The sequence below is a fragment of the Colwellia meonggei genome (assembly GCF_057537295.1).
Genome location: NZ_BAAJLZ010000005.1, coordinates 1 through 57,671, shown reverse-complemented (window position 1 = coordinate 57,671; position 57,671 = coordinate 1). Strand labels below are relative to the sequence as shown.

General features: G+C 35.6%; 59 protein-coding genes, 3 tRNA genes and 2 pseudogenes (1 of these 64 running past the window's edge). 17 read left to right on the top strand and 47 right to left on the bottom strand.

Translation table 11 applies throughout. The annotated features are described in order from the left end of the window. Positions 1-1,020, top strand: partial view of a proline--tRNA ligase gene (locus AC27E9_RS13080; protein ID WP_487130864.1) — the 3' portion only. Its footprint begins 693 nt before the window's first position; 1,020 of the gene's 1,713 nt are visible here — the last part of the coding sequence; its start codon lies beyond the left edge, outside the window; it ends in the stop codon at positions 1,018-1,020. Positions 1,021-1,088: 68 nt separating this feature from the next. Here AC27E9_RS13080 and AC27E9_RS13075 read toward each other — a convergent pair whose 3' ends face one another. Both AC27E9_RS13075 and AC27E9_RS13070 read right to left on the bottom strand, forming a co-directional pair. Continuing rightward, on the bottom strand, positions 1,089-2,129 hold the full coding sequence (locus AC27E9_RS13075; protein WP_487130862.1) for an ABC transporter substrate-binding protein: 1,041 nt from the start codon (positions 2,127-2,129) through the stop codon (positions 1,089-1,091). Positions 2,130-2,376: 247 nt separating this feature from the next. Then, positions 2,377-2,967 (bottom strand): hypothetical protein, encoded by a 591-nt coding sequence (locus tag AC27E9_RS13070; RefSeq protein ID WP_487130860.1) that lies wholly within the window; start codon positions 2,965-2,967, stop codon positions 2,377-2,379. A 219-nt stretch (positions 2,968-3,186) separates the two neighbouring features. Between AC27E9_RS13070 and AC27E9_RS13065 the strand changes: the two genes are divergently transcribed. Both AC27E9_RS13065 and yfbR read left to right on the top strand, forming a co-directional pair. Next, complete coding sequence (locus tag AC27E9_RS13065; RefSeq protein ID WP_487130858.1) at positions 3,187-4,407, top strand: pyridoxal phosphate-dependent aminotransferase; 1,221 nt, start codon at positions 3,187-3,189, stop codon at positions 4,405-4,407. 57 nt (positions 4,408-4,464) lie between these two features. Further along, positions 4,465-5,073: a 5'-deoxynucleotidase gene (gene yfbR, locus AC27E9_RS13060; RefSeq protein ID WP_487130856.1), complete on the top strand. Its 609-nt coding sequence runs from the start codon at positions 4,465-4,467 to the stop codon at positions 5,071-5,073. Positions 5,074-5,117: 44 nt separating this feature from the next. Here the strand turns inward: yfbR and AC27E9_RS13055 are convergent, their stop codons facing one another. Both AC27E9_RS13055 and AC27E9_RS13050 read right to left on the bottom strand, forming a co-directional pair. Then, a complete protein-coding gene (locus AC27E9_RS13055) occupies positions 5,118-5,864 on the bottom strand; it encodes a DUF1835 domain-containing protein (protein WP_487130854.1) in 747 nt (248 codons plus the stop codon). 121 nt (positions 5,865-5,985) lie between these two features. Next, positions 5,986-6,168 carry a hypothetical protein gene (locus AC27E9_RS13050; protein ID WP_487130852.1) on the bottom strand — a complete coding sequence of 61 codons (183 nt, stop codon included), beginning with the start codon at positions 6,166-6,168 and terminating at the stop codon, positions 5,986-5,988. A 317-nt stretch (positions 6,169-6,485) separates the two neighbouring features. Here AC27E9_RS13050 and AC27E9_RS13045 point away from each other — a divergent pair, with 317 nt between their 5' ends. Then, positions 6,486-7,079: a paraquat-inducible protein A gene (locus AC27E9_RS13045; protein WP_487130850.1), complete on the top strand. Its 594-nt coding sequence runs from the start codon at positions 6,486-6,488 to the stop codon at positions 7,077-7,079. Positions 7,080-7,106: 27 nt separating this feature from the next. Here AC27E9_RS13045 and AC27E9_RS13040 read toward each other — a convergent pair whose 3' ends face one another. Continuing rightward, positions 7,107-7,478, bottom strand: coding sequence for a Rieske 2Fe-2S domain-containing protein (locus tag AC27E9_RS13040; protein WP_487130848.1), 372 nt, complete (start codon positions 7,476-7,478; stop codon positions 7,107-7,109). A gap of 232 nt (positions 7,479-7,710) precedes the next feature. On the opposite strand from AC27E9_RS13040, the pseudogene AC27E9_RS13035 reads away from it, so the two are divergent. The 3 genes and pseudogenes from AC27E9_RS13035 to AC27E9_RS13025 form a co-directional block, all read left to right on the top strand. Beyond that, positions 7,711-8,472 (top strand): annotated as a pseudogene (locus AC27E9_RS13035) (PAS domain-containing protein); the annotation flags it as partial. Beyond that, positions 8,461-9,009 carry a methyl-accepting chemotaxis protein gene (locus AC27E9_RS13030; protein WP_487131310.1) on the top strand — a complete coding sequence of 183 codons (549 nt, stop codon included), beginning with the start codon at positions 8,461-8,463 and terminating at the stop codon, positions 9,007-9,009. The pseudogene AC27E9_RS13035 and the gene AC27E9_RS13030, both read left to right, overlap by 12 nt. Positions 9,010-9,362: 353 nt before the next feature. After that, positions 9,363-9,866, top strand: coding sequence for a hypothetical protein (locus AC27E9_RS13025; RefSeq protein ID WP_487130846.1), 504 nt, complete (start codon positions 9,363-9,365; stop codon positions 9,864-9,866). Positions 9,867-9,928: 62 nt separating this feature from the next. Here the strand turns inward: AC27E9_RS13025 and AC27E9_RS13020 are convergent, their stop codons facing one another. Both AC27E9_RS13020 and AC27E9_RS13015 read right to left on the bottom strand, forming a co-directional pair. Beyond that, complete coding sequence (locus AC27E9_RS13020) at positions 9,929-10,225, bottom strand: S24/S26 family peptidase (protein ID WP_487130844.1); 297 nt, start codon at positions 10,223-10,225, stop codon at positions 9,929-9,931. 363 nt (positions 10,226-10,588) lie between these two features. Beyond that, on the bottom strand, positions 10,589-11,014 hold the full coding sequence (locus AC27E9_RS13015) for a hypothetical protein (RefSeq protein WP_487130842.1): 426 nt from the start codon (positions 11,012-11,014) through the stop codon (positions 10,589-10,591). A 252-nt stretch (positions 11,015-11,266) separates the two neighbouring features. Between AC27E9_RS13015 and AC27E9_RS13010 the strand changes: the two genes are divergently transcribed. Next, on the top strand, positions 11,267-11,968 hold the full coding sequence (locus tag AC27E9_RS13010; RefSeq protein WP_487130840.1) for a substrate-binding periplasmic protein: 702 nt from the start codon (positions 11,267-11,269) through the stop codon (positions 11,966-11,968). 175 nt (positions 11,969-12,143) lie between these two features. On the opposite strand, the gene AC27E9_RS13005 is transcribed toward AC27E9_RS13010, so the two are convergent. The 17 genes from AC27E9_RS13005 to AC27E9_RS12925 form a co-directional block, all read right to left on the bottom strand. Beyond that, entirely contained in the window at positions 12,144-13,970 is a 1,827-nt protein-coding gene (locus AC27E9_RS13005; RefSeq protein WP_487130838.1) for a DUF885 domain-containing protein, read from the bottom strand. Between the two features lie 187 nt (positions 13,971-14,157). Then, complete coding sequence (locus AC27E9_RS13000) at positions 14,158-14,865, bottom strand: hypothetical protein (RefSeq protein WP_487130837.1); 708 nt, start codon at positions 14,863-14,865, stop codon at positions 14,158-14,160. Between the two features lie 694 nt (positions 14,866-15,559). Further along, positions 15,560-16,531: a hypothetical protein gene (locus AC27E9_RS12995; RefSeq protein WP_487130835.1), complete on the bottom strand. Its 972-nt coding sequence runs from the start codon at positions 16,529-16,531 to the stop codon at positions 15,560-15,562. Positions 16,532-16,653: 122 nt separating this feature from the next. Then, positions 16,654-17,562: a hypothetical protein gene (locus AC27E9_RS12990; protein ID WP_487130833.1), complete on the bottom strand. Its 909-nt coding sequence runs from the start codon at positions 17,560-17,562 to the stop codon at positions 16,654-16,656. Positions 17,563-17,702: 140 nt separating this feature from the next. Then, positions 17,703-18,239 (bottom strand): hypothetical protein, encoded by a 537-nt coding sequence (locus AC27E9_RS12985; protein ID WP_487130831.1) that lies wholly within the window; start codon positions 18,237-18,239, stop codon positions 17,703-17,705. 144 nt (positions 18,240-18,383) lie between these two features. Then, on the bottom strand, positions 18,384-18,851 hold the full coding sequence (locus AC27E9_RS12980) for a hypothetical protein (RefSeq protein WP_487131308.1): 468 nt from the start codon (positions 18,849-18,851) through the stop codon (positions 18,384-18,386). Positions 18,852-18,964: 113 nt separating this feature from the next. Continuing rightward, positions 18,965-19,612: a class I SAM-dependent methyltransferase gene (locus tag AC27E9_RS12975; protein WP_487130829.1), complete on the bottom strand. Its 648-nt coding sequence runs from the start codon at positions 19,610-19,612 to the stop codon at positions 18,965-18,967. A gap of 116 nt (positions 19,613-19,728) precedes the next feature. Next, positions 19,729-20,055, bottom strand: coding sequence for a hypothetical protein (locus tag AC27E9_RS12970; protein ID WP_487130827.1), 327 nt, complete (start codon positions 20,053-20,055; stop codon positions 19,729-19,731). Positions 20,056-20,185: 130 nt separating this feature from the next. Next, a complete protein-coding gene (locus tag AC27E9_RS12965) occupies positions 20,186-20,533 on the bottom strand; it encodes a hypothetical protein (RefSeq protein WP_487130826.1) in 348 nt (115 codons plus the stop codon). 154 nt (positions 20,534-20,687) lie between these two features. Continuing rightward, positions 20,688-21,041 (bottom strand): hypothetical protein, encoded by a 354-nt coding sequence (locus AC27E9_RS12960; protein WP_487130824.1) that lies wholly within the window; start codon positions 21,039-21,041, stop codon positions 20,688-20,690. Positions 21,042-21,160: 119 nt separating this feature from the next. Further along, positions 21,161-21,385 (bottom strand): hypothetical protein, encoded by a 225-nt coding sequence (locus tag AC27E9_RS12955; protein ID WP_487130822.1) that lies wholly within the window; start codon positions 21,383-21,385, stop codon positions 21,161-21,163. Between the two features lie 126 nt (positions 21,386-21,511). Continuing rightward, the gene (locus tag AC27E9_RS12950; RefSeq protein ID WP_487130820.1) at positions 21,512-21,937 is read right to left on the bottom strand and encodes a hypothetical protein; all 426 of its coding nucleotides are present in this window, start codon (positions 21,935-21,937) and stop codon (positions 21,512-21,514) included. 105 nt (positions 21,938-22,042) lie between these two features. Beyond that, positions 22,043-22,516, bottom strand: a complete 474-nt coding sequence (locus AC27E9_RS12945; RefSeq protein ID WP_487130818.1) for a hypothetical protein — start codon at positions 22,514-22,516, stop codon at positions 22,043-22,045. A gap of 124 nt (positions 22,517-22,640) precedes the next feature. Continuing rightward, entirely contained in the window at positions 22,641-23,363 is a 723-nt protein-coding gene (locus tag AC27E9_RS12940) for an FRG domain-containing protein (protein WP_009831833.1), read from the bottom strand. A 598-nt stretch (positions 23,364-23,961) separates the two neighbouring features. Next, on the bottom strand, positions 23,962-24,465 hold the full coding sequence (locus AC27E9_RS12935; protein WP_487130816.1) for a rod shape-determining protein MreB: 504 nt from the start codon (positions 24,463-24,465) through the stop codon (positions 23,962-23,964). A gap of 148 nt (positions 24,466-24,613) precedes the next feature. After that, positions 24,614-24,877, bottom strand: coding sequence for a hypothetical protein (locus AC27E9_RS12930; RefSeq protein WP_487130814.1), 264 nt, complete (start codon positions 24,875-24,877; stop codon positions 24,614-24,616). A gap of 94 nt (positions 24,878-24,971) precedes the next feature. Then, positions 24,972-25,343, bottom strand: coding sequence for a hypothetical protein (locus AC27E9_RS12925; RefSeq protein ID WP_487130812.1), 372 nt, complete (start codon positions 25,341-25,343; stop codon positions 24,972-24,974). A 247-nt stretch (positions 25,344-25,590) separates the two neighbouring features. Between AC27E9_RS12925 and AC27E9_RS12920 the strand changes: the two genes are divergently transcribed. Continuing rightward, on the top strand, positions 25,591-26,496 hold the full coding sequence (locus AC27E9_RS12920; protein ID WP_487130810.1) for an integron integrase: 906 nt from the start codon (positions 25,591-25,593) through the stop codon (positions 26,494-26,496). On the opposite strand, the gene AC27E9_RS12915 is transcribed toward AC27E9_RS12920, so the two are convergent. From AC27E9_RS12915 to AC27E9_RS12845, 15 genes are all read right to left on the bottom strand, one after another. Continuing rightward, positions 26,483-26,884: a hypothetical protein gene (locus AC27E9_RS12915; protein ID WP_487130809.1), complete on the bottom strand. Its 402-nt coding sequence runs from the start codon at positions 26,882-26,884 to the stop codon at positions 26,483-26,485. The two genes, AC27E9_RS12920 and AC27E9_RS12915, sit on opposite strands and share 14 nt — an antisense overlap. Positions 26,885-27,029: 145 nt before the next feature. Continuing rightward, positions 27,030-28,091: a DUF4209 domain-containing protein gene (locus tag AC27E9_RS12910; protein WP_487130807.1), complete on the bottom strand. Its 1,062-nt coding sequence runs from the start codon at positions 28,089-28,091 to the stop codon at positions 27,030-27,032. Positions 28,092-28,199: 108 nt separating this feature from the next. Further along, complete coding sequence (locus AC27E9_RS12905; protein ID WP_487130806.1) at positions 28,200-28,877, bottom strand: DUF7380 domain-containing protein; 678 nt, start codon at positions 28,875-28,877, stop codon at positions 28,200-28,202. A 21-nt stretch (positions 28,878-28,898) separates the two neighbouring features. Further along, positions 28,899-30,584: a UvrD-helicase domain-containing protein gene (locus tag AC27E9_RS12900; RefSeq protein ID WP_487130804.1), complete on the bottom strand. Its 1,686-nt coding sequence runs from the start codon at positions 30,582-30,584 to the stop codon at positions 28,899-28,901. Further along, on the bottom strand, positions 30,581-32,620 hold the full coding sequence (locus AC27E9_RS12895) for an ATP-dependent nuclease (RefSeq protein ID WP_487130802.1): 2,040 nt from the start codon (positions 32,618-32,620) through the stop codon (positions 30,581-30,583). The genes AC27E9_RS12900 and AC27E9_RS12895 overlap by 4 nt, the downstream gene beginning before the upstream one ends. A 117-nt stretch (positions 32,621-32,737) precedes the next feature. Beyond that, positions 32,738-33,526, bottom strand: a complete 789-nt coding sequence (locus AC27E9_RS12890) for a nuclease-related domain-containing protein (RefSeq protein ID WP_487130800.1) — start codon at positions 33,524-33,526, stop codon at positions 32,738-32,740. A 42-nt stretch (positions 33,527-33,568) separates the two neighbouring features. After that, positions 33,569-34,009: a thiol-disulfide oxidoreductase DCC family protein gene (locus AC27E9_RS12885; RefSeq protein ID WP_487130798.1), complete on the bottom strand. Its 441-nt coding sequence runs from the start codon at positions 34,007-34,009 to the stop codon at positions 33,569-33,571. Next, positions 34,006-34,416 (bottom strand): DoxX-like family protein, encoded by a 411-nt coding sequence (locus tag AC27E9_RS12880; RefSeq protein WP_487130796.1) that lies wholly within the window; start codon positions 34,414-34,416, stop codon positions 34,006-34,008. The genes AC27E9_RS12885 and AC27E9_RS12880 overlap by 4 nt, the downstream gene beginning before the upstream one ends. Before the next feature lie 35 nt (positions 34,417-34,451). Next, positions 34,452-34,868 carry a DoxX-like family protein gene (locus tag AC27E9_RS12875; protein WP_487130794.1) on the bottom strand — a complete coding sequence of 139 codons (417 nt, stop codon included), beginning with the start codon at positions 34,866-34,868 and terminating at the stop codon, positions 34,452-34,454. A gap of 9 nt (positions 34,869-34,877) precedes the next feature. Then, positions 34,878-35,354: a DUF2269 family protein gene (locus tag AC27E9_RS12870; RefSeq protein WP_487130792.1), complete on the bottom strand. Its 477-nt coding sequence runs from the start codon at positions 35,352-35,354 to the stop codon at positions 34,878-34,880. Continuing rightward, entirely contained in the window at positions 35,351-36,487 is a 1,137-nt protein-coding gene (locus AC27E9_RS12865; protein ID WP_487130790.1) for a saccharopine dehydrogenase family protein, read from the bottom strand. The genes AC27E9_RS12870 and AC27E9_RS12865 overlap by 4 nt, the downstream gene beginning before the upstream one ends. Further along, positions 36,487-37,164 (bottom strand): penicillin-insensitive murein endopeptidase, encoded by a 678-nt coding sequence (locus tag AC27E9_RS12860; protein WP_487130788.1) that lies wholly within the window; start codon positions 37,162-37,164, stop codon positions 36,487-36,489. The genes AC27E9_RS12865 and AC27E9_RS12860 overlap by 1 nt, the downstream gene beginning before the upstream one ends. After that, positions 37,161-39,884, bottom strand: a complete 2,724-nt coding sequence (locus tag AC27E9_RS12855) for an AAA domain-containing protein (RefSeq protein ID WP_487130786.1) — start codon at positions 39,882-39,884, stop codon at positions 37,161-37,163. The genes AC27E9_RS12860 and AC27E9_RS12855 overlap by 4 nt, the downstream gene beginning before the upstream one ends. 15 nt (positions 39,885-39,899) lie before the next feature. After that, positions 39,900-40,349, bottom strand: a complete 450-nt coding sequence (locus AC27E9_RS12850; RefSeq protein ID WP_487130784.1) for a 5' nucleotidase, NT5C type — start codon at positions 40,347-40,349, stop codon at positions 39,900-39,902. A gap of 14 nt (positions 40,350-40,363) precedes the next feature. Continuing rightward, positions 40,364-41,062, bottom strand: coding sequence for an NUDIX hydrolase (locus AC27E9_RS12845; RefSeq protein WP_487130782.1), 699 nt, complete (start codon positions 41,060-41,062; stop codon positions 40,364-40,366). Positions 41,063-41,234: 172 nt separating this feature from the next. On the opposite strand from AC27E9_RS12845, the gene AC27E9_RS12840 reads away from it, so the two are divergent. From AC27E9_RS12840 to AC27E9_RS12825, 4 genes are all read left to right on the top strand, one after another. Then, entirely contained in the window at positions 41,235-42,242 is a 1,008-nt protein-coding gene (locus tag AC27E9_RS12840) for an SPFH domain-containing protein (RefSeq protein ID WP_487130780.1), read from the top strand. An 11-nt stretch (positions 42,243-42,253) separates the two neighbouring features. Further along, positions 42,254-43,180, top strand: coding sequence for a diacylglycerol kinase catalytic domain-containing protein (locus AC27E9_RS12835; protein ID WP_487130778.1), 927 nt, complete (start codon positions 42,254-42,256; stop codon positions 43,178-43,180). A gap of 160 nt (positions 43,181-43,340) precedes the next feature. Further along, positions 43,341-44,195, top strand: a complete 855-nt coding sequence (prs, locus tag AC27E9_RS12830) for a ribose-phosphate diphosphokinase (RefSeq protein ID WP_487130776.1) — start codon at positions 43,341-43,343, stop codon at positions 44,193-44,195. Between the two features lie 10 nt (positions 44,196-44,205). Next, complete coding sequence (locus AC27E9_RS12825) at positions 44,206-45,801, top strand: nicotinate phosphoribosyltransferase (protein WP_487130774.1); 1,596 nt, start codon at positions 44,206-44,208, stop codon at positions 45,799-45,801. A gap of 111 nt (positions 45,802-45,912) precedes the next feature. On the opposite strand, the gene AC27E9_RS12820 is transcribed toward AC27E9_RS12825, so the two are convergent. After that, complete coding sequence (locus AC27E9_RS12820) at positions 45,913-46,149, bottom strand: helix-turn-helix domain-containing protein (RefSeq protein WP_487130772.1); 237 nt, start codon at positions 46,147-46,149, stop codon at positions 45,913-45,915. A 101-nt stretch (positions 46,150-46,250) separates the two neighbouring features. On the opposite strand from AC27E9_RS12820, the gene AC27E9_RS12815 reads away from it, so the two are divergent. From AC27E9_RS12815 to AC27E9_RS12805, 3 genes are all read left to right on the top strand, one after another. Next, a complete protein-coding gene (locus AC27E9_RS12815) occupies positions 46,251-46,775 on the top strand; it encodes a hypothetical protein (RefSeq protein ID WP_487130770.1) in 525 nt (174 codons plus the stop codon). Continuing rightward, positions 46,772-48,205, top strand: coding sequence for a DEAD/DEAH box helicase (locus AC27E9_RS12810; protein ID WP_487130768.1), 1,434 nt, complete (start codon positions 46,772-46,774; stop codon positions 48,203-48,205). Before AC27E9_RS12815 ends, AC27E9_RS12810 begins: the two co-directional genes overlap by 4 nt. Positions 48,206-48,788: 583 nt before the next feature. Continuing rightward, complete coding sequence (locus tag AC27E9_RS12805) at positions 48,789-51,443, top strand: hypothetical protein (RefSeq protein ID WP_487130766.1); 2,655 nt, start codon at positions 48,789-48,791, stop codon at positions 51,441-51,443. 232 nt (positions 51,444-51,675) lie between these two features. Here the strand turns inward: AC27E9_RS12805 and AC27E9_RS12800 are convergent, their stop codons facing one another. The 4 genes from AC27E9_RS12800 to AC27E9_RS12785 are packed head-to-tail and all read right to left on the bottom strand — an operon-like array spanning position 51,676 to position 56,878. Next, entirely contained in the window at positions 51,676-52,077 is a 402-nt protein-coding gene (locus AC27E9_RS12800) for a GIY-YIG nuclease family protein (RefSeq protein ID WP_487130764.1), read from the bottom strand. Beyond that, positions 52,074-54,020, bottom strand: coding sequence for a site-specific integrase (locus AC27E9_RS12795; protein WP_487130762.1), 1,947 nt, complete (start codon positions 54,018-54,020; stop codon positions 52,074-52,076). Before AC27E9_RS12795 ends, AC27E9_RS12800 begins: the two co-directional genes overlap by 4 nt. Further along, positions 54,017-55,690, bottom strand: coding sequence for a hypothetical protein (locus tag AC27E9_RS12790; protein WP_487130761.1), 1,674 nt, complete (start codon positions 55,688-55,690; stop codon positions 54,017-54,019). The genes AC27E9_RS12795 and AC27E9_RS12790 overlap by 4 nt, the downstream gene beginning before the upstream one ends. Positions 55,691-55,693: 3 nt before the next feature. Then, positions 55,694-56,878 (bottom strand): tyrosine-type recombinase/integrase, encoded by a 1,185-nt coding sequence (locus AC27E9_RS12785; RefSeq protein ID WP_487130759.1) that lies wholly within the window; start codon positions 56,876-56,878, stop codon positions 55,694-55,696. 76 nt (positions 56,879-56,954) lie between these two features. On the opposite strand from AC27E9_RS12785, the pseudogene AC27E9_RS12780 reads away from it, so the two are divergent. Further along, positions 56,955-57,122 (top strand): annotated as a pseudogene (locus AC27E9_RS12780) (tyrosine-type recombinase/integrase); the annotation flags it as partial. A 192-nt stretch (positions 57,123-57,314) separates the two neighbouring features. Here AC27E9_RS12780 and AC27E9_RS12775 read toward each other — a convergent pair. From AC27E9_RS12775 to AC27E9_RS12765, 3 genes are all read right to left on the bottom strand, one after another. Next, positions 57,315-57,391, bottom strand: a tRNA-Asp gene (locus AC27E9_RS12775). 43 nt (positions 57,392-57,434) lie between these two features. Beyond that, positions 57,435-57,511: transfer RNA gene (locus tag AC27E9_RS12770), tRNA-Asp, on the bottom strand. Positions 57,512-57,576: 65 nt separating this feature from the next. Next, positions 57,577-57,653: transfer RNA gene (locus AC27E9_RS12765), tRNA-Asp, on the bottom strand. Between the last annotated feature and the right edge of the window lie 18 nt (positions 57,654-57,671).

Below are 57,671 nucleotides of genomic sequence, written 5' to 3'. Positions count from 1 at the left end.
AACATCGAAAAAGCTGAAGCACTTGCACCAACAGGTGCTCGCCCTGAAGCTTCACAAACCATAGCAGATATTGCGACACCTAATGTACGTAGCATAGAAGATGTTGCTAATTTTTTAAAAGTAAAAGCTGAAACTACGGTAAAAACTTTACTCGTTAAAGGTATCGCAGCAGATGAGGATGCAAGTCCAATCATTGCGTTAGTGTTACGTGGTGATCATCAGTTAAATGAAATTAAAACAGAAAACTTGCCACAAATTGCCTCACCACTAACTTTTGCTAGTGATGAAGAAATTTTGGCGTCTGTAGGTTGTAACGCTGGCTCGATAGGCCCTGTCGATTTAAATATTGACGTGGTAGTTGATCGCAGCGCTGCACATTTAGCAGATTTTGTTTGTGGCGCAAATAAAGACGACGTACACCTTACCGGTGTTAACTGGGATCGTGATGTAACCAACTACACCATTTCTGATTTACGAAATGTTGTTGAAGGCGACCCAAGCCCATGTGGTTCAGGTAATATAGTGATTAAACGCGGTATCGAAGTTGGTCATATTTTCCAATTAGGTGAAAAATACGCGCAAGCGATGAATTGTGGCGTACTAACAGAAGCAGGTAAAAACCAAATTTTAACTATGGGTTGTTACGGTATCGGTGTTTCTCGCATTGTTGCGGCAGCTATTGAGCAAAACCACGATAAATACGGTATAAAGTGGCCTGAAGCACTTGCCCCATATCAAGTCGCAATTGTTCCTATGAATATGGCTAAATCTGCGCGTGTAAAAGAAACAGCGGAAGGCTTATATGAGCAATTACAAGCCGCTGGCATTGAAGTAATTTTTGATGACCGCAAAGAGCGTCCGGGTGTAATGTTTGCTGATCACGAACTAGTTGGTACACCACTATTATTAATTATTGGTGAACGTAATTTAGATAATCAAGAAATTGAAGTGAAAAACCGAATTACCGGTGAGAAATCAATGCTTGCAATAGCTGATGTTATGTCACTATTTGCTAAATAACGACAATCTAAAATACTTCTGAAAAAGTATTCTTTAAGCGGTTAGTGGCATTTTGCACTAACCGTTTTTTATTTTATGGTTTTAATTAAGTTTTCAACAGAAAAAGCACTGCTACTGTTTTGTCTTTGGCTGAACATCGCAAAATTATATTGTGACAACTTGTTTAACATCAGCAATTGCTTAAAAGCTAAATAATAGTCTTGTTTACTAGATTGAAAAATATCAAGCAGTTGGTGGCGCTGTTCATTAGTTAACAAACCTTCATCAATATCACGCAACATAACCAAAGCATAAGCACCTAACGTAACATGACCGCCGTAAGAAATATCAATAGTATGCTTTGGCTCGTCAATGTCCCAATTAATACCGCCTATTAACACCTTATAATCAAGGTTTGCTTCATCTACAGCTTGCTTAGCTCCGTGGGCCATAGCGTCATTTGCTGCCCAAATTAAGTCAATTCTTTTGCGCCGTAATAAGCCTTGCACTTTTTGATATGCCTGCTGCTTTGACCAATGCGCTACGATACTATCAATAGCAATAACCTTTTGGTTTTTTGATAAAAATTGCTTTAAACCGGCAGAACGTTGCAAAGACGCAGGAGTGGTGTGATCACCTTGCAGTGCTAATAAGTGAGATAAAGATTCACCTTCACTATTAGGCATCGCACTTTTATAAAGTTGGAATAAATCACTAGCCAAGCGTTTACCTACCGTAAAGTTATTAGGAATAACGCTGCCGATAATTAATGAGCGTTCTTTCGGTGTTAATTGCATTAACTCAATATTACTAAAGCCATTGAGTAGCATAAAAATAGGAAAGTTAAATTTTGCCAGTTCTTTAACTAAATGAATCCCTGTGCCTTTTTCATTCACTAGTATCACATAATCTGGCGAATGCGACGCAACTTTGCCAGCAAGAGACTTAGTAACTACATGGTTTCTTTCACCATATACGCTAATAAGATCAATAGTTAAGTCGTCTGCAGCAGCCTGCATAAACAAACTGACATTGGCCCAAAAACTACCGGTTGTATTTTGTTCAAGAAAGCCAGGATTTAAAAAAACCACTTTTAAATTTTTTGACTGCCCTGTTGCTGAAAATAACATCAGGAAAATAACTAACAGTAAAATCCGGCAACTTTTATACATAACACCACTAACAACAAAGTAAAAAGCTAATTATGTCAGAATAGTTCAAACTAGGTAAATTGACGAGAATAATAAATCACAGCCTAGCTTTAACTTATACTTGCCCGATCTACAACCCGCACTTAACACCGGTGCAAATAGGTTTTACCAAACTTGGCTAGTAGTTAATGATAATAAACCTAAAATAGTAATCAACCCCAAATGGCTAACAGTCACACAAGTCCCAATAAACAACACGATCAAATAATTGTGCGACATTCACAGATAAAGATTTAAACGTTGTTATTGCCTCTGCGTTTGGTTGAAAACACTGCCATATAAATTGGTGGCAGTTATTATCAAATAAATGATAATCCCGTTGCTGATAAATTTGTTCAATAGCACTTTGTGCAGCAACCTCACTCGTTAATGGCTTACCTAACGAATCACAGGCAATAAAAACCCCCTTTCCAGAACGATCATCAGTAAAACGGCGTGGCGATACAGGTTTAACTAAACCATTGCCATCTAGTTCGATAATTGTATTTTCTCCCACCCAAATCCCAGTATGGTCTAGAACACCGCCGATACCACAACACACTATTGCGCCTATTTCAGGCTTTACCTGCTGTTCAGTATCAAAAATATCCGTTGGGTAAGTCGCAATAGGGCTTTCATGCTGCGCTAAGTCATTCAACGTTTGCACTCGAAAACTATGAGAACGTTTTCGTTGTTGCGCTTTTCTGTCATCAGCTAACCCTTTTACAGCTAACGCAGAGACTGCTGCTGCACCAATCCATAATAAAGGTAACGGCATAAATTCACTCCTTTATACTAAAGGTTATGGTAATTTAATGATAATAAATGGCTGAATACCTAATCCAGTTTCAGCCCTTAATAACAAGATGGTGCAAAAAGGTAAAATTTACTATAAAAAATTTGCAAGTAACTATTTCAAAGTTAAGAAATATTAGCAACAATGGTTAGGAGCTTAACAACAAAGTTAATTTTCTTTTCCCTAACAAAGACTGCCCTTATGAAAATGATCAATAAATCTTCTAAATTAAAAAATGTTTGTTACGAAATTCGTGGACAAGTAGCCGCGGAAGCAAAACGTTTAGAAGATGAAGGACATAAAATATTAAAACTAAATATTGGCAACCCTGCTCCTTTTGGCTTTGACGCGCCCGATGACATTCTCAAAGACGTAATTCATAACTTACCAACAGCACAAGGTTACTGCGAATCAAAGGGTATTTACCCTGCTCGTGTTGCGGTAATGCAATATTTTCAGCAACAAGGCATTTTAGATGTTAGCGTCGACGATATTTTTATTGGTAACGGTGTTAGTGAACTCATAGTTATGGCCATGCAAGGACTTTTAAATAACGAAGATGAAGTCCTAATACCTGCGCCAGATTACCCACTTTGGACCGCAGCAGTTGCCTTGTCTGGTGGAAACCCTGTTCATTATGTTTGTGATGATGAAAATTTTTGGTTTCCCGATTTAGAAGATATGGCGAAAAAAATAACCAAGAAAACGAAAGCGATTGTTTTGATCAACCCCAACAATCCTACGGGAGCGGTGTACAGCAAAGAAGTATTAGAAGGAATAGTTGACTTAGCACGCCAGCATAATTTGATTATTTTTAGCGACGAGATATACGACAAAATACTATATGATACTGCACAACACATTCCCACTGCGACATTGGCCAACGATGTGTTAATTATAACTATGGGCGGCTTATCAAAAAATTATCGCATTGCTGGCTTTCGTGCAGGTTGGATGGTAATTACTGGACCAAAATTACATGCCGAAGACTACTTAGAAGGGTTAAATATTCTTTCTTCAATGCGTTTATGTGCCAACGTGCCGTGCCAACATGCTATACAAACGGCGCTCGGTGGTTATCAAAGCATAAATGAATTAATTAAAGATGACGGTCGTCTTTTAAAGCAACGTGACATGGCATACGAAATGATCAATGCCATTGATGGCCTATCGTGTCACCCGGCAATGGGGGCACTATACTTATTTGTTAAAGTTGATCAGAAAAAATTTAACATCACAGATGATGAAAAAATGGTATTAGATTTACTCAAACAGGAAAAGATTCTCTTAGTACATGGCCGAGCATTTAATATTAAGCAAAAAAACTATTTCCGTTTAGTATTCTTACCGCATGTAGATGAACTAAAGCCAGCACTAGAAAAGCTCGCTAACTTTTTTAGTACCTACCGCCAAGAGCAGTAACAACGTTTTTACTCATGCAATAAAGTCTTGATAAATTTGATGTAAAAAGAGGACAACATGACGGAAAGTACCTTCCTAGCTTGGATGTTTAGAATGCCACTGATAAAACGTTGGGCGCTAATGTTTTGTGTAAAGCCTGAAAATGTTGCTGAGCATTCACACCAAGTGGCAATTGTTGCGCACCTTTTAGCTGTTATTAAAAATAAGAAGTTTGATGGTAATATCAACGCTGATAAAGTCGCAACGGTGGCACTTTACCATGAGGCAAGTGAAACCCGCTTTGGTGATATTGTTAGTCCAACTAAATATGCAAATGCTGAAATAGCTAGAGAATTCAAAAAAATAGAATATTTAGCGGAAAAACAATGTTTAGCATCATTACCTGAAGAGTTTCAAGAACTTTTTGAAGACATCATAGTACAAGACCATGTTGAAGAAGAATATAAACAAATCGTTAAAGCGGCAGATATTTTAGTAGCCTACATTAAAGCCTTAGATGAGTTAAATCATCAAAATCATGAATTTGACCATGTAAAAGAGCGTTTAGAACTAAAGCTAACAACGCTTAAGAAACAAATGCCAGAGGTTGGCTATTTTATGCAAATATTCTTAAAAGCCTGCTCTTCAACTGTTGATAAGCTCAGTGAGGATATAGCAAAAGAGTGAGTGCAGTTGAAACGATAATAACCTGAGCATAACGTTTAATTTAACTACTTCACAATTAATTGATCTAACATACGCTTTACTTGCATATCACCATAACTATATATCGCCATACGCTTTGAGAATTCTCGAAAAATAGTAGAGAACTCCTCACTATTTAATTCATCAATTATCGCCAACAATACGCGTTCTGGATAACCTAATCCTGATGCATCAGGTGTACGTTTTTGTTGAGCGGAAATTGCCGGAATTAAAAATGGAAAAGTTTCTTTAACGCGTGCTGCAATCACAAGCATAGCTTCACAATCGTTTAGTTGATATAGCGGCCACAGTTGTGCCAACAACATAATGTCCGAAGACTTTATTAATTGTCGCTTTGAATAAGCGTGAGTCAATTCACGCTCAGTCATGTGGCCAAAGCTATATTCATTGCCTTTATTAGGACGCACTAAAAATATTTTTGCCATATGTGTTTGCCTTGATAACAGATAGATCACAAACCAAAAGTTTGCTTGGCAAAATAAATCATCTTCAAACCAACAAGTTACTTCACTACCTGCACTTAGACTATTTATTTTATTAAACTCAGGTACTGTTTTTTGGTAGTAATCATCACAGCTAAAGCCATTATAACCGGCAATATAATTTGCTCTATTGTTATAAAACTCATTCAAGCTTCCACCCTGAATGTTGCCATCAATTAAACATTCCCGCGCGACAATAAGCTCTTCTTTTAGAAAATTTTGCACCTGAAATTTTAATGAATCACCATTAAGAATATGAACTGCTTTCACGGGCTACCTAACTTAAAATAGTTTTATGAAACTATTAAATGTAATTTAGCCAATATATGCAAGTGCATATATTGGCCTTCATCATAACTGATAGTACTGAATTGATGCTTACAATTGCTATTTAGTTGTAACCTAGCACAAAGCCAAATGAAGCATCTTTTTGTTGATCGCTTTTTGTAGAGCTTTGCAGCGCATAACTTAACGTGTCAACTAACTGCTGATTGTCACCTCGACAATTCGCACGCAGGCTTTCATGGTATTGCGCTAATTCTTTGGTATTTTTAAAATCATTAATAGTAGCCATAATCTTTTCCTCATCAAATAAGAACAACAAGCATATTTCCGTGCTTACTTTAACTAACTGCAAAGGATAAACCAAAATAAGAATAAAGTGACAAACCATTGATTTTATGACAATAAAAATATAAAAACAGGTAAGATGTAAATCATGTGATATTGTATATTTGCATTTTGCAAAGCAAAATTATAATAAAACTGGCAAAAAACAAAAAGTTTAACATCAGTAGTTTTTTATTTAATCTATATCAATTAACCTTTGCCCGCTACACTAACAAAAACTCAAGCAATACATTAATAGATTATCTAGGACACTTCAGAAAAATGATCAGAAAACATATAGGCTTTTTATTTAATTTCGTCGCCATCATACTATTTATTCCGGGTGTTTTATTGCCAATGTTTTCATTAAATATGGCAATGACAGCAAATGTTAGCGGCGCACAACTTAGTAATACTTTAATTGATAAGAATTTATCGCTGTTACAAACCGTTCAAGAATTGTGGCAAGACGAAAGAATACTTGTTGCCCTACTTATATTTGTTTTTTCAATTTGTATCCCTGTCATTAAATTCACTTTACTTAGCATTGCTTATTTAAAGAAAAACAGTCAATTAGAAGCAACTATTTATCGTTTTATCAGCCAAATTGGGAAATGGTCGATGGCTGATGTTTTTGTAGTCGCGATATTTCTCGCCGTTTTATCTACTAATCACGCCGAAACAGCAACTCAGCAACAACTAGCATTGTTTGGCTTTAAGTTAGATTTAATTGTTAGTAGTGAAACACTATCTGCGCTAGGCGCTGGGTTTTATTATTTCACCGGATACTGTTTATTGTCTTTATTAGGAACCGCTATTAGCCATAGTAGTATGTCATATCACACTGAGCCAAACTCAACATGTGTTTCTAGTTAATTTATAGCGAATGAAATAAAGTCAGTATTATCCTGCTGACTTTACAATAAAGAATTGCTGTGCTCGTTTTTCAACTAAAAATGCGTAATTGTATTCACTAAAAACGCAAATGGGTCGTTTATGCAATGAACAGTATACATTGCCATCACTTTTTAGCTCGTCATGTCGAATATCAGCCCCTTGATGCGGGCATTTAGCGGAAATAGCTCGATATTCAATATCGCCATTACTAAGTACCTGACTATAAATAACCACGTCAACTTCACGCGTAGACAAAGGTAAAATTGTACGGCCAAATATCACATCAGCTCTATCGGTATATGAAATGTTTGTTATTTCTATTTCAGAATCTGTATTTCCTCCAGCGGGAAAAAACACCTTATCACTTATTAACGTCATTACTAAATTTGCTCTTTTATTTTTACAAAAATTATATCACTAAAGCTCTAGAAAACTAATATAAGCTATTAATTATTCGAGTTTTAAAAACAATTCTTAAATACCCGCTATACTGCCTTTAAAGGACTTTTTTATTACCTGTGATCTAGGCATTTATTATCAAGATCAGTAATGGATAAATTGCATGTCGTTATATTTAGCGACTATCAACGTAAACAATACAAGGTGAATTATGTTCAATAACAAAATAAAAGATGAATTAAAGCGAAACCAAAGCCTGCTTAAAGATTCAACTGCCATAATAAACTCAATAAAGAACAATGTTGCAACAATAGAATTTTCACCTGATGGTACCATCTTGGATGCCAACGACCTTTTTCTCACAATAGCCGGCTATAGCAAAACCGAAGTTATTGGCCAACATCATGCTGTGATGTGCGCGGAAGGCTTTGCTAAGTCTTCAGAATACAAGGAATTTTGGCAATTTTTACGTAAGGGAGCAGCTAAAAAGGGAACGTTTGAGCGAAGGAATAAGCAAGGGGATACTATATGGTTGGAAGCGACTTATTTTCCCATAATGGAAGGTGGTGAAGTAAAAAAAGTGATGAAAATAGCTAACGACGTCACAGTTGAAAAAGTTACCGCTATTGCCCAGCAATCTATCTACGACGCTCTAAATCGTTCATTAGCGATTATTGAATTTACGCCCGATGGTGAAATCATTTCAGCTAACAGCAACTTTACCGACGCGGTAAAGTACGACTTAGCCAGTATTAAAGGGAAACATCACAGGATGTTTTGTGAAAAACAGTTTTATCAGCAAAATCCAACATTTTGGCAAGATTTACAACAAGGGCAATTTAAAAGTGGTCAGTTTCCTCGCAAAGATAAACACGGTAATGAATTATGGTTAGAAGCTACTTACAACCCTATATTTGATGAAAACAATAACGTAATAAAAGTAATCAAATTTGCCAGCGACATAACTAAAAACATTGAACGTGAAACCCTTGTTAATGAAGCATCTGTTGTAGCATATGATACCTCTATAGAAACGGTTAAGATTACCGAACAGGCATCAATTTTACTTAACTCCTCGGTTAAAATATCAAATGAAATATCAGAAAAAGCAAGCGAGACCACAACGCAAATTAATAGGCTAAACGAACAGTCAGATAATATTCAAGCCATAGTATCAACTATCAAAGGTATTGCTGACCAAACAAATTTGCTGGCCTTAAATGCCGCAATCGAAGCAGCAAGAGCTGGTGAACAAGGTAGAGGATTTGCCGTAGTTGCCGATGAAGTTAGACAACTAGCCTCTAGAACCAGTCAATCAACCAATGAGATAGCGACGGTAGTGTCTGACAATCAAGAAGTAACAACCAATGTGCAAGATGGTATGAATGCCGTTTCAAGCTTTGTTGAAAAAGGTAAAGTTCAAATTTCTGAAGTTGCAGAGGTTATGGTACAAATCCAATCAGGCGCAACGAACGTTTCGAATACTGTTGCTGGTTTATCAAAAGCATAGCACTTCAACATATCATGAAGCCTTATTGTCTAATGTTAAGGCTTCATGAGTAAAATGATTAGATAATATATTGTCATTATTATTCAGGCTAATCATTGCCGCTTTTTTTGCAAATATGTGGCAACAACCTACCGTTTACCATAACTCATAAATTCCCACCTTAATTAATCAGCATCTTTCTTAATTTGCATCACGCTTATAGCACTCCTCACAACAGTTATAAGAAGATAAACATAATAAAATTTACTTGGCATAATGCATGCTTATTCATAATTTATATGCAGTTTAAGTTTAAAGACAATGCATTTCGGTAAATTAATACATGAAACTCTAAATGAAAAAGGACTATCATTATGATGATCAATACAAATTATGCAGAACAACTTAAGCTAGCGAAAGCTCAAAATGCTGAACAAGTTCACTTTGATACGACAGCTAAAAATAATAAAAAGGTTACTTCCACTGCGGATACATTAACTTTATCTGATGCAGCTATAGCAAAAATGACAGGTAACGGCTTTCATCAAGATTCTCCAACATATGTTAAACCAACAACAGCTCGCTCATTACTTGCTACAAACTCAACGAACAATACAGAAGTTTCTTCAAAAAATGACGACAGGTTTAGCAATATGATGCAATCAATTCTAGACAAACGTCTAGGGGTTGACCGTGAACAACTTGAAGAACTCGAAGCTATGATGGAAGAGATTGCAAAAAATGAAAACATGAGCCCTGAAGAGAAACAAAAAGCTATGGAACAATTAGAAAAAATGCGTGAAGAACTTATAAAAGAAAGTATTGAAAGCCAAAAGGTTGCCAAACAAACATTTAAAACTAACGAAGAAATAAAATAAGTAAGGTTTCTATTTCTACTTACTAATTAATTACGCACTAAATAGTTTTACGTACTACTTAGCTAGTGACGAACAAATACACTTAATACCCGACCAACAACTTGATTAGAACTTATAGGCCCCAACTGCTCTACAGAAATACTACCGGAATTTTCCCCTTTCACCCAAATAAAACCGTGATGGTCAACTAAAGCAACTGTTTTTACAATAAGTCCATAATGTTGATGTTCTACAACTATTTTCTTACCTTCTGCAAGAAACAAGTTGGTAAACCAATTACATGACAGCACGTAACTATCATTTGGAATTTTCGGCGACATGCTGTCACCTTTTATTTTAAAGAATGTAAAACCGAACATAATGTCACCTAATTTACCAATGTTTATTTAACGGTTTAACGTTGAACTTTCATCTTGCGTTGCTTCATGGCACTTTGCCGATATACAAGTAAAACTGAACACAGCGTCTAGCTTTTTAATAATTCGATATAACATTTTTTTGCCCCTGATTATTAAAAGATTCAAAGATATATTTCACAAATAGTATCAAGCTGGCTAAAGCAGAAAAAGCAACCAGCGCGCTGATAAAATCTACTAGCCAAGACAAGTGATGACTATGGTCATGCCCTTCATGTGGGAGTTTACTAAAGCTAAAAAAGATTAATAAAAACAAAATAATAAACTTCACGCTACTCACTCCTATGGCCAGCCTATATTTAAAAACTAGTGGACAACATCTACCTGACACTCAATAGTTTGTTGTAAATTCTCCAATTGCTGTAAGCAGTGCTCGCAGGTTGGATATTTTTTAGCAAAATGTAAAATGGCTTCTAACCTATCGGCCAAGGCAGAAAACGCAAGGCCACGTAATGAATAACTTACATCGTCATTTTGGCTAGTTCGATAAGCTTCCTGATAAGCTTTAACTAAATAGCTTATTGAATTTTGAAACTCGCCTTGTGCTTCAAATAGTGTCGCTAAATTCTGGCAAGCACATATCCACGCCATTAATAATGACTCGCATTCCTTATCATGAAACCATCGCCCTTCTAACTGGCTAAATGCCGACTTGTAATAAAGTTCTGCCTTAGTCCACTGTTCGGCTTCATAGCTGTAATTCCCTTTCTCCATCAAAACTTGCCAATGCATAGCCATTCCTATTAAATACCAACAACAAGCAAATGATAATCATTATCAATTGTGTTTGCAAATATAATTTTTGCCTGATTATAATTTGACATTACAAAAGCCTGCTACTCCCTACCTGCAGATAAAAGAAACAGTGTTAATTAACAAAACCAACAATTATAATGGCGAAAGAACCATACTGCTGCCTAGCTACTTTTGAAAGTTTACAATATAAAAAAATACATACTGTCGCTTACACTTGGCTCACTACTATTGGTAAACTGCCCGGCTTTATCTGCTAATAAAAATATTACCGTCAGTGTGCCTTCGTTTGCACCGTTTAACTCATTCGCTGAAAAGTCTCAATGTCTAGGCGCAAGTACATTAGCATTACAGCTAATGACCAAAAAACTCGGCATTGAAATGGAGCTAGTCTCCTACCCATATGCGAGAATTTTGCATAACTTGAAAAGTGCTACATTAGATTTAGCTCTAATTTTTAAAAACAGCTCTATTAGTAATGATATTGACTATATTGGTCCCGTTTCCTATTCGAAAATAGTTGTTGCTAGTCAGAACAATATTAGCGTTAAAAGTTATGCAGATTTGAAAAACCTTAAAAACATTGCGGTGATCAGAAATGCAGAATTTAACTCTGACTTTGATAACGACAAGTCGTTGCATAAAGTAAGTGTAGATAGTTATCAACAAGCAATTAGGATGTTAAAACATAAACGGGTTGACGCAGTTATTGGTTCTTTAGTTGGAATAGACTACGCCTTACAACAACAGAATATGAGTAAAAACATACTGCAAAATGCGCTTTATATTAGTAAAAAAGAATGGGGCTTACATATTTCGAAAAGCTCACAATTTCAGAGTTTGCTACCTACGCTGAAAAAAGCCGTGCAGCAAACTTATCAAGAAGACCTGATTTATCAACTATACCAACAACAATTAAAAACTTGCCTTTAAGCAATCAACTAAGCTATTAGATTATAAAAGTAATTAACCAACACAAGTAACCCAAAAGAGCTGTTGATTAGGTATCTGACTACACGCTCATAAAAACGTTTATAACGTATTCATTATCAGATTTTGGCTATAAAAAAGGGCCTAAACGGCCCTAATATCAATAAAATTGATAGCATTATTTACTTAGTGTATCTGCAATATAGCTATCAATAAAGCGTTCAAGAATATCTAACGGTACCGCACCATTTTTAAGTACCACATCGTGAAAGTCTCTCAGGTCAAATTTAGCACCTAAAGCAGACTTTGCTTTCTCACGCAGTTCAAGTATTTTCATCATACCAACCTTATATGAGGTAGCTTGGCCTGGCATAACAATGTAGCGCTCAATTTCAGAAACAACGTCAGATTGCGCCATTCCTGTATTTGCTTTCATATAATCAATGGCTTGTTCTCGCGTCCATTTTTTGTAATGAATGCCAGTATCAACCACCAAACGTACTGCCCTAAATAATTCAGCTTGTAAACGACCTATATTATCAAATGGATCATCCTGGAAGCCCATTTCCCAAGCTAAATATTCACTATATAACGCCCAACCTTCTACATAAGCAGTAAACGGCGAAAACATTCTAAACAAAGGTAAGCCTTCAAGTTCCATGGCAACAGCAATTTGAAAGTGATGCCCCGGGATCCCTTCGTGATAAGCGAGAGTTCGCATTGAATATTTAGGTGTTGCTTTAATATCATACAAGTTCGCAAAAAAGCGTCCTGGACGGCTGCCATCGATCGCTGGCTGTTGATAATAAGCCCCTGGAGCAGTCTTCTCTTTAAACTCTGGAATTCTAACCACTTCCATACCGGCTTTTGGGCGAATTCTAAATGCAGAATCTAAATTAGCATCGATTTCATCTAAAATTATTTGATAATCTTTAAGTATTTGCGCTCGGCCTTCATCACTGTCTTCGTAATAAAAACTTTCTTGCGCTGCCAAACTATCAATAGCATTGGTAAAGCCATTTGATACATCGTAATTTTCAGCTGCCAGTATTGCCATAATTTCCGACTGAATACGCGCTACTTCAGCTAAACCTACATCATGAATATACTGTGGACTATAATCAGTAGTGGTAAAAAACTTCAGTGCACTCGCGTAGGCTTGCTCGCCGTCAGGTAATCGCCAAAAGCCATCATCATCAGTTGCTTTTGCTTTAAGCTTCGTAAAGTAATCAATTAACGCTTGATAAGCAGGATGAACATATTCACTAATATTACTTTTGGCGTTCATCAGAAAATCAGCTTGTTGCTGCTCAGAAATACTGTCGCTTTCGGACATTTTTTTAACTAACGAACTATAAAGAATATTCTCTTCAATTGGCTTATTAACGAATGTTGTCATTTCCTCCAAAACACGATCAATAACAAACGCAGGTGGAATAATTCCCTTTTCTTCTCGCAGTTTTATACCTTCTAATTCCTGCGTAAATTTGCGCTGCACCAACATCAAGCGCGATAAGTAGTTTTCTACATCCTCCGCACTATTAATTTGATGTTGAGCTTCCATAAAGCTCGGGTAGCCATTCTGAATACCAAACAATTGATTAACAGGATAATTATGATAACGGTATTGTTCTGATTTTTTAGCGAAGTTTAATAAATACATTGCAATTTCTTTCGATAATAAATCAGCTTCACTCAAGCTGTTGTCATCGTATGATTGCATAGTTTTATGCACTACTTTTAATTTAGCAAATAATTCATCGCCTTTTGCAAGGCTTGCATCGTCTAGTTCTGCATTATGTCCAGTAATGCCTACAGACTCTAAAAAACCTAATGAAGTTAATGTTTCAGGGCTATCAAATGCCATTTTTAGGACTTCTCGGTCAACAAAAGACCGAAACCTAAATGGTTTGTCAGCATTCCACTCATAGGCAGCAAAACTGCCACCAACAACGGTGATGATAAGTAAACCAATACCTAACCACTTAAATATTTTTTTAACCATATTCCCCTCTTCAGGTACACTTATTAAGTCATTAAAATCATTAGCTTAATTGTGTACTATTGTTATTATCAAATTGACGTTAACAAACTAATAACAACAAGTAAAAGGAATTAATACATTTAGAGTAGGTAAAATAGTAATATGAGTGCGAATAGCTCTAGGAACAGCTATGCACTTACATTAACAGCTAAGGCTTTAATGGGTGACGATTTAAATAACCATTGGCAATATTAATAAAAACCCAAATTAAGGTTAGTGGGAATAAAATAAGAAATAAATAACGCATATACATAAGTGGCATTATGGCTGAGAACGCTAAACAGAAGGTATACACCGCCAGCGATAATTTATTTTCTTTTGCATACTGAAATGCTGAGACAAAATTACCAACAACCCCTAAATTTTTCAAACGTGCGATCAAACACGGTAAAATTCCGACCACAACTGACAGATAGGCAAAGAGCCAAGCTAATAATAAATTTGCCCAATAAAACTCTTGGCTAAACTCGCCGCTATTATTGCTAGAAATATTAAAGGCTTTGGCTAGAAAGGAATTTGAATCAACATAAATGCTGTAAATGGCGATTGCATCTGTGATCCAAATAAGAAAAAACAAACTCTGTACTATCAAGACTAAGCCGACATTGACAAAAATAACCGACTTTTTGTCCTGTTTATCTTCAACATTTTTAAATAGTAATGGATGCAACGCTAGACTAACTAAAGGGATAAATAAAACAAAACCTGAACAAAATGATATATACATAGACGACAAATCGTAATCTATTAACCCTTGTTCAATAACTGATGCAATAAAGAAAATAGCGATTGTTGCCGTTAATAATAAAGTAGCACTTAGAGCTTTATTTTTGAAAATTTCTTTTTCCGTCATCATTTTATAGGTTTCCAGTTATTCTATATTCCTGCTAAATAATAAAGCAACTACTGGCATTTTAAGTTGATTTAAATCGTTTTATATTCAAAAGTTGAAAATAAATGACTACAACACTAACAATGCTCAATATCAAAAAACCAAATACAGCCTATTGATTTAGTTATCAATTAAAAGACACAGGTATTCCATATTAAGCGTTGATAAAACGTTACTAAAGTTGTGTAGCGAAGAAGGACTGAGCCAAGCTTTAGCAGTTCCGCTTGACGACCTTGTTAGATATACACTAATTCAACTATAACTTTGACTATCAAAAGAAAAATGCAGAAAAAACAGTCCAAAACCATATAAATACTCAGACCAATTAGAGTTTGCATTTAAATAATAAAGTTTTTTTATAAATGACGCCGTGGCATAAATAGCCTACACCAATAAATAAAAATAAGTGCCATATCACTGGTTTTAAGTTGGAGCTTACAATTACTCCTGCCTAACCTAAGACAAGCAATGCAAAGACAGATGTTAAGATAAACCATTCAGAAATATACTTATACTCGTCACTCGAGATATTCAAATGCCAGATCTTGCATGTATACCTAACGCCCATTTAAGAGGCTGATAATTGTTTGCTAAAATGTTGAAGAACGAAAACAGCAAACTGTTTTTTGTCCTGCTTTAACGACTTGTTAGAGTTTAATTACAGCAGACTATTTTTTATAGGAATAGTGTACTTAATTTCTTTATCTATTACCCACTGATTTTGTCCATCTATATTCTTAAAAAACACTCTATGGGCGAGTAATTTATCATCATTAAATTCCACACTCAGTAACTTTGATGGGTAGTAACTACCTCCAAGCTTAGTACGTTTTGCTGTTACGTAACTTGAAAATTTAAAAGTACCATCATTATTTAACCAAATAAGATATAAATCTTCTGGCTGCCAAGATGAGCTGATAAATATTCCACTTTGATTACACGTTATCTCTCTGAAGTTTCGAGGAAGTCTAAATCGCCACTCTGATGCGACTAACGTAGAATGTGAATCTATTAGCTTATTTGACGTAACCTTTAATTTATCACTACATGTATTTTCTTTATATAATTCATCAAGTTCAATTGACCGTAGCTCTCTAAGTTCTTTGCTAACTATTAATTCTGAAGTTGAATTTGTACTTTTTATAACTTTATTTATGTCATCTTTTTTTGATATTTGCATCAGTTTAGCAAGTTTTTTACTTGTTTTACCTCCAGACCAACCAGTAGCGGGAACTGCCCAGCTTAAAATGCTTTCTCCTGAATCCCTGTCAAAAACACTTATTTTGACTTTAGAAAATACAGCCTTTAATTTAAGGTGTTCCCAAATCCCTTTAATTAAAGATTGAGTAACAAGATATCTAGGTTTATTTTCTTTTGTGGATAATTCAATATAAATAACGTCACTAGCGATTCTTCGATATCTGTCATTTTCAATATGAATATCATTAAATCCGTCAGCAAATAAATAGCTTATATCAAGGATTCTATCAGCCGGTGAATCTACGTCCTGTAGTTTCAACTCTATTGATTCTGAAGAGACAATTCTTGGATTTGTAAAGTAATCATTGTTGGATACAAGAATTAATAAAAATATCAATACTAATACTAGAGCTTTTTTATTGAACTTCATTTGAAATATTCACCGATACTTGGAAAAACTCTAACGCCTCATTAAGAGGAAATTTATAGTTGGTTAAAATGTTGAACGCAGTGAAAACAGCCAACTGTAAATTCTCCTGCTTTAATGACTTGTTATGACTCTTTTGATTTACCATTTATACAATAATCAAATGTTGATATCACAGAAGTGTCCATATCATGTATTTTTAATAGAACTCTACACATATCTTTAGGTGGCAAAATCCAAGCTGCGAAATCTCTAGCCATAAAATCATATATAGGTCTTGTATATTTTTCAGCAGCTTCTTTATCGGTTAAGTATGCATAAGCTAGTTCATAAAAGCGCATTCTCTCTTCTCTATTGATAGGTTCACTGGTCTCTAAAATTTCATACATGAGTTCTTGTATTCTTGATAGGGCTTTAGGGTACCTAGTTGCCGCAGCTATCTGAGCAGCACCTGTACCCAAAGGATCGTTCGCTGACATTTCTTTAAAAGAAATATCGCCATATTGTTTTGCTTTAGTACCAAAACTTGCAAGAATACTTCTTGCAATAGGACGCATATCTTTACCATTATCTAATTGGATCTGAGGGCTAAATGCCACTCTAGCAACAGTTTCAATAATATAATTAGACGGATTACTTATCTTTGAGGCAAGTTTAAGGTGGTACTCTTGAATTTTTGGAGGAAATAGAACCCGAGACTCCATCGCCAATGATGCTCTCTGGTATATGTTATCTGGAGCACAAGTTCGCTGCGTTATCTCATCAGTTTTTCGATAGATTCCATTAGCTAAAAATTTTACGGCTCCAATATCGAGCCAAGAAGATCGTGATGCTTTAGACTCTAGAATTTGTACAGCTAGCTCGTACTGATGCTTTTCATTTGGGTTTGTTTTAACGCAAAAACTATCAAGGCGGCGATCAAGCTCTCCAAGGAGCAGAGCATCAGAGTCCCACTTGGGCTTAGTAGACATATATTCATTGCTTAAATAGCCAAGAATAATACCGGTAATTAAAGTGATAACCAATTTTTTCATATATACGAGACCATGTGGATAGAGTCATAACGCCCTATTAAGGGGCAAATTGTAGTTAACTAAAATGTTTAGCGAAGCGGAACCAGCCAACTGTTATTTATCCCGCTTGAACAGCTTGTTAGCATGAATTACCCAATTCCTTAATTGAAACCTAATACTCCATGAACCAACAATTTTAATTTATCCGTACTGAAAAAAAGATCACGATAAACTAAGTAAACTCCTTCATCCGTTAAATGGTACTGATCAGGTGGAGGGATTTTCTTTGATAGCTGATAATATTCTGGATTACCAAAAGCATTGCTTTTAACTTTTAATGACGCAACAATCCATTCTTTGTCTACCCCTCGCTCTCCTTCATCGGGGTGATGCTTGTTAATTTTAAAAATTGAAAAGTCACAAAAATTTGTTTTACGCTTGGCGTGCCACCAAAATTGCGGGTCACTACCTAAAAGTGTGGAGCCAAACGGTAATTTTTCGCTGGTCATTATTTCAGGTGCTAGCTTAGTTAAAGCTCTACGATGCAACTTAGTTAACTTAATGTTTACAGTAAACTTTAATTTTTTCAATAACCTAATGCGTTTATTTTTCCTATATTGACTATATAGGTGCATTGACACAAAAACTAATAGCGCCAATATTATCCAATACTTTGGGCTTTCCCAATCTATATCCATATCAATCCTTTGATTACTTGCACCACTATCAGAGAGTAGTCATGCTAACGCCCTGTTAAGGGCAAATTGTAGTTGGCTAAAAAGTGTAGCGCAGCGGAACCAGCCCACGGTTTTTTGTCCTTATTTATTAGCTTGTTATGTGTTTTATTCGCCAAGCCACTTAAATTTGGAATCTTTTATTATTTTATTAAACTCAGCCTTAGTGATTTTGTCGCTAGCTAAATCATCTTCTGCTGACCAAACATCCTTCTGATATTCATATTCTATAGCGGCAAGAATATAACCTAGTTTTCTTTCAGTAATACTCCCCTTATGGAAGTGAAACATCGCTAATTTTTTATTCCACGACTCACCTTCAGGAGGTTGTGGCAATGTAAAATCAAGGGTTAGAAGCCTTTCATCTGATATTTTGAAACCTTTTGCTATTGAATCTTTAGCGCACTCATAAAGCATATAATCAATAGAGTCTTGAAGGCCATAAAAATGCCAATCATAACCAACATTACAACCACCTACGATTTTTCCCTCTTTGTCAGTAATATCTATTACTCTTTCAGCACAACCTGAAAGGCAAAAAATGACTACGCTTGCTTTTAATAAATTTCGATACATCAATGAACTCTTCTAAACACATAACGCCCCAATAAGGGGCTGATAATGCTTGGCTAAACTGTGTAGCGAAGCGAAACTGAGCCAAGTTTTAGCAGTCCCGCTTGAACAACTTATTATGTTTTTTGTAACTTCTTAGTCACGACAAAATAGCTAGACGCATCTTTAAATATTTCTTCAGATTCTACCGTTTGAAACCCGCCAACTTCTAATAATTCTTCTACTTCAGAACTCGTGATTCTTCTTATAGGAATGGGGATTAATCCAAGTTTACACAACACCCGTACAAGCTGGATTTGAAGACTAACTAAAAATGACATCTTTTGACGCAAACAAGGCGTTACGGAAATAAATATACCTTCTGGCTTTAATAATTCATTTATTCGTAGTATTACATCCTGAGGATTTGGAACTGTATGTAACATGTTGAAAGCCAAAATAACATCATATGATTCTTTAGAATATTTGCTATCAAAAATATCAGATTGTTCGAAACTTACGTTCCCAACTTTTGCAACTGCTGCTTTATCCTTAGCTATTGCGATCATTTGCGTTGAAATATCAATTGCGTGAATCTCTTTAACTTGTCCGGAAAACTGACAAGCTGCAGTTCCAGTTCCGCATCCATAATCGAGAACAGAATCGCCACTTTTTAGAAATTTTCTAGTATTTTCTCTAGACCTATTATGAATGTACTCAAATCGCTCTTCAGTCTTGTCATAGTTTTTAGACGCACCATCCCAAAACTTTTCCGGTTTATTCATTCTATACACCTTAATGGGAAAAACATAACGCCCTAATAATGGGCAAAAAATTGTTGGCTAAAATATGAAGCGAAGCGGAACCAGCCAACTGTTATTTGTCCCGCTTGAACAGCTTGTTAGTTGCCTTTTTTACGAAACTTAACAACACCATAAATGTAATTTAACACTACACCAATAATTAAAAAGAGAACATAGGAAGACATTTGATTTTCTGTAAGATCACCCAAGTACCAAAAGTAACTGATAAATGCCAAAAATACAGAAAGAAATACTAAGCTTAAACCTACGCTCTTGCCAAATGCTTTAGGATTAGAAAAATTCTTTTCGTTGAACCCAGAAATTAAACCTCTACGTCCTTTAAAAGCAATCAAGTATCCAGAAATACCACAGGGAAAAACAGCGAAAAATAAAATAAATAAGGCTTCAATTGTGAACTCTTCCATGTGCACACTTCTTGGCAACTAACGCCCGCATAAAGGGCTGATAATAGTTTGCTAAAATGTGTAGCGAAGCGGAACCGAGCAAACTGTTAGCAGTCCCGCTTTAAATTCTTGCTAGGTTTTATTCCATACCTTAATGAACTGCCGACTGAATGATATACCAGTCTCCATTTTTCTTATATATGTCAACTTCGATCACTGCATCCCGTTTTTCATAGATACCTTTCCAAACGAACCGGAAAATATCTAAATCATCAAAACTAAAGTTTCTCAACCTACATAGAAATTCATAGCCCTTATTCGTGCCGTTTCTTTCATGCATCCCCTTGATGTCTTCTGAAAATCTCTCTCTCGAAAAGTTACCAAGGTACTTATTTTCATAACGCTTCGTATACAAATCAAAGTTCTTTGTGTCATCTGCTTCCAGCATTTCCTTCAGATAATTTTCGGCTATTGCCTGTACTTTTGAAAAACCTGTCATAATTTCATCCTTGTGTTTGATTTCTTTTTACCAAACCTACCACCACACCTGTTTTTAAAACCTAACGCCCAAATAAGGAGCTGATTAATAGTTGGTTAAAATGTGAAGCGAAGCGGAACCAGCCAACTGTTATTTGTCCCGCTTGAACAGCTTGTTATATGCTATTTTCTCCATTAAGAAAGAATAGAATGATAAATTCTGATGCACTAATTGATGCTAGCTGAATGATAAGACCAAACATTATTCCAATTCCAGCTTGCGCATCGGGCTCGATACCAAACAATAACATAGGTACTACTAGAAAAGTGAGTATCGCAGGAATACTCCTAATGATAGTTAATTTAGTATTTCGATAATTGTTCGCATTAGATAAAAAATATAGAACTGCATAAGGTGCTAACAACAAGTAAAAGATTATTTCACTTGGGAACCAATACTTGATACCAATTGAAACCAAAGACAACACAGCTAAAGCTTTAATCGGAATATAAATTTTTAGGAAACTCATGGCTCTCCTTAGCACATAACGCCCATTTAAGGGGCTGAAAATAGTTTGCTAAAATGTGTAGCGAAGCGAAACCGAGCAAACCGTTAGCAGTCCCGCTTTAAATTCTTGTTATATGTAAATTACACCGGTTTTTCAATATTTGAGTTTGTAATTAAGTCATTTTTTAACATTAAAACTATAAGGTACACGATATTTAATGGTGGCGTGATACATAATAAAACACCTATTAATGCAGCCATTTTCGGCGTAGATGTCTTACGCTTACCTAAGTAATAACTTATACCTCCAACGGCAAACATAGATATAAAGATTATTTCACCAAGCAGTGTTGCATTGATGTTCATCTGAAGAACTCCTTTTACATATAACGCCCACATTAAGGGGCTTTTTATTAGTTTGCTAAAATTGTGAAGCGAAGCGGAACCGAGCAAACTGTAAAAAGTCCCGCTTTAATTGCTTGTTATACGTTTTTACTCAACACTTAGAATCATTTCTTTTCTGGAATTCTCATGAGTTAATACAACGCAACTTTTAATTGATTTATTTAACCATGATAAGAAGTTAAGTAAAACAACAAAGTCACTTTCAGAATTTATATCTTTGGGATCTATATCAAACTCAATTTCATTACTTTTGAAAAAGTGACAATTAACTAAAAGTTCACCGACCTTAATAGAAAGTAATGTTGGATCAGTATTTTGTAACTCCCAGATTGAATCAATTGAGTCAGGCAAAGTAGCAATGTTACCGCCGTGCGTAAAAGCATGTGAATACTCTGCTGATTTTAAAGCAGCAAAGAATAACTCCCATGAATCTAGTGATTCTGAAGTAACAATGATGTCTCTCAGTGAGCCATCTTGTTCGAAGTATGATTTTAGATTATTCCATCTATCCATGAGAAACGTATAACGCCCCAATAAGGGGCTGATAATAGCTTGCTATAATGTGTAGCGCAGCGGAGCCGAGCAAGCTGTTTGCAGTCCCATTCCTTTATTGGCTTGTTATGAATACACTACATTAATATCATGACTATTTTGTATAAAATCACGAAAACTATCTATAGAGCAACTAGTTTGTTTGAGCATAATTTCTATTGGCGCTTTGCTTGGGTAATAAATCCTAACTAATTGATTATGCTCAGTGTCAGATTGAAAGCTAATTTTTTTTATTTTCGATAAATCTACTTTTTTCTTAACAAAGAGATTTATATTCAAAGATAATTCATTTCTTTCAATTGTCGCGAGAGGCCTAAAGCGAGTAATCGTTTTGAATAAATAGAAAGTTAATCCAAATGGAAGATAGATAAAGTATAGAAGTAAAGATTCATCTAAATTCCCCTCACCTAATCTAAGTGTTGCAGCACGGTCTACAACAAAGGCAAATAAAAGCGGAACATAGAGTATTTCAGAATTTTTCCAGAAGATTCTAATTAAAGAATCATTAATCGCTTTTCCATTTCGATAAATTTTATTCATCTACTTCAACTAGACTTCCATGTATTCATAACGCCCAAATAATGGGCTAAAAATAGTTGGTTAAAATTAGCGAGGCACGAGCAAAAGCCAGCTGTTTTTTGTCCGTTTAAGCAACTTGTTAGAATTACAGGCCAGCTAATACTCTAACTTGTGCTGACATTGCATTTCCTGATATCCCTGGGTAAATTCTTGAGAAATTGATCCCCATCGAGTCTAAGTCAGCCAATGCGTTAACTGCATTATGTGCTGGTATAACGTATTTGATTAATTCACCATCATTTGGATAACTTGCAACGTATTCCTCAATCGAAGATTGTGGTGTGCGCAAGTAAGTAAATTTCCCATGTTGATTTTTTATACGTTCGTTTCCGAAGGATGGTACATTTACTATTTCACAACCAAACTCCGAGTTCCAAATTGGGTCTTCAGTTTTTATAACCCAAATTGCAATTTTATCTCCAGAATTTTCTGTAGCACGTATGTGACTACTAAAAGCAAAGAAAGCAGAAACATATGGGCTCTCACTCCAATCCAAAAGCCTAGTTGGGAGTCCATGATGCTGTCCGAGACTTAACATCAAAATCTCACTATTTCTCACTTCATCTGTAAGATCTTCTAATTCACATTCTTTTATGAATTGGTTAAGTAAACTTTTAGCTGTGTTCACTTTATTTTTAAGCTCACCATGATACCAGCGGTCAAAAGAAGGGCTTAATGACCAATTTTCACCACCTTGTCCTCGGAACAAAAATTTTCCTTTTTTAAAACGTCCATTGTCATAAAGATCATCGACTATTTTTGATTTAAAGTCCGTCCAATCATCACATTCAATTGTTTTTATCGTCATCGATATACTTCCATTTTATGGGTAATTCTAACGCCTAACTAAGAGGCGAATAATTGTTGGCTAAAATAAGCGACGAAGGAGCAAAAGCCAACTGTTATTTGTCCTTTTGAGTAACTTGTTATGCGTATTATTAAATGACAGTGCATACTCCTGTTTTTTGAATTGGTCTTAATAATTTACCAAGTAATGTCCCGTGACTTGAATAAACGGACTTTGATTTAGAGTCAATAGTTACAACCATTATCGAGCCATCCTTTCTTTCTTCAAAGAAAGTTATACCATTCTTGTTTGGAAAGTGTAGTAATTCATACCGTCTATTTTTCCCAATATGATAAGACTTATTAGAACTTTCATCGAGTAACAAAGTTAATGTATACCACCTTTTATTTCCATTTGAATCAAAACCGCTTTCATACTTACAGGTGTATATGGTTGCACTAACAGGAGTACATATAAATAATATAAAAAAAAGAAATAGTGACTTCAACATTTATCCTTAAACGCATAACGCCCAAATAAGGGGCTGATTAATAGTTTGCTAAAATGTGAAGCGCAGCGAAACCGAGCAAACTGTTAGCAGTCCCGCTTTATTTTCTTGTTAGTTGCCAATTGCACCTGTAGCAAGATCTTCTTCTTTTTTTACAATGTCTTTGAAGTTAATCGCCGCAGTTTCTAAAGTACTTTTACCTTGGTAAATTGCAACATCTCTAGCACCTGCACCCAAAGCCATTTCTCGAAATGCTCTAATCTCTATCATAGTAAGCCCGCCTTCTGTTTTTTCCATTGGGTGAATTATTATTGCAGGAGCTGGAGAAATGAATTTTTTACCAACAAGCTTTTTAACGATCTCTTGGAGTAATCGTTCTCCAATAAAGAAGTCATTTAGCAATGCCCGAGGGTGGGTAAAAGGATTTAGAGGATTAAGGTAAGCATTGTTACCAAAAGCAGTAACATCCTTTGCCCCGTTCTTGCGAGTTTCAACTTGCAAAAGCGGCTTTTCATCAAAGACTTCATTAGTTTCTACATCTACAACTCTAATACGGTTTTCCCATATTTGAACATATAAAGTAGAACCGAATCTATTGATAAAACTACGAATCATGAACCAATCCTTCCTTGGCAACTAACGCCAAGCTAATAGGCGTTTACTGTTTGGCTAAAATTGTGAGCGCAGCGAAACGAGCCAAACTTTAAACTTCCCATTGAGCGCCTTGTTATGCGCTGGTTACGATAACCACAAACAGCGCCATTTATATAAGGTTTCGTGGCTGCCCGACCGCAGAAAACAAGAATTCCCACGCAGCGCGACACACCAAACCATGAATTTTTGAGCCACTTAAATATATAGTGACTTTGCCACCAAACCTAACTTGGCGAAAAACTGTTGAGCCAAAAGCTAAAACAGCATTATTGGTAAATAAGTTACCAAAACAAAGAGTCGGCAACAAGCTCCCTAACCTTTGTAAAGCACCAGCCGAAAACATTAAATTTAATAGAATTTGCGGCTGACGCATAACGCCCACGTTAAGGGGCTTTTTATTAGTTTGCTTAAATTGTGTAGCGAAGCGGAACCGAGCAAACTGTAAAAAGTCCCGCTTGAACTGCTTGTTATGTGTATTTCACATTTATATATTTCTTTGCGTAATAACCCGACCATATTGCAAAGATGACAACCGAAAGCCAATACAGTTGTGGGTGGGATTGTTTTGTAACCCAAACCAACCCTTTCATTGGAATGTATTCAGCATATAAAGTAGACACCACAATTGAAAATAGTAAAAAGAATACGAAAGCATTCTTTTTTGTCGGACTCATTTCACTAATATGGTTTTCTTTATCTTGCTCATTTTCGTTTGCCCTAAACTCTAGCTCGTCATTGATTTGTTTTAATCGTTCAGGAAACCTTACCCGATCAATACTCCTCAATGATTCGTGCAGTTCAGTAATCGTATACTTTGAATAGTTAGGTTCAGATGGCATAGTTTATCGATACACATAACAGCTTATTAGTAGGAAATAAGTACACTTTCTACAAGCCACCTATAATTCCATTACGTTAAAATATGCACATACGCTAATTCTTTTATATTAAAGAATCAACAACTAAGCATAGTAATTAACTTTTATTTGCGTGAAAGCGGGAAAAATGCACACTTTCTTTTGCAGAAAGCAGGAAATGGACTAAGCTGTATAAATATACAGCACAACATGATAATTAAAAAATTATATGTCTTCTCTTTTTCTTGCACATGTTACAGATAAAATGCGAGTTAAACGCTATGCGAAAAGAACAATAAACACATACGTTTATTGGATCAAAGCGTACATTAATTATAATAACAAACAACATCCAATAGATTTGCATAACGGTGAAGTTGAAAACTTCTTAACCTATTTAGCTTGTGTAATGAATGTTGCACCAAAAACACAAGCGGTTGCTCTAAATTCGTTAGTATTTTTATACCAGAACATTTTAGATAAACCTCTAACATTAGATCTTAACTTTAATAAAAGCACGGTATCGCCCAAACTGCCTACTGTTTTAACGCAAAATGAAATCTCGTTATTTTTAAAAGCGGTAAAATCCCCTTACGAATTACATTGCAAACTAATGTACGGCAGTGGCCTTAGGTTAATGGAAGTTGTAAAATTAAGAGTTCAAGATATTGATTTTGATTTCAACGCCATATGCGTTTGGAATGGCAAAGGAGGAAAACATAGAAGAGTAACTCTTGCAAAGGAGCTGGTAATATCACTCAAAAACCAAATTGCACTTGCAACGGCTTACTTTGAAAAAGACATTGAAAATGCAAAATTTTCTGGTGTATGGCTACCAAACGCCTTAGAGCGAAAATACCCAAATGCGCCAAAGCAATTAATGTGGCAGTTTCTATTCCCTTCTAAACGGCTCAGTGTCGACCCTGAAACAGGTGAAATTCGCCGACATCATATCCATAGTACAGCATTAAGAAAGGCTGTCACTCAAGCAGCTAACAGTTTAAATATTGCAAAACATATAACTTGCCATAGTAAAGATGATCTTGTCAAATGTTACATTCCATTAAAGGTAATAAAAACAGCACCTATTGAGTATGTAACAAAAATGGAGTTTTTCGTACTTAAAGCAGCTTAATATTCCCATATTTTATATTTAAATCTGAAATTCTTTTCTCAAGTAATTCAACTTCTCGTTTCAATTTTTGATTATCCATTTCATATTTAGCATTTAAGGATACTAATTTCTGAACATCTTCTTTAAGACGAATATTTTCATCTTTCAATTTTATTTTGTCAGCTTTAGTTTGAGTATACTTATCTTTAAATGAGTTATCATTAGCAATAAGTATAGACTTATTGTGTTTCTGAATTTTTGTAGCAATGTCAGAATAACGATTATAAATGGTTGAATGTGAAATCCCAACAGTTTCAGCTAAAGCAGTTATGGATATTTTATTTTTCACTGGTTGATCAAGCAAAACCTTTAAATTTTTCTCCAGCTTTTCTCTAGTATTATTCAACATATCAATAAATACCTACTTAATGTAAAAAACTTAATACTAGAAAGCTTCATTCTGAGTATTGGTTATACGTTCGAGTCCTGACCGCGATAATATTTTGATGAATTACCGTAATTTAACTGCTATTCCCAGTTGAATAAATCAAATTCTATTCTGAGGGCTTATTTTCTCTAGCTACTTTGATAAGGGAATGAATGATCATTCGAACAAGTATCCACCAACCATATACGGGAGCAGAAGAAAAAGCGCCACCATCAGTTAAAATGCCATGTGCAACTTCATTTCTTAAATTAGCGCCATGAGAGCTTGTAAATACCGCCCTTAATTCAAAGAGTAAATCTTCACCTAATATTGCGCGTGCCTCATCCATATCTAGTAATGTACTTAAACCATTTTCATGCTCTATACCATTTTTATCTATATTGGTTGTATGGGCATTATGTTGCTTTAACTGCATCCGCACGATTTTTTCAACCTGTGGAGCGACAAGGTGTATAGCTGTATCAAAGTCATACTCAAAACCCAGCCAGATAGCATGACAAATCAGGTTGATGTTTTCTTTAGGTACAATAGGGCTTGAATTGCACATTTGAAAAATAAAGTCATGGCTAAGATGGTGTTCGTACAAAATAATATCTAACGCAGGGTAAATGCACATATTAACATTGAAGCTCAAGCATCGATTAAATGATTGAATCATCTGAGTATCCAAGGTTTGATTATATTTTTTTTCATCATTATCAAAGCCAATAGCTGGTGACTTTGCAACGACTCGGCCATCACCTGAGTATTGGGTCACTCCAAATAAAGAACCTACAAAATATTTGCTCATATTCTCTTTTTCAGTTTCTTTTAACTCTTCATATTTAGATAGCCCCACCAGACCTGAAAGGTGAACTAAGGCTTCTAACAATGACGACTTTCCAGCTACCCATTGCTCGGAATAAGTGATCAATTCATCTGCATTATCAATGGGAGTTTTGACTACGCCCATATGCTCTAATGTACCTTTTCCTGCTTCATTTAATTTATGTCTTAACGCTGAAAGCTTGCTATCAATCGAATACTGCCCACGGAATTTAGCAGGTATTCTCCTATAGGCATGAATCGATTCCTCATATGAACTACTGGAAATTAATCTAGTGCCTTTTCCTGCGTTAAATTGCTTCTCCGCTTTAGATTCATAGCTTTCAGCAGCTCTAAACAGCACAAAAACAGCTTTTTCTTCGTCTTTATCTTGACTATATTTTTTAGCGCTTAGTTCAAAAAAATAAACAGCGCTTAAGTAATCTTTATTTGTAAAAAAATGCTCCCCTAGCTACTCCAACCTTGCTGCGAAAGTAAAAAAGTCATGTTTAAATAAGTTGAGTTTGTCTATTAACTCTGTAACCGAGATAGCAATATCCCGAAATTCATTGTCATCACAATGAAAAGCATCTTTGAGCAAATTTTCTACGCTTAATTTACGCTGCTCATCTTTTAATGAACACGCCAGTTTATATGCACGTTCAAGCTTTTTATCGACTTCTTCATACCACTTAATAGGATCAATATTGGATGGGATATAGCCATCAATGGCATTCCGAGCATGGTCAGGATTTCTTGGTTTACTGCATAACCAAAGTAAATCATTGACTCTAGTCTTTAATTCAATATGAGGAATATCAATAATAGCTGTAGATAAAAGCGCCAGATCATTTGGTGTTAAGTCAGATGGCATCGCGGATCTTCTGCCATCAGCCATTACCAAAACAGGCTGAAAGGGTTCATTAGTACTGCTAGGGCTTAACATCATTGATGAAGCATCTTTTAACAATGTAAGCATTGTTTTGTCTGTGTTGAGTAATTCTAGTTCATCATCCGAAAGCTTTTGATTAAATATTCCTGAGAGCCGATGTAAGTCAAGGTTTGCATTATCTTTAATAACTTTAAACCATGTAGTTTTAGTATTATCTTTGTCTTTACTAATTCCTGAAGATGATTCTTTAAATGGCACTTCGCAATTCCTTCTTAAATGTCATTTCGTAAAGTTAACTACATCAAGCTTACATTTATCAATGAGCAACCTGAAAAATGGTTTAACGCCATCCCAAGAAGAAGACCTATTATCATGACCATTGTTTACTCGATGACTTCGAGTCTTGGTATATGTCACGTTTATCTTTTCTTTAGCTCTTGATAAAGCAACATATATCGCACAGTTATTCTCAAAAGGATTTCGCCTATAACTCCAAAAAGCCTGATCTTCTAAACCAATAAAAAATACAGTGTTATATTCAAGCCCTTTACATTTATGGATATTCATAATTTGTACTGAATTTTCAGCATTAAATAGTCGAACCCCCATATCTAATGAATTTGCTTGGGAGCACATATTTCTTAAATGTACCTCTAAACTTTGCCAAACTAAATTATAATATCCGGGGGATTTATATTGCTTCCAACGCCCTTTTATTTTTTGACTCCCGATAAAGTGAATGAACCCCTGCACATATAAAAGCAAGTCATCAATTGATGTGTTTTCGGTTAAGCAGTCTCGCTTTGATGACAAAAAGTTGATAATAGTTCTTGTTAAATCTTCTTCTTTATCATCTCCAATTTCAACTTTATTTAAAGCCAAATTCATTTGAAAAAGCTCGGTCATAACCTTAGGAGATGGACATAATAGAGCTTTCAAAAACAAAGAGAATAGTTGACCTAAAGGTTCTTTCAACGCATCCTGCAAATCCGTCATTTCTAAGTTATTTATTCCTGCTACATTAAGAGCAGACCTTAAAATTTCAGTATATTGTGGAGATTGCTGTTTTGTTAAAACACAAATATCCCCCTCATTTACGCCAGTCGCCAAAAGGGCTTGGATATTATCAACAATAAATGATGCTTCTTGATATTCATCGTTAAAAATATTTATCGAACAACTTGAAGGTTTAGTTGGCAACTCATTCACCGCCTCGCTTGGATCTTTGATGTACTCTAGAACCACTCCTAATACATCTTGAATTTCTTTTGAGGCCCTATAGTTTTTTACTAAGAATTTACTTTTTGCAGAAAAATCATTGAGGAAGTCATTGAAGACTGTTTGTCTGGCTCCAGCCCAAAGCATAATACTCTGGTATAAATCACCAACGGTTAATAACTTTACATTAGTATCTTGAAATAATATTTGAAGTAGCTCGTACTGTTCATCTGTCGTATCTTGAAACTCATCGACAAATACATATTCATATGAAGACGAAAAAATTGTTTTTATATCAGCTCTTTCTCTTAAAATCCTAATAGCTAAGGACAATATATTATCCATTAAGATTTTATTTATACCATCAGCTTCTTGAGCACGAAACACTATATCGTAGTTATTAATTGGTCGTTCATTATCAGGTAAAACATTTTTAAATCTATCCACAATGCTTTTACAAAAGGCATGAAATGTAAAAGAATCAAAACGAGTAGCTTTGTGCCCACAGCGTTTGTTAATTCTTTCTTTAATATTTATTTGCGCCTCTGTTTTGAAAGTCAAAGACAGTATTCTTTTAGGCCAAGCGCATTTTTCTGTAAAGAATAAGTAACTAGCTTTTTGAGCTAAAAGCTCAGTTTTTCCTGCTCCTGCACCAGCAAGAACAACCACAGATTCATTGCATTTTATGATATCGATTAGTTCATCTGTAGCTTCGATACCTTCAGAGAGGCTCCATTCTTCTCTCATTCTATAATCTCATCTGCAAGCTGTATAACACGCTCTGCCAATCGATTCAGCTCTGGTGGTAATTTCGCTATGATTTGTGCTGCTGTATATTCATTGCATAGCTTAGAAAACATTCGAACATGAGATGCTGGTTTACTCTTGCTTGACAGAAAGCGGTAACGATACCAAAGAAAGTTGCGCTCCCAATCATCGCCAAACTCAAATTGCCTGCCTACATTGCCCTTTTTTAATACCGCTTTAACCAATGCTTCTTCCCTTTTAGCCCTATCACCATCTTCTTCATCTTCTTTGCCTTCAGATGGTCCACGCTCACCATAGCTAGTGTCTATTGAACAAAAAATTTCAGGAAATGCGCAAATCATTGAATAATCAATATCTAATGGACTAGAGAAAAATACATTGCATTCTTCTAATTCGTGCACAATATTCTTAGTTTCTTCACCATAATTCAAATTGAATAAATTTGGATTTCTTGGGTCAGTCCAACTAGGAATTACGGCTGGTACATCATGTCTAATGTATGCACTTGCTACTTCGTCCATTTCAAGCAATTGTTCAACAGCATATTTCATTCGGCCAAAACCACCTCCATTTCGATCAATATCAAAATCTAACAAAGTAACAAATGGTATTTTCAATGTATTGAGGAGACGCCAAAAATGATTTACATGTCTGCCACCTAATGGCACAACTGAAATCGAATGAGTGTCTACATCCTCACCATATTGTTCCAACAACTTAGGAATAATTACTTGTTCACTATCACCTTCACCAAGAATTACTAGCTTTGAAAAATAGATTTCAGGGTAAGCCTTAACAGCCTCACTAACATACTTTGACTGTTCGTCATCATCATCTGGCAGGTTTATTGATTGAATATGTGTACTTTTGCTATCACTACCAAGTCGAAAGTGCCGTATTTGTTCAGGTTCAACTCGACCAACTAATGAAGCTGAGTGTGTAGAAACGACAGACTGACAAAATTCACTAGCTCCGTACTCTTTGATTAGCTTGATAATACGGCCAAGGTAATGTGGTGATAGATGATTCTCAGGCTCTTCCAATGCAATCAAACTAAATATAGGCAACTTCATTTTATCACCATCAAAATTCGAAGGCTGCTTATCTGTAATTGCTTGCCGTGTAGCCTTATCTATATCAAATAACGCTTTAGTTAAAGCAAAATAAACTAGAGACTTTTGTCCATCACTTAGCCTGCTCGTATCTACTTTATTCCTTGCTGCATCAGGCATAAATTGAAGTTTTATTAACTTTAATATCTCATCAACATCACCAACAGGAAAATTCAGATCGGCATGATTCAGGTGGCGTCCTTTATAAATTTTTTGCCAACTTAAGTTTATTGCATCAGTTATTTGTATAAGTGCGGGATTATGTGCTGCTAGGCCATTTAATTGTTGTGCTTGTTCTTCAAAGGACTCTTTTTCACCATCTGACCATTTTATGGCTTTTAGCAAACGCCCTAAAATTGCTTTTGATGAATACTTCAGTTGGACTAAAGGATCTCTATTTGCTGGTATATAATTGACTTGAATTGCATTTCGTTGTGTTGCTGATAAACGGTGTTTATTGTCCTCTTCAGGGGCATCCATATCACCATCTATAACCCAAACATTTTCTTCTACATCACCTAAAGGGTTATAGTCAAAAGATAAACTAGCTTCCAGACGCACTCTGAAAATAATTTCACCATCTTCCCTAGATGCAGTTAGCCCATTAATCAATGTTGGGATTGAGGGATTACCATCTGTATCAGATAAAGTGAACCATGCTTCAATTAATAAACTTCTTGCTGCATCTTTATCAGCATCGTCTTTTAAATAAAAATCTGAAGGGGATATTCCCCGTAAAGAATGGTCAATAGCAAACAACTTATTTAGCGCTTCTAAGGAAGCACTTTTTCCTGTTCCATTATGCCCAATAAATGTTGTTATATCAGACTCAAACTCAATCGACTGAGGGTGCTCAGTGGAAATACTCTTATATCCAGCGACAAATAACTTCTTTAACAGCATTACTCTTCCTTAATTTATTGTTTTTAATTTGATGCAAATGTTGTTTACTCTCCATAAATCTACGATCCCTAGTAAAGATTTAGTTGTAATACTTTACTTATTAAAACCTAAATTTTACTAACCTATTTCAATCACATTTCTACATTTTGGAAAGGCACTGCATCCCCAAAACTCATTGCCTGCATTTTTACCTTTAGTGGCTTTTCGCAATACCATGTCCGAGTTGCATTTTGAGCAAGATTTAGTATCAGACTTTTCCTTTACTATTTCTTTGACATGTTTAACGTGTTGCTGATTAGTTTTAATGCTTCGCTCTAATCGTCCACTTTCGATTTGTTCAATAATGTCCGTAACCTTACCTTCATTAAAGGCAATATCACGTTTACTTTTAATATATTCAATACCGCCTCTCGCAAACCTTACGTTATCGGGCATTTTTGTTTTAAAAGTACTATCACCAATAAAGATAATGACGGAAAAAATACAATCATTCTTTGCTTTGCTATCACCCAGTAATAGAGCTTCTAACGTTTTGACATGTTTATAGTTTTGATGCAAAGGGTTTTGAAATTTAGAGGTGTGTTTGAATATTTTTTGCGTCCATTGCTTCTGATTAGCACTGCCAAAGATCCAACCCTTCATGTTCTTTGTTTCAACAACAAAAATGCCGTATTTTGAGACGATGATGTGATCAATCTGAGTAGTTCCATCATCTGTAGGCAGTGTTACATTTTTAATAAGATGGTAGTTATTTTTGTCTAAGAAAAACTTGATGAGTAAGTTAACTTGCCACTCACCGAGCACACCTTTGAACCATGCTGATTTTATAATGACAGCAAATATGAATATTGGTATCAGATACCATGCGGCACTGAATATCATGTTGAGGTAAATTGATAAATCCATTTGTTTTTTCTTCCTTTTAGCAACGAGCAATTGCCGACTTAATTAAGCTTTGTTCTTCAGAAACCTATCATCATTTTCTTTATTAGGCATCATACAACTCTCGTATTTACCAAATAATGAATACCGATTTAGGGCTATACGATCATAAAGCCAATTTCTTATTCCCGTTGGGATTATTTTGAATACGTATAATATGCGCCATGGGAATCCGAGCTTATTGACGACATTTAAGAATGCGTCACTTTTATCAAAATATTGATTACCTTCTACATACAACATGGTATCAAAATGATCCGTTGGCATATTAAAGTGCTTGAGTATGCTCTGGCCCTCAGGAGATTGTACGCTACATAGTTTAAAGCGTTGTCGGCTATCATATTTAATGATGAATTTGCTCCAAGCATTACAAAGCTTGCAGACACCATCAAATAAAATCACACAGTCATTTACATCAACGTTTGGAGGATATTTTTCGACAGTCATACCTTCTCCTTTCTGTGCTCATTTTTTATTTCTTTCTTTAACTCGTCCTTTAATTCGACAAGTAAAATCAAACTAAAACCGATTAAGGCAATATTGGTGGTAACGGGGTTAAATGCTTCAATAAGTAGTTGAGGCTGTAATATTGCGACAAAACATAATAAGCCAGAAAGTCCGATAATGTTTAAGTAAACTATCCTATTATCGCGATAAAAAATGAAGAATAAAACTCCAAACATAACCTCTCCAACACCCGCTGACTTAGTAACTAAATATGAAAGCTCGTTCGATAAACCAATGCTTGCAGTCATGGCTTTTTCTAATGGTGCAATATGAACAAGTTTTGGAAAAATCCCATGATATAACCAACTAAAAGAAATAATGAATCTTGCAATTTGTAATGATGACAAGGTTGGCCTCTTTGTTTGTGATTTAAACTAATGATTTAAGTTGTTGGATTTGATTGAGGGTGAATTGAACCACTATCGGCACTTGCGATGTAAACATAACCAATCAAAACAGTAATAGGAATATTTTTGGTTATTGGCCCAAATGGATGAAACCAAAAACTTGCATCGACAATGGTTAATATTATCGTATAGAGCGCAATCACTGATACTTGCACAGTGCAGCATAACTTTGTTTTTATTGAGGTTAGAAGCCAAAGCCCAAGTACAATATCTAAAGCACCTCCAGCATAAACGGAAAAGTCTGCCATTGAACCAGTAATATTGGCGCTTGCTAGGATTTCATAACCAATTTCAGGGGAGAAATAAATGGAGGTTAGCCCTGTAAAAATCCATAAAAATGCCAATGCATATATTGCAGGTTTATATAATTTTTCTTGGCTGTTTTGTTTCATAGTTAGCCCCTAAGCAACAGGAAATGGTTTGAAGACCATTAACCAGAAAATACCTATTATTGCTGTAAAAGCTGGAATACCCAGCAGCGTCCATGTTTTCATTAGTGACTTAAATTCAGGCGTAACTTGATTTGAATCTACAGATATCTTGGCTAACTCCCGTAGTTTGTATTGAATACGCAGTACAGGTAACCAACAAATTCCAATGAAAGCAAACAGTCCCACAACCCAATAAAACCATGGTGCTGAAAATGAATATCCTTGCATGTTCATCAAAAGTATCCCTGTTATTATTTGGGTAATAACAGCAGGTGTAGTGAAAATCCAATCGCCTAAAATTACATGCTTGGCCGTTATATAAATCGCTTGAGCATTGTTAGATCTATTAGCCATAAACATAAAAAAGGCAATACCAGCACCTGTACCTGTTACAACAACAGCAGCAAGAATGTGAATCAGCTTAAGAATTAAATATTGTTCCATCATCCTTTCTCACTCGTTTCTTCATAGTGAATACCTAGCGCATCAAAATAAGTATCGAATTCACTTAATTCAAACATACCTGCACACGGTTTAGCGCCTGTTTCTTGTTGTGCGCTTTGGCTATCACTACTCAAAAGCTTTCTTGCTAAAATAATAGTTGAAAGCGTTGGAATATAAGGGCCATTGCCCTTTGGTGCATACAAGGTCCACTTTACTTTGTTTGCGTTACCATCATTGCCTTGACCTTTTATAAGCACTTCCATCGCGCCCTTATCGCTACCAAAAGGAAGAAAGACATTACTAGTGCCAACAATAACTTTTGATAAAGGAGCCCAGTTTTTGACTAAACCTATTTTAGATAGATAAGCCATTCCAACCATAGTTAAATGCAATATTGGTAGCTCTAACCCAGCCTGAAAGCTAACTTGCTCCGATACAGAATAGCGACTAGGAAATAACTCTAGATCTGGTACATCTACATTAGCCAAGTGACGCTTGCCAACAAAGCCACCGAAGTCATTTACTTTAGAATCCATCCAGCCATAAACATCTTGCCAACGCCCATCTTTAAATACATTCAGAGGGTGTCCTGTGTAAGATAGAATTGCTTCAACTGTTGCTAATCCACGTTCTGCTTTATTCCCCGGAGCAATAGCTAAATTAATAGAGTCTATGGTACTAAATTGATTTTGATAGCGCTCAATCACGGCTGACGACAAGCCTGGCACAGAACTAGCTCCACTTACGATTAATACACCTTTATCTTTTGCTTCGTTGTCTAACTCAGCAATATCACAAACAAATCTTCTATCATCAGCTAAATCAATATAGTGAGCGCCACATGAAATGCATGCTTTGGGCACGCGATAGTCTTGCCCCTGAAAAGGACCACTTGTATGAATAACAAGGTAAGGAGACAGTGTAGCTAACTGATCTTTAAAATCATCAGCGAAAATATCAATGACTAATGGCTCTAACTTAGCGGCTGAAGTATTTTCTAGATTTGCTACTAGTGCTGACGACTTACTTAAGTTTCGACCGGCAATGAGTAAGGTTATATCTTCAATACTGGTAAGATTCTCAACAATCCTTTTACCAAAATTTCCATATCCACCAAGGACTATTACTTTTTTCATCAATTCAATTCCTTACATGGGATATCAAAATCTACATGGTAATGTTCATCATGCCTTACCCACGAACGCTTTTTAGAAAATTGAATATGCTTTTTAAGGTATGGACCGTATGATGTTTTGAAAAGTTCAGGTTGTAACTTAGGATCAAAAATTACTCGCCATAAATCGACATCTTGTGCTTTCGCCTCTTTATGCAAAGCAACAATATGAGCAGCTAAGGCAATATAATCAATAGCATACTCCTCGTATTTCCCTTTGCTATCAAATTCAATGTTGTAGCCAAACTTGTTTAGAGGGTGAGTTGGCAAGTGCATTGATTGGCCTGACTCATCTTTAACAGGTGTCATAAAGTCTACTGATAATCCATTGCGATGAGTTTTGTGTGGTTTGAATTGGCCACCATCTTCAAACCCTGTTTCTGCATACTTAAATACTTTATTGGGCTGTTCGGTTTCTAACGATTTATATGCGCCTACTAAAATGCTTTTTACTTGAGAATGAACATAAGTTCTGCCAGCTAACCTAGCAATATCACTGTAACCTACAAAGTTTTTTCCTGAGCTAGGTAGCTCTATACCATTTTCTAAACGGCCTTTTGAGGTTGTTCCGAAACATGTGCTGTTTTCAGCCAGAGCTGGAAGGGAGAGCATAGAAATAATTAATATTATAAATTTCACCTCTCACTCCCTAGTGATAATTGCTCAGTATTTAAAGCTAGTTTTTTAACCACTTTCTTTATACAGGTTTCTTTATCTACTACCCATAAACCATAACTTATAGGTAACACATCAACGCCTGCACGTTTAAATAATTTGTAGGTATTTAATTCAAAAAAATCAGCCCATGGACCGGGAAATCCAATAAGATCAATTGCTAGATACTGATTGTTATAGCGACATAGAATATCTACTTCAGTGCCTGCTACTGTATAGCCTGGCCATGTTTCAATTTCTAGTTTATCTAATTCATTCACAACACTTTTCTGAAACTCATCAAGTTCAGATGTTATTGAGTGAGTTGCTTCAAATTCACTAATAGAACTTAAGTATCTTCGTAACAGATTATGCTCTGGTAACTGAATTTCATCTATCGATAAAAATAGTATTTGTTTCTGCCTTGCTCTAGTAATAGTAACGTTAAATACATCTGCTTTATTAAGATAAACAGCAGCGCGTTTCGAATTATTATCGACTGAAAAAGAAATGAGCATTATGTCCCTTTCTTCTCCCTGAAAACCATAAGGAGTTGCGACACGGATTTTATGCTTAATAATTTCAGTTTCACTAAAACTGGCTTCAACTTCTTTGGCAATGTACTCTGCTTGGTGCCTAAAAGGAGAAATAACTCCTATGCTATGGCTAATGCCTGTTAAAGCATCTTCATGGATTTGGTTTTTAATGGATTCGATTACTTGAGTTGCTTCAAGGTAGTTAACACCTGTCTTATCTCTTGTACCTTGTAGCCTCTTTAAATGCAGGTGACCACTGCTTGTACATGGCCTATGTTGCATGACTTTCAGCTTACTCTGATAAAAGCATTTGTTACTGAAATGAATTAGTTCGGGCTTGCTTCTAAAATGTTCATCTAAAAAGGCTAATTGTTGGTGACTATTTAATGCATTTAATGTCAGGTCTAAAATTGAATTGTCACGATAACTCACTACACCATCAGTACTAGGTGTTAGATTATTTTTAGTCGTTAGCTGAGCTTCTTTGCTTTTAGCTAAGAATGAATAGTGCCTTAGTTGCTTAGTATCACCAACCACCATTGCTCTTTTGGCACGATAAAGTGCTGGTAAGCAACTACTGATATTGCACTGAGTTGCTTCATCAATGATAACCAAATCGAACATTTCAGCTTTTAAAGGCAATACTCGGTACAGTGTATTAAGGCTTACCAACCAAACAGGAAATGCTGAAAGGAGTGCCGAATACTCAATATCATCAAAAAGTTCAAACTGCCTTTTAGAAGTTCTACTACGAATTGCTTTATTGAAGGCTTGTAATGATTTTCTTTCTTTTTCAACTAGTGTTTTTAAGTTTCTATTTTTTAATGCACTTAAATAGCCACCAGCAAGTTCTTCTCTCTTGATATGCCTATTATTAATTTCATTTAAAGAAGCCCACTGTTTTGCTAGCTTTCTAATGCCACTACTAGCTAAAGCCAAATAAATGCGCTTCATCCATTGAGAATCTTTTTGTTCTAGCCCTTTTAGTCTCTGACCTCTGACTATAGCCGTTTGACAAAACTTAACAAAGCGACTTTCTAACGTAGATAACGAGCTATTAAGTCTTTTTAATTCTGACTCGCATACATCTGGTTCTTTATTTAACTCTTCAGAGAAATACCCTGCTAAAAGGTCAGCAATGTAACCTTTTAATTTTTTTAGGAACTCTTTCTGGCCAGCTCGAATAGATACATCACTTAAACCAAAGTTCTCGTCTAACTTGTCGGCAATAACATCAAGTGCAGCGTCATTATTGGCAACTATCAACACAGATTCGCCTCGTGCCATATGCTCAGCTGCGATTGCAGCTATTGTATAGCTTTTGCCTGTTCCTGGAGGACCAGAAGCACATCCCAGCCCAGCATTGGCCGCAATTGAAATGATCTTCTTCTGTGGAGTAGACAGCAAACCTGGCAGATAATCGTACTTAAGAGGCTTACTAAATTGATACTTTGATATAGAGTTTTCTGTCGGTGACAGTAGTTCATATAATGGAGCAGATAGTTTATTCGACTCAATTATCTCTTCCAGCTCATGAAGTACACCACGACTACTAGTGGATCTCTCAACAAAAACCAGCATAGAAGCAGGAAGCAGTGTTGGTGCTTTTCTTCTTAGTGCCTTTTTAACCTCATCAGAATTTACAAGGCTAGGAAAGTTAAGCAGCTCAAGTAAGTTTAATTCTAACGGACTATCTTTAAGCCACGAAGTCCACAATGAAGCTGATTGAATATTATCATTATCTTTACAATCTGGTGTGCCATCAGTTTCTGGCATCAGTAACTGAGTTAAAGACTCATTTATTTCTGGCGTTTGAGCATTAACAGTAAAGTAGTAGTTACCGCAATCACTTTCAATAACAGCTTCATTAAACAGTAAGGGCGTGACAACCTGCTTCACTTCACCTTTTACTTCCAACTTTCCCACTAAAATAAAACTTGCATAAAGTAATACTCGTTCTCGTTGATATACGTCAACGCGCTTTATCATTTGTTCTGCAAATTCTTTTGGGATTGGCATACGAGGAAGAAAGCCAGAGCCTAATTCATCTTGTCCTCCTAAGACAAGGCAATCTTCTTTTTTGAGTTTATTCAAATTCCATAAGTTGAGATCCGCACTATCTTCTTTATAGCAATCTCGGTAGTAGGAAAGTACGTTCTGGTCACTCACATCAAAATTCCATTTTTAATCGTTATAATTCTCAAGTTGAGATATCACAGTCTTCCAATCGGGATAATCAGCAGAGCTAAATTGTATAATATTTCCTTCAAAGCTTTCTTGCCCTCTGCCTGAAATGAGGTCATCAATTAAGATATCGCCTTTGAGTAACCCTTTATTTGGGCTAATTATTAGCTTCTCCGTAAACTCAATCCCAAAATACTTTTCTATCCAGACGCGTTTTTCAGTATATGAAAAAGGGTTTCTTGTCGAAGGAGCTGTAAGAATATATGGATCAAAATTTTCTGAATTAATGAGTTTCTGTACACTTTCAATAGCTCCTGTAATAGGAGCTAAATTAGCATAAAAGCCATATTGAGATTGTGGGAACGCAATGCCTGGAGTCTCTTCAATAGCATTATTAAAAGCAGTTGAATAATCACAAAGCACATCATCCATGTCGATATAAACTATCATATTTTCTCCCTGCGTTACGTGCTCAAATTACGCTCAAAATTAACGATATCAACGCCAGATTTAACTTTGTACTGCTGAGCTAAACGACCACCTGATTTTACTTTTTCATCGATTGTTTCAAACATGTCTGCCGATTCAATACGTCTAATTAAGCTTTTACGTTGTATCGTTTTTCCGATGATCGTTTCAATAACAGACTTTAGCTGGCCCACAGTGAAATACTCAGGTAAACAATAAACAGGAACCATCGAATAAAGTGCTTTTTGTTGAAGGCGCTCTTTGGCTTGTTCAATAATAATCTTATGATCAAAGGCAATTGATAAACTGTCTATTTTATCAATATCTATCCATTGAACGTCGTCAATGGTTTCTATGTGTGACGAGACTTCTTGGGCTGCTATCAGGGCAAAGTAAACCAAGGTTACACTAAACCCTCTAGGATCACGGTCAATACCAGAAAAGGCTTGTAGCTGTTCTAGATATTGAGGCGCAACACTCGTTTTTTCTTCTAGTTTTCTTAAAGCTGTTACATCTGTTGTGGTATCTGAATCAACATCGACAAAACCACCGGGAAGACCCCAGCTACCGATAAACGGCTCATTTGCTCGTTTAACCATCAGAACTTTTAAAGCATCGTCTTTTACGGTAAATAGCACACTATCAACTGTAAATAGGGGATTCTTAAACTCATTAATATCGTAAGTGTTCGTCATCGTACTCATTCAAAGTAAACTTTATGTCTTAATGACACATTAAATCAATTTCTCTTTTATATCAACAAGAACAGTTCACCAAATTAAATAAGGAATAATATTTGACAACTTAATGTCTTTGAGACACATTAAATATAGTGTCGCTGTGACACATTTGTAAAAGGAGATTATTATGTTTGGTTTTAAATATATAAAAGCAGATCCTTCAACACACCTCATGTTATTCAAAGAAGGAAAAATTAAGTTAGAAGGAGTCGGTGTAAACTTTTTCTATTATGCTCCTAGCTCTTCACTTGTCGCTATACCAAGTAATAGTAAAGAGTTGCCCTTTGTCTTCAGGTTACAAACATCTGATTTTCAAGAGCTAACAGTACAAGGACAAGTTACTTATCGAATTGAACAACCTCATGAAGCGGCAAAAATGCTGAACTTCACTATTGATACAAAAGGTAAGTACACATCAGAAGACCCTAAGAAAATGGATGAACGTATTCAGCGTGCTGTTCAAGTGTTGTTGCGAAATCACATTGAATCTAAATCACTTAGAGATTCTCTAGTTTGTGCTCGCGAACTAACCATCGATTTGAAAAAAGATCTAGACGGTGCTGAAGCGATAGCGAGCCTTGGTATAGAGATCACTGATGTTGCATTAACATCAATTAAACCAACTCCTGAAACAGGAAAAGCACTCGAAGCTGAGATTAGAGAAAGCTTATTAAAAGAGGCAGATAATGCAATTTATGCAAGACGCTTATCAAGCATTGAGCAAGAAAAAAGCGTTAAAGAATCTGAATTAGAAACTGAAAAAGCAATACAGAAGAAAGAGCAAGACCTTGAAGAATCACGATTAGAAGCACAGAGATTGAGAAAAATTCAGCAATTTAAAATCAACCAGGAGGATATTACGGCTCAGATTGAAGATGAAAAACAACTCGAAGAATTGGTCTCTATTAATTCAGCTAACGAGAAAGCTCGTGGTGATGCACAAGCTTATAAAATACAAGTGCAAATGCAGGCTTATCAAAATATTGATACTGATAAATTAAGAGTAATGAGCATGAGCGGTATGGCACCAGAGCAGCTTATTGCCCAAGCAATAGAAAACTTAACGCAAGGTGATAACCAAATAGGTAATTTGAATATTTCACCTGATCTATTAACAACGTTGACCAATACCTAAAGGAGCTTGTTATGCTCACAGATAGAAAAATAGTGGTTGTCACAAGAAAGACAAGATTGCAGGAATTAAAGGAAAAATACTGCACCCTTGGGCAAGCAAAATTTTACCTTGAACATTTAGGTGAGTCATTTAGTGACTATGAAGAAGAAAGTACTCTTTACTCTAAATCTGTCGCCCAATCTATTAGCCTCTTAAAAACAGTTAGTCGGGTTCAGCAACTAGAAAGAAGTGTGCTTTCAACTTATTTGTTTTCTCCCGATGATTTAGTCGTAGTTATTGGTCAAGACGGTTTAGTGGCTAATACGCTTAAGTACCTAAATGGACAACCTGTAATAGCTGTTAACCCTATCCCAGCACTTTATGATGGCCAGCTTTTGCCCTTTTTAGAAGCAGAACTTGGTGAAGTAATTCTACAAGTGCTAAACCAATCTATTAATTCAAAAGCAATTGCTATGGCTGAGGTAAATACCAACATTGGCCAAAGTTTGTTAGCGGTAAATGACCTATTCATTGGCCCCAAGACACATACTTCAGCAAGGTATATGATGTCTGTTGATAATCACCAGGAAGAGCAAAGCTCTAGTGGCGTTATTATTAGCACAGGCTTAGGCTCTACTGGTTGGTTTAGAAGCATAATTACAGGTGCGAGTGGTATTATGGATAAACCAATTAATCATCACCTACAAAACGGATTCTCGTGGGATAGTGAGTTTCTTTATTATTCAGTTCGGGAGCCATTCCCGTCAGCAAATACCAAGTGTAATAAGGTTTTTGGCAAAATAACCAATCACTCAAAATTCAGTATGTCTTCAAAAATGGCTGAAAACGGTGTCATCTTTTCTGATGGCATTGAGCAAGACTGCCTTGAGTTCAATGCCGGAACTGTTGCCAACATATCTATAAGTAGTCGCGTTGGAAATTTAATCACTCCTCACTAGCTTTCCTCGCTATATCAGTAGTTTATTTTAGCTGTTACACTCACTGACAATAAAAAACAATCTTTATGTCCTTGTGACACAAATAAAACTTGATCAATATTTAACTCTTTGCTAAATTAGATTGTGTCCTAGCGACACAAACAATAAAAAGGAAGTAATAATGAAAATATTTAGCCATGACTCAACAGGAAATAAAACACCTATCGACTTTGACAGTTTTACTTTTTCTGGCGGAGAAGAGCACATTCGTTTTAATCCAATGGACTTTGCAACTACGGCAAAAGTAGAAATCTTTGAACGCCTTACTGATTCTTCAAAGCTAATTCAATTAATGGTTGCCGTTGATGCGCTTAAAAGACTTTCAAATGAAGTGACTCCTATTGAATTGGTTATTCCTTATTTTCCTTATGCTCGTCAAGACAGAGTATGTGTTGACGGTGAAGCGCTAGGTGCCGCAGTTATGGCACATTTCATAAACAATTTAGGCTTCGCCAAAGTAACTATTTGGGATGCGCATAGTGAAGTATCACCAGCATTATTAAATAGAGTCGTAAACGTACCACAAATTAACTTGCTTGAGCGATGCGATGAATTAAGCCAACGTCTGTCTACAGGCGAACTTACCTTGATTTCACCTGATGCTGGTGCTAGCAAAAAAACAATCAAAATTTCTGAGACATTTAATGGTGAGCCTGAAGTTATTCAAGCACAAAAAATGAGAAATTTGAAAACAGGTGAAATCATTAAAACTGAGATTCTTGGCGATGTTAACGGAAAGAAAGTACTTATCGCTGATGATATTTGTGATGGTGGTAGAACATTTATCGAGTTAGCTAAAGTATTAAAAGACAAAGGCGCTGTGGAAGTTTCACTGTTTATTACACACGGTATTTTCTCAAAAGGATTAGAAGTATTTGAAGGGCTAATTGACGCTATCTATACAACTGATTCATTTAGAGCCGCTGAAGAATTCAGCACGAACAATAAAATTAAATTACAAATTATTGAGATGTAAGGAGACTATCATGACTATTACCGCTGCTAGTATGCAAAAAGACGTTTATAAAGAATTCCACAGCCGTGCTTACCACCCTGATGTAACCGAAGTTTATGCTAACTTCACATCAAGAAGTGGCAAGTTAAGTAATGTTGAAAATAGTGACAAAGTAGCATTTGTTGGTCTTCAGTATTTTATTAAGAGCTACTTACAAGAAGAATGGGCAGAATTTTTTAACAGCGATAAAGCTGTAGCCGTTGCAAACCATAAACGTATTATGAGTTCAATGTTGGGCTACCCTGTAAACGTCAAGTATCTAGAGGACTTGCACGATTTAGGTTATTTACCATTAAGAATAAAAGCACTACCTGAGGGAACACTTGTACCTTACTTAGTGCCGCCAATTACTATTGTTAACACCAAAGAAGGTTTTCAGTGGTTAACAAATATGATTGAGACAGTGTTAAGTTGTGAAAACTGGCCAATCCAAACAAGTGCTACTACTTCAGTTGCTTATTTAAAAGTATTCAAGGAGTTTGCTAATAAAACGGGACTTCCTTTAGATTTTGTCCCTTTTCAAGGGCATGATTTTAGCTTTAGAGGTATGTTTGGCAAGCATGCTGCTGCTATGAGTGGTTTTGGCCACTTAGCTTCAGGGCTTGTAGGCACTGATACCATACCAGCAGTATTATTTGCTGAAAAATACTATGGCGCTAACGTGGATAATGAGCTTGTAGGTTGCTCTGTAGATGCTACTGAACACTCTGTTACTTGTTCTTGGATCATGGAAGGTGAAATTGAGTTCTTTAAATATTTAATGAAGGAACAATCTCCAACCGGGATATTAAGTGTTGTATCTGATACTTGGGATTTTTGGACATTAGTAACTGATTATCTTCCACAGCTTAAAGACGAAATAATGGCTCGCGATGGCACTTTAGTGATTCGTCCTGATTCTGGAGATCCGGTAAAAATATTAACGGGTTATAAAATATCTCCTGTTTCTGAGTACAGTGAGCTATTCCAAACTCAAGATGAAGCTGAAAAAAATGTGAAAGAAAATGCATATGAAGCATATCGCTGGAATGGTGAGTACTATGGCTTTGATGGTGATCAAACTATTCAATTAATGTTCTGTGAAGTTAAGGGACTTATTGAATGTTTATGGGATACTTTTGGTGGAACGACTACAAGCAAAGGGTTCAAGTTACTTGATGATCATATTGGTGCTATTTATGGTGATGCTATTACCCTAAAACGCCAACGTCAGATATTAGAACGCCTAATGAACAAAGGGTTCGCTTCAAAAGTAGTGTTAGGCATTGGCTCTTATAGTTATCAATATGTGACTCGGGATACTCACGGTTCAGCAGTCAAAGCTACCAGTGTTGTTAAAAATGGTGAACGAGTTGCTATTTTCAAAGACCCAAAAACTGACACTAAGAAGAAATCAGCTAAAGGTTTATTAAAAATTGAGCGAGTGAACGGTGAGTTGACCTTATTTGATGACGTGACTGATGAAGAGGAAACTCAAGGCTTATTAGAAGTTGTTTTTGAAGATGGGAACCTTACAAAGGAAACTACTTTAGGCCAAATAAGAGAAGTAATAAACGAACAGATATAGCCCTATCAAGAGCAACCGTCGTATTTTAGGTTGCTCTTATTTCTTGTGATAACGTAATTAAGAGGATGATAATACGAAACAAAATACTTATAACCATTTGTTTTATAATTACTAGCCCAAGTCGACTTTATATTTCAACCTTGGAGGCATTATATCTTCAAAATTGCAATTGAGTGCATTGGCTATTTTATATAGGGTTTCTAATTTAATGTTTACGCTCCCCCTTTCTATTTTGCCGTAGTTCCCTCTTTCAATACCCACATATGATGCAAAACTTTCTTGAGAGTAGCCAGCAGCCTTACGTTTTAAACGCAGCATTTCACCAAATTCTTTAACTAAATCACTCACCCTATTTTTCCTTCAGGCAAAATGATTAGATTTTCATGTTGAGCGCTAAGGCACCACGCCCTATAATACCCATTATTATTTTAAATTAATCAGGATTTATTTTGAAATTTGACCCTTTTGTCGCTCAAATTATTGTCGTGAGAAATTTTGACCACTTCACAACGAGCGATGTCCGGTCTGCATATTTGGCATTAAAAAATGACTCATCTTTAGAGCCTTCGGCTGTTCGACGAAAAATATATGCTGAACTTTTAAAGTTGGTAAAAAAAGGTTGGCTTAAAAAAATAAATTCAAAAAAAAAAGGGCTGACCCGTTTTAATAAAACAGAGTGTTTTGACGTAAAATTAATAGCATTGAAAGCAAAATGTGAACCAGCTAACGATCTTAATAAACATGATGAAAAACAAGAGAAATTGCTTGGTAAGTTGAATCAGTATAAAGCTGAACTTTTGTTGAATATAGGAGAGTCTGAAGCATACAAGGAGCTTTATTCAGAGTTCCCTGAGTTAGTTGATGAACTACAGCCGCAATACAATAAAGCTAGAGACAATAACACGAGGATACTAGGGAAGATTAGAGCCATTGAGGGCTTGCTTAAGCAAGAGAATCCATTAGAGAAAATATGAAATTAAGACAATGGCAAGTTAGCTGTATCAATAAAGCTTTAAAACAATACTTGAATGGCAATAATCACTTTTTAGCCTTAGCAACACCAGGCGCAGGTAAAACGTTGATGGCATCTGAGTTGGCCGACCAGTTATTAAAAAACAATCTGATTGATTTAATTATTTGTTTTTCACCTTCTTCCATTGTTTCTCAAGATTTCAGTCAAAGTTTGCAGTTAAGAATTAATGAACGATTCGATGGGTTGTTGGGAGCTAAAGGACATTCTCTAACCTATCAAAATTTGCAGTACCTTGATAAAAATTTTTGGCAACTATTTCATAGGTATCGAGTATTCGTTATCTTTGATGAGATCCACCATTGTTCTGGTTCTAATATTGATAATGCCAATGCATGGGGTGAACAAATAATACTAAACATTCAAGATAAAGCTGAATATACATTGGCGTTAACAGGAACACCTTGGCGCTCAGACGCTGCTCCTATCGTTCTTTCAAACTATATGCATCCTAGTGATAAAATATCATGTGATTACGTTTACGGGCTTGCTGAAGCCATTCAGGATGATGTTTGTCGTGTACCGCAGATAATTGCTGTTGAAAATAATAATATTTCAGTTATAGATGACGATGAGACTAAAACGTTTACTAGCTTTAAATGTTTATTATCGCAATCAATCATTCCCTATCAGGAGATTATTGAGAATGAAAAAGTTATTAAATATTTAATTTCGTCTGCACAGAAAAAACTTAGTTCAATTCGAACCAAAAACGCTGACGCCGCAGGGTTAATTGTTGCCTCATCAGTGGAGCATGCAAGACAAATTTCAGCATTAATGAAGGCTTGTTTTAACGAAGATGCCGTTGTGGTTACTTACAGAGAAAATGAGCCAACAAACATTATTCAACAATTTAGACATGCACAAACTAAATGGATAATTTCTGTAGGGATGATAAGTGAAGGAACTAATATTCCTAGATTACAGGTTTGTTGTCACCTCACCAATATCAAAACTGAAATGCATTTTAGACAGATTCTAGGCCGTATACTTAGGATGACTGGTTCTAAGAATCAAGAGGCTGTCATGTACATTCCTGCTGAGCCTAAGCTATTGGAATATGCATATCGAGTTAAGCAGGATGTTCCCTTTGAGGCTGATGTGGTTAAGTTTGAAAAGATGAGAACTGTGGTTCAAGAGGATTTTGAAGGCAAAGGGCTGAGTACAGTGACTTTCGATAAGAAACTAACAAGTACTACCAAAGTTGAAGTTGATTTAAATGGATTTGATGATGTTGTTGAACAGCCTGAATTGTACGAAACTAATGAAGTAGTTCCAGAGCATTTCTTGACGAGTGCTTATGAACGAGTGATCAATATTTCCGACCGTTTTCAACAAGTGGTTATTGCTTTGGGGCTAAGCGAACTTAAATGATAATGCTCGTCTCTCAGATCTGAATATTGTTGATTTCTTATAATATTTATAACGATATTCATCAACTGGACAACCTAGTGAGGGGAAATTAAAACGTTCAAAGCAACTACACAACAAAAATCACTAATCTCATCTGTAATGCTTGTGACCTAGAGCCTAGTATTGATGAAGGGCATGAATTTCAAAATTTTTATACATATTGAACACAAGTATTGTCATGGTTCAATTCATGGTAATGGCAAACAGCTATCTTTAGATTTGTCCCAGCAATGTTTTCTTTAATTAGTGTTCCATTCACAACTATTGTTCTTTGAAACTATTGACTGTTAAGAGCTTTAAAGATTTATCATAAATTTATGTCGTAGCTGCTAAATATCCAGACGCTTTAGGTAGGTGAGTGTTAACGCTCTCTGGATGAAAATCGTTTATAGTTTAGCATTAGTTACTCAACGTCTCTCATTCCGCTAACTAATTGATATACAATATTATAAATGACATAATCGAAATGACATATTAGGCGCCTCGCGCGTTAACTCGACATTGACCATGTTACAACCCACAAATTTGCGAAAGGCTTAAAAATATGAAGAGTGTGATGCGTTACTTGCAACGACAGGTAGATTTGCTACGCGATGATTTATTTCTTTGGGTTCGTACTTCATTAATCGCAACCTCTTTAGGATTTATTGCTTATTTAGTTACCCCACTATTGCCCGTAGAACTTTCAACTTTAGCGACGATGAAATGGTTTATTTTAGGTGCTATTATAGGAGCATTGGCTATTGCGGTTCTGAAACGGCTCTTTAATCTCCCACTTTTATTAGGAACAAGTATCACCCTAGGTATTTGTATAATAATAACTTATTTATGTTACGACAGGCTTTTCCAATACAATATCATTAATGACAGCAAACCTACCGTCGTAGTATTTTACCCAGATAAATTCGCTTCACTTAGATTCAATACTCGTGTGTCTAATGCTTTACTCAAAATGCCTAAATTCATCGAATATGATGATAAGATTATTACCATAAAACCTGTTGCCGTTCCTTTTTCCGGATATGTGGAAAACTCGATACTAGGTAAAAAAATCGAAACTTTTGATAATATCATTGGATACCTAGAAATTGTCGAAGACGGCAAATTTATCAAAAGTACATTCTCACCAATCAAGCCCTATACTAAACTGGGAATTACTGATATGACGGTAGGCATTCAAGAGTTTCCGGAACCATCTTTCGTGTACAATATCAACTTTGCTCATATCAATTTGCAACTAGGTTTGACGACGCATGAAAGTCCAATATCAAATGGACTGGTTCGTTCGATGTTGTTTGGACTCGGTCTAGCAGATATCTCTCAACCAACACACTTCGAAAGCTTTAGTACCGATCCGCTCAACCCCGTTGTTGATATTCAAGGACAACATTTAGTGTTTACTATTGAAGAATCGATCTATCATCTTGTATCATCATATCTGCGTCTACAAGGCGATACAAACGCATATTGCACCTTAATCAATAACAAAATTAAGACAGGTTTTCGAGAGGATGTGCTACCTCTGCTCACCGGTAAAATCAAACAAAACATAGTAACTTGCATTCCACAGTTAGATACTCAAATAATAGTCGATATCTGGCCAAAATTGGCTTTAGATAAATCTGCACGAGCTACAAACATCCTAAACAACTATATTTTGGCATCGCAAGCATCACCGTCAACGTATAAACCAATCTTGAATGGTAAAAATGTTGACCTTGCCTTGATAAAAAGAGCAATAGCGCCCTGTAATACCCCCGGAACCTCCATTAGCAACTCGGTAACATGCATGTTCGAGCGTTTGGTGTTGATGCACAAAAAAACACCATTTGATGCCAATTTGGCAAATGATTATTTGGCCTATATGGTTAGCTATTTTGAAGACACACTCGTACGTATAATTGAATCCTATTATGTAGAGGATTATACATTTCCCGATACATCTGTTGAATACAGGCGAGTTCGGGAGCAACTCATTAGCATTGAACAGGCCATTACATATTTAGGCTTAACAGAGTTATCCTGTACAACGCCTTATTTCTTGCTGCCCTTTATTAACTTCGATGAAATAAAACAAAGGAATTTTCAAACATTACCTGCTCTACAGGAGTTTTTCATGACTCAAAGTAAGCAGGTTTCATCATCAATGGGGTGCCCATTTGATGTTGATGTTCTTGAGAGTTTTTTCAAACAGAATCAAGATACAAAATCACTAGCACTGCTTCCACAAACATTAACTACAACCTTTTATAAAGATAAAGACGTAAAAACGCAGTTACGTACGATGATGGGCGCCTTATCACATTTTGCCATAATAGCTAAAAATGATAAATTAGCAGCGTTTCTCACCGACGTCCTTAGGTCGGACGATACACAAGCAGCTCAAAAACTCGAACACTTCTTTGCCGAACAGTTTACTTTTGCGTTTGGTAAAGACAAGAGTGATGTGATAATTAAAACCACAATATATCCTTTATTAGACGAAATATTTCTGGGTCAAGACGAAAAAGAGCTAAGTGCAATTTTGGAGGCTGTGTTAGCTGACTCTCAATTATCTCAGTTTATCCAAGAGTTTTTACAATCAGACACCCAGCACTTTCGTGACTACGCCGGAAAGCAATTCGTTCATCTGCTTAATATGTTCACAAGAAAGCATGATAAGTTAATTGCAGACCATCCATTCCAACATCAAACGCTACCTAAATTGATTCTATTTATTGCTTTGCTTAATAACGGACCAAATGACCCTGATATTTCACAACTGACCAAATTCCTTACTCTCCACCCGGAAGAAAAAGAAAAACTATATGTAAAGCATTTGTTTTTTAAGCAGTACATAAAAACGGGACAAAATGAAAAAGCGAAAGCTTTAGCTAAGGATTTTAATACAACCAGCAATGACAAGGGTGGTTTTTACGAATATGTAATATTACTTCAAAGCCAAGAAAAATTTGAGTTATGCGGACACCCTATTGAAGATAACAATGAATTTGCAAATGTTTTATTAAATGCAGAAATTGATGTCAATGGATGGTTCGTTGCGCAGCAACATTTAGCTAAGTTAATACAAGTAGATAACTTCGATAAACTCAATCGTTTTAAAGGAACACTAGAAATGTATTTGATATTAATGCCTACAGGGAAACCTGGTGACAAGTTCCACGAGGAATCGAAACACTGCAAAATTGCGAACTTATAAAATGGGGCAAATAAAAGTTACCTTGGATGAATGGATCGAACGTTGTATTTATTGCCAATAAAAATAAAGATCTTCATTCTTATTGCTAACGCGTTCTAGGGACTTCTTCAGGCGTAGTAAATAGCCATCTAAACCAATGATTACTCAGGCTGCCTCACTTGGTCAAAACTACGTAATACACAGTTTATACAAGTCAAATACTTTTAGCTATAAGTTGCGACCCAAAATCAGATCAAACTATACTTTTAAATACATTATCAAATGCACATTTAACCCTAGCCTGAGATAATTCTCTAATTTTTATATCATCCAGTAGTTTTGCTTCTTCTAAAGAAATACTATTGTCTGAAATAGACTCACAAATCCAATCAAAACTTTTCTTTTCTTTTAAGCAATTAGCTTCTATAAAGCTATATATATCTTTACTCTCGTTATACCACTCACCATGAGATAAATTTTCTCTAAATGAATTCTGAATGTTTTTTTCAAGTTCTTTGTTACCAACAAGACCTCCCAAGAAAATAAGCTTATCCGGTGAGTTTGATTGCATAGAAGATAACCTAGTATCAATCCATTGTGTGGTGAAACCAATTTTTATTCTTTTAGTTATTTCAGCCTTAACGAAATAAATCATACAGTTAACCTATCAATTAGTTCTTCAGATTTTTTAATATATTCACGAGCACGTTCCTTAGTCCCAACCCCAGAATCTGGCATGCCTAACAGTAGCTCATGTTGATCTTTAAGACCTCTCCAAACGGGCAAGTGGCTTTTATCAATAACAGAACTATCACATTCAGGGCAAAGTAAAGCGTCATATAAGCCTTCACCACCACAGCCATTGCCTGATGCTAAACACCAACTATGTCCCGTTCCTCTTACAAACACACTATCACTTATTTGCTTAACTAAAGCAGGCATATTTTTAGTTTGTTTAAGCATTCCTCTTTGCCTAAAAGTAGCGATTACTTCCCCTCGCCTTCCTGCAAGAGGCGCATCTTTCACTATCCAATCAGACACCAAAGCACTTTGTAAGTCGTTACGCTCAGTGAGTACTTCGTCAAAGAGAGAATCATCAAATACATCTGTATTTGAATAATAAAGCGTCATATCCAGTGACCAATGCTTATAGTGTTCTCTCAGGTAACGTAAATCTCCTAACGAGCTCCTCGCAGCTAAACATGCGAATGTTCGTCTGAAATGATGTGTTGCCAGAGGCCAAATAGAACCAGCATGAAGGTTTAGTTCATTATTGTTATCTGTGATGCGAAGATCAAAATCTTTTGATAATAATTTAAGTGTTTTATTCCAATGATCATTGGAAATCCCATTAAATAGATTAGTGTTGGTATCATTACCTTTAAAAAGGAGAGGAATTAAATTACTTTGTTTTTCTTTATCAATATCACTTAGATAAGGAAGTGAAAACCTTATTACGTCGATCAAGGGTGAGTTTACAGATGTTAGGTGATCTATTGCTATCCTCACTATTTCCGGAACCATCCATTTTGCTTCTTTAGGCTCTTCTTCTAACTTATAGGTAAAGCCTTCTAACCAAAAGTATTCTTCGCCATCCCAACCCTCAGACTTGATGAAACAACTATTATCTAAAGACGCGATTTCGGAGTTCCTCATACCTGTAGTTAAAGCAATAATGACATAACAACATGCTCTTGCCTTATGAATACATTTTGTAAGCTCTAATTTTGAAGAAAAATTATAACGTTTTAATATTTTATTTTTATATTTAATATACCCTCTAGATCTTCTTGCATGATTTAAAGCTATTTTATCCGGTCTAATTGTTTTTATATCATTCGTTTTTCTTTCTTTTTTAAGCTCTTTACGAGCATCTTTAATAGCTAATTTTTCAAGTAACGAAAAAGATTTAACAATTCTCTGGCTATTATCTTCAAGAAACTTTACTGATTGGCTAAATAACTGGCTACATAAATAATCTGGAATACAGGGGGTTTGTCGCAAATTTCTTCGACCACTATTTTTTCGGGCATTCGATAGATGTACAACCGAAGAATCTGGCCATGGGTGCTCTTCTAATCCGTCAATTAAATGAAGTCGAAAATGATAAAGATCCTCAATTACGCCTAAATACTTTGCGTTAGTATTCGTTCCTAACTTTGGATTTCGTTCAAATATATATGCTTGGAACTTATCAGTATCATCTTGATTAAAAGAAGAAAAACTGTATTTGTTTTGGCTAATTAAATAATTAATAAATGTTGTTATAGAATAAAAGTGACCTATTAATGATTGTGGGCCGAGTAATTTTCCTGATCTTGGATTTATAATATTAAATCGAGTGTAAAGATATTGTTTTGCTGAAAGTAAAAGGGTTGAATTTTTCTCATCTAACAAATTAGAACCGTCAGATAATAAAGTATCAAAATTAATTATTGCTCTCGAGTTAGCTACATTTTTGTTATGAATATAATATCGAAAATTCCACATAGCATCAGAAAATTTTGAACATACTTCACCATTAAAATTTAGTGTAACTAATGGATCATCAAACAAAATATTTTTGATTGGAAAATATTCTGGTTTAGTCGCTATCAAATTGCCTCCAATGAGTTTCTTGAAGACCACATTGGATTCGGAGTTTTAAAAGCACTATTTTTAGCCTTTTCTACAACCAGTTTATCGAAAGCTGGTTCTATTTCATTCTCAATAACTTTTATCACCCAAGAATATAATTTCTTCCATTGCTTTCGACCAATGAATCCTCTCTCTTTTTTAATCAGCCAATAAAAAGAAAATAATCTATGTAAATCAGATTCTATGATCACCTGATTCGGACATTTGAAACATGCTACAAACCGAGTGCAAGCTTTACCATTACCTTTTGAATATGCTCCTTCATAAGGATCAGAGCAACGACCTACACCAGTATTAAAGTCACCAATAAGAACTCTCTTAGCTTTATCGATATTAATATTCAATAGATGAGATATTTTATCAGTAATACCTTCTTCAGAATCACCAAGGAGTGATTCAGTTAAAACATAACCAAAATATTTATGATTCTTCTCCATCTCAGGAGTAATTTCCAAATAACTCTGATTCATTACGGGAGTGGTATTACCCAATAATTTAGAGGTTTTAATTGGATCCCCTTTAGTTAATTGCCAAACTCGTGTAGCAAAAGTTTTTCTCAATCTTTTAATTTGAAAATGCAAGGGGCTTGCATTATCTTCTGATAAATTTGCTCGTTTACCTATACCGTGAACAGCTTTCCAAAAATACACATCTGTAAAACTTGTTGGCTGTTTTTCACTATTATCAACAAGAAATAAATTGTCACTATCACATTTTTGACGAAGATGAAGTGTATGTACTAATATTTCATTTATAAGTAGACCAATATCTTTATGAGCACTAAACACCTCATCAAATTTGATTGTACTTTTCATAGCTTGAACATAAGTATTCATCCCTCTATGTTTGTAACTAGTCATTAGAATATGGGTTTCAGGCGCTAGCGGATGAGAAGAAATACAATCTGTTTTCATATTTAAAATTGTTGAAGTATTTCTTCCTGTTTTAGCTGCAATAATTAAGGTATAAATCGACAGCTTTTGCCTAAAACTACCAACAAATTCATCTGTTCTAATTAACTCTAATTGCTTCCATAAATAGCGCATGATTCTCGACATTTCTGATTTTGAATAAGCTTGTGCTCCCTTCCCTAATCTATTTACATTAACAAACGGTGCGTAAGGAAAAATATTCTTTGAAAGCCTCCCTGTTCTAGTGAAATACATCAAAACACTTTTCACATTATTATATTGCTTTCTTGCACTAACTTTAGATAACTTTCCTGTTAACGTTTTAGATGGTTTATTCTTAACCCAAATTAAGAAATCGTTTATCGTTTCGCTCGTGAATTGTTCAATTTGATTAATATGAATTCCTTTTAGGTGTTGCTCATCGATAAATGAAAAAATATGGCCGCAACCATCTGAAGCAAAAACCTCAACAGTTGTACGTCTTACTTCATGAGATAACTGATTTATTGCATTATATAAATCAACAACTAATTGAGACCTATTAGCATACTTAGCGTTAACAAAATTCTCACATTTAGGCCTTCCGTGATATTTCCACCTATTAAAATCAACTAGCACCTTATTCGTTTCAAATAACAAATTAGAGTTGGTTATATTCTCAGTTAATTTTATTGGAATTAAGTTGCTTTCCTGCAGTTTGAAGTTCTTCTTATCTTTCATTAATTACTCCATTTCATCTAATTCTACTTGATAAGTTGATAATTCTTTTTCCCCAAGACTTTCAATGCAATGAAGATAAATACTTGTAGTAGATATAGACGAATGTCCCATCCTCTCTTTTACCCAAGCAAGTGCTTTGGTAGTACCAATTCTTTTAGACTCCGCATATAGCTCAATTGTTGCGTATGTATGCCTCAACATATGAGGATGAACTTTAAAATCCAACATTCCCCCTTTGTTTTTGTTTAATTTGGCATATACAGTATTAAGTGCCGTTTCGCTGAGAGGTGAACCGAAACGATTCAAAAAAATTAAAGGTGATTCATTGCCATATTTAGCCTTATATTTACGAGCCCTGACAACTCGTTCACCGAAATTAATGTAATCCCATAATTCCTTCATCAAAATTACTGACAAGTATATTCTTCTAGGTTTGCTGCCTTTAGTTCGTTGCCCATTCAGTGTAGGTTCCAAATCTATTGGAATCCGCTTATTTAGATTAGTTAAATTAGGCTCATATATATGTTCAGAAATAAAGGAAATGACTTCATCTTTTCTTAAACCGGTAGATAAAATTAGCTTAGTAATCAATTTAAACGTAGTGCTATCAATAGCGCTTATTAACTCCCTACATTGCTCTAATGATAAAAGTTTAGGCAACTTTTTAAATGTCTTTAAAACGAGATCATTGCTTTGTATTTTGTTCTGACCATGTGTATGTCTTAAAAAACTAGGCATACTCTCTGGCTTAATCTTATAAAGAGTTTCCCAAGGCTCAAAATCAATTAATCCATTTTTATAACAATAATTGTAAAAACGTTTTAAAGCAGATAACCGAAGATTTATCGATGAATCAGATACCCAACGTTTACCATTCTTCCTTACTAAACTTCTAGACCAGTTTCTGTATAGAGCCAAAGCGCTTAAAGAGAAGTTATCGGTATCGTTTAAATAGGGTTCATTCCAATCAATATTATTTGCAGTTAAAAAAGAGAAATAGTCGAGTAGTGAAGTGGCATAACTTTTAACAGTTCTTAAGCTTTGAATTCTAGAGTCTTGTATGACTAAATAAATAATGAACTGATAAACTGGTCGAACAATCTCACAATTCTCATCTATTAAAATTGGAATATTAGAGTAACTTTGTCCTGAAATAGTGAAATGAGAATCTGTATAAACTAATTGCAATTTAATGACCTTAAAATACCAATCTTTTATCAGAATAGATTAGTATCATGTATGTAACAAATATAAGATCATCTTACATACTCTGCGCCATTCTTTCGCAACACACCTATTGCAGCGTGGTGCAGATATTCGCACGATACAAGAACAACTAGGCCATAGTGATTTAAGAACAACTCAAATATATATTCACGTAATTGAGTGTGGGGCAAATGGTGTTACGAGCCCGCTTTCTGATCTTATGTGACTACTTAACACTATTTATTGCTTAAATTAGCAGTATTAGGCAAACAGCAACAATTGCAGAGTTAGAAAGTAAAACGAGAAGACGGTGAAGTCATTTATAAATGTACAACGGCGATCTATTAAACACGGACTGATTAAGAGATATAAAAATAAGTTTTAGAAAAATAGAGAAATAAATATGAATTAAATAAATTGGCGGAGTGGACGGGACTCGAACCCGCGACCCCCGGCGTGACAGGCCGGTATTCTAACCAACTGAACTACCACTCCGCGTATTTATTTTGAGTATGAGAACTCCTTCTTTGAAAGCAATTGGCGGAGTGGACGGGACTCGAACCCGCGACCCCCGGCGTGACAGGCCGGTATTCTAACCAACTGAACTACCACTCCGCATATTACTTTCGTAATTAATCGCTTCTGTATATTTTAAAAGGATATACAACCTTTGAAACAATTGGCGGAGTGGACGGGACTCGAACCCGCGACCCCCGGCGTGACAGGCCGGTATTCTAACCAACTGAACTACCACTCCGCATATTACTTTCGTAAT

What these genes read in the sequence shown, in the direction of transcription:
- AC27E9_RS13075 (WP_487130862.1), bottom strand. Translation starts at nt 2,129, where the DNA reads ATGTTATTTTCAGCAACAGGGCAGTCAAAAAATTTAAAAGTGGTTTTT.
- AC27E9_RS13070 (WP_487130860.1), bottom strand. Translation starts at nt 2,967, where the DNA reads ATGCCGTTACCTTTATTATGGATTGGTGCAGCAGCAGTCTCTGCGTTA.
- AC27E9_RS13065 (WP_487130858.1), top strand. Translation starts at nt 3,187, where the DNA reads ATGAAAATGATCAATAAATCTTCTAAATTAAAAAATGTTTGTTACGAA.
- yfbR (WP_487130856.1), top strand. Translation starts at nt 4,465, where the DNA reads ATGACGGAAAGTACCTTCCTAGCTTGGATGTTTAGAATGCCACTGATA.
- AC27E9_RS13050 (WP_487130852.1), bottom strand. Translation starts at nt 6,168, where the DNA reads ATGGCTACTATTAATGATTTTAAAAATACCAAAGAATTAGCGCAATAC.
- AC27E9_RS13045 (WP_487130850.1), top strand. Translation starts at nt 6,486, where the DNA reads ATGATCAGAAAACATATAGGCTTTTTATTTAATTTCGTCGCCATCATA.
- AC27E9_RS13040 (WP_487130848.1), bottom strand. Translation starts at nt 7,478, where the DNA reads ATGACGTTAATAAGTGATAAGGTGTTTTTTCCCGCTGGAGGAAATACA.
- AC27E9_RS13025 (WP_487130846.1), top strand. Translation starts at nt 9,363, where the DNA reads ATGATGATCAATACAAATTATGCAGAACAACTTAAGCTAGCGAAAGCT.
- AC27E9_RS13020 (WP_487130844.1), bottom strand. Translation starts at nt 10,225, where the DNA reads ATGTTCGGTTTTACATTCTTTAAAATAAAAGGTGACAGCATGTCGCCG.
- AC27E9_RS13015 (WP_487130842.1), bottom strand. Translation starts at nt 11,014, where the DNA reads ATGCATTGGCAAGTTTTGATGGAGAAAGGGAATTACAGCTATGAAGCC.
- AC27E9_RS13005 (WP_487130838.1), bottom strand. Translation starts at nt 13,970, where the DNA reads ATGGTTAAAAAAATATTTAAGTGGTTAGGTATTGGTTTACTTATCATC.
- AC27E9_RS13000 (WP_487130837.1), bottom strand. Translation starts at nt 14,865, where the DNA reads ATGATGACGGAAAAAGAAATTTTCAAAAATAAAGCTCTAAGTGCTACT.
- AC27E9_RS12995 (WP_487130835.1), bottom strand. Translation starts at nt 16,531, where the DNA reads ATGAAGTTCAATAAAAAAGCTCTAGTATTAGTATTGATATTTTTATTA.
- AC27E9_RS12990 (WP_487130833.1), bottom strand. Translation starts at nt 17,562, where the DNA reads ATGAAAAAATTGGTTATCACTTTAATTACCGGTATTATTCTTGGCTAT.
- AC27E9_RS12985 (WP_487130831.1), bottom strand. Translation starts at nt 18,239, where the DNA reads ATGGATATAGATTGGGAAAGCCCAAAGTATTGGATAATATTGGCGCTA.
- AC27E9_RS12980 (WP_487131308.1), bottom strand. Translation starts at nt 18,851, where the DNA reads ATGTATCGAAATTTATTAAAAGCAAGCGTAGTCATTTTTTGCCTTTCA.
- AC27E9_RS12975 (WP_487130829.1), bottom strand. Translation starts at nt 19,612, where the DNA reads ATGAATAAACCGGAAAAGTTTTGGGATGGTGCGTCTAAAAACTATGAC.
- AC27E9_RS12970 (WP_487130827.1), bottom strand. Translation starts at nt 20,055, where the DNA reads ATGGAAGAGTTCACAATTGAAGCCTTATTTATTTTATTTTTCGCTGTT.
- AC27E9_RS12965 (WP_487130826.1), bottom strand. Translation starts at nt 20,533, where the DNA reads ATGACAGGTTTTTCAAAAGTACAGGCAATAGCCGAAAATTATCTGAAG.
- AC27E9_RS12960 (WP_487130824.1), bottom strand. Translation starts at nt 21,041, where the DNA reads ATGAGTTTCCTAAAAATTTATATTCCGATTAAAGCTTTAGCTGTGTTG.
- AC27E9_RS12955 (WP_487130822.1), bottom strand. Translation starts at nt 21,385, where the DNA reads ATGAACATCAATGCAACACTGCTTGGTGAAATAATCTTTATATCTATG.
- AC27E9_RS12950 (WP_487130820.1), bottom strand. Translation starts at nt 21,937, where the DNA reads ATGGATAGATGGAATAATCTAAAATCATACTTCGAACAAGATGGCTCA.
- AC27E9_RS12945 (WP_487130818.1), bottom strand. Translation starts at nt 22,516, where the DNA reads ATGAATAAAATTTATCGAAATGGAAAAGCGATTAATGATTCTTTAATT.
- AC27E9_RS12940 (WP_009831833.1), bottom strand. Translation starts at nt 23,363, where the DNA reads ATGACGATAAAAACAATTGAATGTGATGATTGGACGGACTTTAAATCA.
- AC27E9_RS12935 (WP_487130816.1), bottom strand. Translation starts at nt 24,465, where the DNA reads ATGATTCGTAGTTTTATCAATAGATTCGGTTCTACTTTATATGTTCAA.
- AC27E9_RS12930 (WP_487130814.1), bottom strand. Translation starts at nt 24,877, where the DNA reads ATGCGTCAGCCGCAAATTCTATTAAATTTAATGTTTTCGGCTGGTGCT.
- AC27E9_RS12925 (WP_487130812.1), bottom strand. Translation starts at nt 25,343, where the DNA reads ATGCCATCTGAACCTAACTATTCAAAGTATACGATTACTGAACTGCAC.
- AC27E9_RS12920 (WP_487130810.1), top strand. Translation starts at nt 25,591, where the DNA reads ATGTCTTCTCTTTTTCTTGCACATGTTACAGATAAAATGCGAGTTAAA.
- AC27E9_RS12915 (WP_487130809.1), bottom strand. Translation starts at nt 26,884, where the DNA reads ATGTTGAATAATACTAGAGAAAAGCTGGAGAAAAATTTAAAGGTTTTG.
- AC27E9_RS12900 (WP_487130804.1), bottom strand. Translation starts at nt 30,584, where the DNA reads ATGAGAGAAGAATGGAGCCTCTCTGAAGGTATCGAAGCTACAGATGAA.
- AC27E9_RS12895 (WP_487130802.1), bottom strand. Translation starts at nt 32,620, where the DNA reads ATGCTGTTAAAGAAGTTATTTGTCGCTGGATATAAGAGTATTTCCACT.
- AC27E9_RS12890 (WP_487130800.1), bottom strand. Translation starts at nt 33,526, where the DNA reads ATGGATTTATCAATTTACCTCAACATGATATTCAGTGCCGCATGGTAT.
- AC27E9_RS12885 (WP_487130798.1), bottom strand. Translation starts at nt 34,009, where the DNA reads ATGACTGTCGAAAAATATCCTCCAAACGTTGATGTAAATGACTGTGTG.
- AC27E9_RS12875 (WP_487130794.1), bottom strand. Translation starts at nt 34,868, where the DNA reads ATGAAACAAAACAGCCAAGAAAAATTATATAAACCTGCAATATATGCA.
- AC27E9_RS12870 (WP_487130792.1), bottom strand. Translation starts at nt 35,354, where the DNA reads ATGATGGAACAATATTTAATTCTTAAGCTGATTCACATTCTTGCTGCT.
- AC27E9_RS12865 (WP_487130790.1), bottom strand. Translation starts at nt 36,487, where the DNA reads ATGAAAAAAGTAATAGTCCTTGGTGGATATGGAAATTTTGGTAAAAGG.
- AC27E9_RS12850 (WP_487130784.1), bottom strand. Translation starts at nt 40,349, where the DNA reads ATGATAGTTTATATCGACATGGATGATGTGCTTTGTGATTATTCAACT.
- AC27E9_RS12845 (WP_487130782.1), bottom strand. Translation starts at nt 41,062, where the DNA reads ATGACGAACACTTACGATATTAATGAGTTTAAGAATCCCCTATTTACA.
- AC27E9_RS12840 (WP_487130780.1), top strand. Translation starts at nt 41,235, where the DNA reads ATGTTTGGTTTTAAATATATAAAAGCAGATCCTTCAACACACCTCATG.
- AC27E9_RS12835 (WP_487130778.1), top strand. Translation starts at nt 42,254, where the DNA reads ATGCTCACAGATAGAAAAATAGTGGTTGTCACAAGAAAGACAAGATTG.
- prs (WP_487130776.1), top strand. Translation starts at nt 43,341, where the DNA reads ATGAAAATATTTAGCCATGACTCAACAGGAAATAAAACACCTATCGAC.
- AC27E9_RS12825 (WP_487130774.1), top strand. Translation starts at nt 44,206, where the DNA reads ATGACTATTACCGCTGCTAGTATGCAAAAAGACGTTTATAAAGAATTC.
- AC27E9_RS12810 (WP_487130768.1), top strand. Translation starts at nt 46,772, where the DNA reads ATGAAATTAAGACAATGGCAAGTTAGCTGTATCAATAAAGCTTTAAAA.
- AC27E9_RS12805 (WP_487130766.1), top strand. Translation starts at nt 48,789, where the DNA reads ATGAAGAGTGTGATGCGTTACTTGCAACGACAGGTAGATTTGCTACGC.
- AC27E9_RS12800 (WP_487130764.1), bottom strand. Translation starts at nt 52,077, where the DNA reads ATGATTTATTTCGTTAAGGCTGAAATAACTAAAAGAATAAAAATTGGT.
- AC27E9_RS12790 (WP_487130761.1), bottom strand. Translation starts at nt 55,690, where the DNA reads ATGAAAGATAAGAAGAACTTCAAACTGCAGGAAAGCAACTTAATTCCA.